37 protein-coding genes and 7 pseudogenes are annotated in these 45,055 nt (G+C 45.6%); 12 read left to right on the forward strand and 32 right to left on the reverse strand.

Translation table 11 applies throughout. The annotated features are described in order from the left end of the window. Positions 1-318: 318 nt before the first annotated feature. Both cas2 and cas1 (G475_RS25625) read right to left on the reverse strand, forming a co-directional pair. Positions 319-607 (reverse strand): annotated as a pseudogene (gene cas2, locus G475_RS25620) (CRISPR-associated endonuclease Cas2). An 8-nt stretch (positions 608-615) separates the two neighbouring features. Continuing rightward, positions 616-1,188, reverse strand: a pseudogene (gene cas1, locus G475_RS25625) (CRISPR-associated endonuclease Cas1); the annotation flags it as partial. Between the two features lie 69 nt (positions 1,189-1,257). Here cas1 (G475_RS25625) and cas1 (G475_RS25630) point away from each other — a divergent pair. Further along, positions 1,258-1,713: pseudogene (cas1, locus tag G475_RS25630) on the forward strand (CRISPR-associated endonuclease Cas1); the annotation flags it as partial. Positions 1,714-1,967: 254 nt separating this feature from the next. Beyond that, a pseudogene (locus G475_RS27810) lies at positions 1,968-2,279 on the forward strand (type I CRISPR-associated protein Cas7); the annotation flags it as partial. A gap of 29 nt (positions 2,280-2,308) precedes the next feature. Here the strand turns inward: G475_RS27810 and cas3 are convergent. The 7 genes and pseudogenes from cas3 to G475_RS0118600 form a co-directional block, all read right to left on the reverse strand. Next, positions 2,309-4,108: pseudogene (gene cas3 / locus G475_RS25635) on the reverse strand (CRISPR-associated helicase Cas3'); the annotation flags it as partial. Between the two features lie 228 nt (positions 4,109-4,336). Further along, positions 4,337-4,831, reverse strand: coding sequence for a LysM peptidoglycan-binding domain-containing protein (locus tag G475_RS25640; RefSeq protein ID WP_035711922.1), 495 nt, complete (start codon positions 4,829-4,831; stop codon positions 4,337-4,339). Positions 4,832-5,040: 209 nt separating this feature from the next. After that, positions 5,041-5,790, reverse strand: coding sequence for an SIMPL domain-containing protein (locus G475_RS0118575; RefSeq protein ID WP_026702558.1), 750 nt, complete (start codon positions 5,788-5,790; stop codon positions 5,041-5,043). Between the two features lie 195 nt (positions 5,791-5,985). Then, positions 5,986-6,189, reverse strand: coding sequence for a hypothetical protein (locus tag G475_RS0118580; RefSeq protein ID WP_026702559.1), 204 nt, complete (start codon positions 6,187-6,189; stop codon positions 5,986-5,988). A gap of 126 nt (positions 6,190-6,315) precedes the next feature. After that, on the reverse strand, positions 6,316-6,669 hold the full coding sequence (gene uraH, locus G475_RS0118585; RefSeq protein ID WP_026702560.1) for a hydroxyisourate hydrolase: 354 nt from the start codon (positions 6,667-6,669) through the stop codon (positions 6,316-6,318). 15 nt (positions 6,670-6,684) lie between these two features. Next, a pseudogene (gene pucL, locus G475_RS26485) lies at positions 6,685-8,109 on the reverse strand (factor-independent urate hydroxylase). A 139-nt stretch (positions 8,110-8,248) separates the two neighbouring features. Continuing rightward, positions 8,249-9,871, reverse strand: coding sequence for a PucR family transcriptional regulator (locus G475_RS0118600; protein WP_026702562.1), 1,623 nt, complete (start codon positions 9,869-9,871; stop codon positions 8,249-8,251). 151 nt (positions 9,872-10,022) lie between these two features. Between G475_RS0118600 and G475_RS0118605 the strand changes: the two genes are divergently transcribed. The 6 genes from G475_RS0118605 to G475_RS0118630 all read left to right on the forward strand — a co-directional run bounded on the left by G475_RS0118605 (position 10,023) and on the right by G475_RS0118630 (position 16,676). Next, positions 10,023-11,270, forward strand: a complete 1,248-nt coding sequence (locus G475_RS0118605) for a M20 family metallo-hydrolase (protein ID WP_026702563.1) — start codon at positions 10,023-10,025, stop codon at positions 11,268-11,270. Between the two features lie 14 nt (positions 11,271-11,284). Then, positions 11,285-12,535 carry a pyridoxal-phosphate-dependent aminotransferase family protein gene (locus tag G475_RS0118610; RefSeq protein WP_026702564.1) on the forward strand — a complete coding sequence of 417 codons (1,251 nt, stop codon included), beginning with the start codon at positions 11,285-11,287 and terminating at the stop codon, positions 12,533-12,535. A gap of 2 nt (positions 12,536-12,537) precedes the next feature. Then, positions 12,538-14,148: a gamma-glutamyltransferase family protein gene (locus tag G475_RS0118615; protein WP_026702565.1), complete on the forward strand. Its 1,611-nt coding sequence runs from the start codon at positions 12,538-12,540 to the stop codon at positions 14,146-14,148. Between the two features lie 67 nt (positions 14,149-14,215). Then, positions 14,216-15,541, forward strand: a complete 1,326-nt coding sequence (gene allB / locus G475_RS25650; protein ID WP_035711896.1) for an allantoinase AllB — start codon at positions 14,216-14,218, stop codon at positions 15,539-15,541. A 22-nt stretch (positions 15,542-15,563) separates the two neighbouring features. Next, a complete protein-coding gene (locus G475_RS25655) occupies positions 15,564-16,121 on the forward strand; it encodes a chromate transporter (protein WP_035711900.1) in 558 nt (185 codons plus the stop codon). A gap of 24 nt (positions 16,122-16,145) precedes the next feature. Then, positions 16,146-16,676 carry a chromate transporter gene (locus tag G475_RS0118630; RefSeq protein ID WP_026702566.1) on the forward strand — a complete coding sequence of 177 codons (531 nt, stop codon included), beginning with the start codon at positions 16,146-16,148 and terminating at the stop codon, positions 16,674-16,676. A gap of 241 nt (positions 16,677-16,917) precedes the next feature. On the opposite strand, the gene G475_RS25660 is transcribed toward G475_RS0118630, so the two are convergent. The 9 genes from G475_RS25660 to G475_RS25665 form a co-directional block, all read right to left on the reverse strand. Then, entirely contained in the window at positions 16,918-17,346 is a 429-nt protein-coding gene (locus tag G475_RS25660) for a gamma-glutamylcyclotransferase family protein (RefSeq protein ID WP_051302699.1), read from the reverse strand. A gap of 115 nt (positions 17,347-17,461) precedes the next feature. Then, complete coding sequence (locus tag G475_RS0118640) at positions 17,462-18,931, reverse strand: catalase (protein WP_026702567.1); 1,470 nt, start codon at positions 18,929-18,931, stop codon at positions 17,462-17,464. A gap of 575 nt (positions 18,932-19,506) precedes the next feature. Beyond that, complete coding sequence (locus G475_RS0118645; RefSeq protein WP_026702568.1) at positions 19,507-19,782, reverse strand: HU family DNA-binding protein; 276 nt, start codon at positions 19,780-19,782, stop codon at positions 19,507-19,509. Between the two features lie 78 nt (positions 19,783-19,860). Continuing rightward, complete coding sequence (locus tag G475_RS0118650; protein WP_026702569.1) at positions 19,861-20,685, reverse strand: aldo/keto reductase; 825 nt, start codon at positions 20,683-20,685, stop codon at positions 19,861-19,863. Positions 20,686-20,779: 94 nt separating this feature from the next. Next, positions 20,780-21,514 (reverse strand): FAD-dependent oxidoreductase, encoded by a 735-nt coding sequence (locus tag G475_RS0118655; protein WP_026702570.1) that lies wholly within the window; start codon positions 21,512-21,514, stop codon positions 20,780-20,782. Between the two features lie 76 nt (positions 21,515-21,590). Then, entirely contained in the window at positions 21,591-22,235 is a 645-nt protein-coding gene (locus G475_RS0118660) for a YesL family protein (RefSeq protein ID WP_211233937.1), read from the reverse strand. Positions 22,236-22,358: 123 nt separating this feature from the next. Further along, entirely contained in the window at positions 22,359-23,360 is a 1,002-nt protein-coding gene (locus G475_RS0118670; protein ID WP_026702572.1) for an alpha/beta hydrolase, read from the reverse strand. Beyond that, entirely contained in the window at positions 23,350-24,123 is a 774-nt protein-coding gene (locus G475_RS0118675; RefSeq protein WP_026702573.1) for a sugar phosphate isomerase/epimerase family protein, read from the reverse strand. Before G475_RS0118675 ends, G475_RS0118670 begins: the two co-directional genes overlap by 11 nt. A gap of 190 nt (positions 24,124-24,313) precedes the next feature. Then, a complete protein-coding gene (locus tag G475_RS25665) occupies positions 24,314-25,465 on the reverse strand; it encodes an MFS transporter (protein WP_051302701.1) in 1,152 nt (383 codons plus the stop codon). A 168-nt stretch (positions 25,466-25,633) separates the two neighbouring features. Here G475_RS25665 and G475_RS26925 point away from each other — a divergent pair, with 168 nt between their 5' ends. Further along, entirely contained in the window at positions 25,634-25,750 is a 117-nt protein-coding gene (locus G475_RS26925) for a YjcZ family sporulation protein (protein WP_084414200.1), read from the forward strand. A 56-nt stretch (positions 25,751-25,806) separates the two neighbouring features. Here G475_RS26925 and G475_RS0118695 read toward each other — a convergent pair whose 3' ends face one another. From G475_RS0118695 to G475_RS0118750, 11 genes are all read right to left on the reverse strand, one after another. Beyond that, entirely contained in the window at positions 25,807-26,787 is a 981-nt protein-coding gene (locus tag G475_RS0118695; RefSeq protein WP_026702574.1) for an aldo/keto reductase, read from the reverse strand. 64 nt (positions 26,788-26,851) lie between these two features. Continuing rightward, a complete protein-coding gene (locus G475_RS0118700; RefSeq protein ID WP_026702575.1) occupies positions 26,852-27,382 on the reverse strand; it encodes a M15 family metallopeptidase in 531 nt (176 codons plus the stop codon). A 434-nt stretch (positions 27,383-27,816) separates the two neighbouring features. Beyond that, positions 27,817-28,494, reverse strand: coding sequence for a TetR/AcrR family transcriptional regulator (locus G475_RS0118705; RefSeq protein ID WP_026702576.1), 678 nt, complete (start codon positions 28,492-28,494; stop codon positions 27,817-27,819). 51 nt (positions 28,495-28,545) lie between these two features. Then, a complete protein-coding gene (locus G475_RS0118710; protein ID WP_026702577.1) occupies positions 28,546-30,057 on the reverse strand; it encodes a BCCT family transporter in 1,512 nt (503 codons plus the stop codon). A 9-nt stretch (positions 30,058-30,066) separates the two neighbouring features. After that, positions 30,067-31,224: a M24 family metallopeptidase gene (locus G475_RS0118715; protein WP_035711911.1), complete on the reverse strand. Its 1,158-nt coding sequence runs from the start codon at positions 31,222-31,224 to the stop codon at positions 30,067-30,069. A 214-nt stretch (positions 31,225-31,438) separates the two neighbouring features. Continuing rightward, a complete protein-coding gene (locus tag G475_RS0118720) occupies positions 31,439-31,987 on the reverse strand; it encodes a GbsR/MarR family transcriptional regulator (protein ID WP_035711914.1) in 549 nt (182 codons plus the stop codon). A 91-nt stretch (positions 31,988-32,078) separates the two neighbouring features. Next, entirely contained in the window at positions 32,079-34,136 is a 2,058-nt protein-coding gene (locus tag G475_RS0118725; RefSeq protein WP_026702580.1) for a sensor histidine kinase, read from the reverse strand. Positions 34,137-34,726: 590 nt separating this feature from the next. Next, positions 34,727-35,623, reverse strand: a complete 897-nt coding sequence (locus G475_RS0118735) for an ABC transporter substrate-binding protein (protein WP_026702581.1) — start codon at positions 35,621-35,623, stop codon at positions 34,727-34,729. A gap of 26 nt (positions 35,624-35,649) precedes the next feature. Next, the gene (locus G475_RS0118740) at positions 35,650-36,399 is read right to left on the reverse strand and encodes an ABC transporter permease (RefSeq protein WP_233275816.1); all 750 of its coding nucleotides are present in this window, start codon (positions 36,397-36,399) and stop codon (positions 35,650-35,652) included. 18 nt (positions 36,400-36,417) lie between these two features. Beyond that, positions 36,418-37,395 carry an ABC transporter ATP-binding protein gene (locus G475_RS0118745; protein ID WP_026702583.1) on the reverse strand — a complete coding sequence of 326 codons (978 nt, stop codon included), beginning with the start codon at positions 37,393-37,395 and terminating at the stop codon, positions 36,418-36,420. Between the two features lie 14 nt (positions 37,396-37,409). Next, complete coding sequence (locus tag G475_RS0118750; RefSeq protein WP_035711929.1) at positions 37,410-38,042, reverse strand: ABC transporter permease; 633 nt, start codon at positions 38,040-38,042, stop codon at positions 37,410-37,412. Between the two features lie 444 nt (positions 38,043-38,486). On the opposite strand from G475_RS0118750, the gene G475_RS0118755 reads away from it, so the two are divergent. After that, entirely contained in the window at positions 38,487-41,021 is a 2,535-nt protein-coding gene (locus G475_RS0118755) for a rhamnogalacturonan lyase (RefSeq protein ID WP_026702585.1), read from the forward strand. A 70-nt stretch (positions 41,022-41,091) separates the two neighbouring features. Here the strand turns inward: G475_RS0118755 and G475_RS0118760 are convergent, their stop codons facing one another. Both G475_RS0118760 and G475_RS0118765 read right to left on the reverse strand, forming a co-directional pair. Next, on the reverse strand, positions 41,092-42,582 hold the full coding sequence (locus G475_RS0118760; protein WP_035711916.1) for an MDR family MFS transporter: 1,491 nt from the start codon (positions 42,580-42,582) through the stop codon (positions 41,092-41,094). Further along, complete coding sequence (locus G475_RS0118765; protein ID WP_026702587.1) at positions 42,579-43,457, reverse strand: TetR/AcrR family transcriptional regulator; 879 nt, start codon at positions 43,455-43,457, stop codon at positions 42,579-42,581. Before G475_RS0118765 ends, G475_RS0118760 begins: the two co-directional genes overlap by 4 nt. Before the next feature lie 202 nt (positions 43,458-43,659). On the opposite strand from G475_RS0118765, the gene G475_RS26490 reads away from it, so the two are divergent. Together G475_RS26490 and G475_RS0118775 are read left to right on the forward strand one after the other, a co-directional pair. Further along, complete coding sequence (locus G475_RS26490) at positions 43,660-43,995, forward strand: ArsR/SmtB family transcription factor (RefSeq protein ID WP_051302705.1); 336 nt, start codon at positions 43,660-43,662, stop codon at positions 43,993-43,995. A 56-nt stretch (positions 43,996-44,051) separates the two neighbouring features. Further along, positions 44,052-44,678 carry a LysE family transporter gene (locus G475_RS0118775; protein ID WP_026702588.1) on the forward strand — a complete coding sequence of 209 codons (627 nt, stop codon included), beginning with the start codon at positions 44,052-44,054 and terminating at the stop codon, positions 44,676-44,678. Between the two features lie 186 nt (positions 44,679-44,864). On the opposite strand, the pseudogene G475_RS27585 reads toward G475_RS0118775, so the two are convergent. Beyond that, a pseudogene (locus tag G475_RS27585) lies at positions 44,865-45,055 on the reverse strand (IS256 family transposase); the annotation flags it as partial.

Genomic DNA, 45,055 nt, shown 5'->3' on the forward strand with positions numbered 1-45,055 from the left:
AAGGAAATGTAGAGGATATTCAAAAAAGAATTGAATTTGTATCCAACCTATATCGTTAAGTTTTAATTCATATTTCGACGAAAACGCGAAAGGAGTTATTTCAATCCACGCACTCTACAAGAGAGTGCGACTCTACAAGAGAGTGCGACGGCGATTTTTTACATAATTTAGGTATAAAAACCATATTTATGTAAAAATGCCATTCTGGACCATTTATATCTACCAATGATCCAAGCTTTTTAGTTAAAAGTTTCTTCAAAAGACAAATTTCACGGTGCGAAAACCCGGGCATTTTTCTGTTCACTTCCTATTCGCACCTTAAAATATCAACGTGTCTTCCAAATCAATTGCCTCTTTTACACCAACATGTTCAACTTTGTTTTTATGTTTTTCTCCTAACCTATAAAACCGAAGACTATCTTTATCTGGATCAATAATATCTGATAGTTCTGATTTGATGATGGTAAACTGTGTCTGATCAATGATACACTCAAACCGAATTCTGAACTCGCTGACCATATCTTTCACATGCTTTAGCAACTTTTCGAAGACGTTTCTGTCCACTCATAGTTGTTGTTTGAACATCACACGTTATCAATACTAGCACGAAGACACCTACTTCCAAAAGAATGGAGGATATTCATCTAAATCTCCTCTAAGATATCTGGCAAGTAATAAAGATTGTACATGTGGCACTAATCCCCATTCTGTTTTTTCATTTAAATAGGGGTGAGTGATTTTTTCCTGCTTTCAGTTCTGCCAGGCTTTTAGAAATTTCTTTCTACCTTCATCATGTAATATAATAGCTCCATTTTCCTTCTTGTAAAAATCATTATGATCGATTATTTTGCGATTAATAAGTGAAATGACAAAACGATCAGCATAGCAGCCACGTAACTCTTCCATCACGTCTAATGCTAAAGAAAACCTCCCCGGACGTTCCCGATGCAAGAAACCTACGTAGGCATCTAACCCTACACCTTCTAATGCAGCAGCTGTATCATTTGCGAGCAACGTATAAGCAAATGACATCAACGCATTAACATTATCCAGGGGAGGGCGTCGATTCCGCCCGTTAAAATAAAAGTGTTCTTTCTGCTGAAGTATTAATTGATTAAAAACCTTATTGTAATTCGTTGCTGCCTGGCCCTCCCATCCCCGTAATTCTTCAAGATCCTCGGTTTTTCTGGAGGTATGCCTCCCTAAATTAATGAATAAATCAACGGTTCGAAGTTACGTTGAAAGGAAAATTCATGAATGAAAAAGTTTTTAAATACACTATTTGTAACTCAGCCTGACGTTTATATGGGATTAGATGAAGAAAATGTTTCCTTACAAAAGGAAAAACAAAAACTTGCCAAAATGCCTCTTCATAATCTTGAGTCTATTGTGGCTTTTGGATATACCGGGGCAAGTCCAGCATTAATGGGGTATTGCGCTGATAAAAATATTTCTATCGTTTTCATGACAATGACAGGCAGATACCTTGCTAGAGTCGTAGGCGAGAGTAGAGGTAATGTTGTTCTTAGAAAAAAGCAATATCGCATTTCTGATTCAAATTTGGAATCTGCAATGGCAGCCAGAAATTTTCTAATTGGGAAAGTATATAATAATAAATGGGTTATTGAAAGAACAATCCGTGATCATCCAATGAGGATTAATGAAGAGGAATTGAAGGCTGTATCTGATAATCTTTCTAATATTATATTAGAATCATTTTCAAAATACCCGGCTAGGACATGGACTACGATTCAAGAAAGCATTCAGCCTCATCAAGTGAAGCTAGGTAAAAAAGTTAATGATCTAAATAGGTTAATTGAGTGTTGCTTCAAAGATCGATATTAATGATTTTAATAATCGCCCTTTATCAGGGAAATATCTTTTAGGTTTTTACAGCCAGCGTCATGAACTTTATCAGAAAAAGTCAGAAAGACAAGATAATAATTTAACAGAGGAGGCAACAACTCATGAATAATGTATTAGACCATAAAATTGATTTTGCTGTCGTTGTAACGGTACACAAGGCTAATCCAAACGGGGATCCACTTAATGGAAACAGACCACGTCAAAACTATGACGGTCTTGGCGAAATATCTGATGTTGCTATCAAACGAAAGATCCGCAATAGGTTAATGGATATGGGGGAATGTGTATTTGTACAATCAGATGACCGAAAACTGGATGAATATGAAAGTCTGAAATCAAGAGCAGAATCTAATGAAGAATTGAAGAAAATACTAAGTTCAAAAGAAAATAACGGAGATGATTTTGCAAGGATGTTTTCTTCTTTGTGATCAATCATGTGAACCTTTTTTTGATCTGACTTCCCATTTCTGTTACATCTTCCTGCCGCTTGCGCCATCGAATCTAAGCCTGCTAGAGATCGAATAACACTATCAAAATCTACATCAACACCCGCTTCAATCAACTGTGTACTCAAACAAACCACTTGTTCTTTATTACCAAGGTGCTCTCTTACTTGTGATAATATTTCATTCCGGTGGGCAGCACACATTGAGGTACTCAAATGATAAACAGGTATATCCAGTTGATCTTTCAGCAGTTGATATAGGTTGCGTACTACTGACTTGGTATTGAGTATAACCAGCAGACTTCTTTCATCTTCCATAATTCTTTCTGCTAATCCAGCCAATTCTTCATTTCCTATAGCATTATTTGTCGCTTCATCTACCATTTCTACTCTTTTAAACGCTCTTGTAACTTTATCAAGCCCCCTTACAATCTCTGAATCCTTCTCGATGTCTAATTGATTTTCAACATAATCAAGTGCCGGCTGAGTAGCAGTACAAAGCAGCATGCTGGAACGCCCATGATTTTTTAGAAAATTCAAGGAAAAATTAAATAACGAAACACAATGGGAGGGCACTTTTTGAACTTCATCAAATATAATGACGGAATTAGCTAAATTATGAAGCCTTCTGGCGTTTGATGATCCTTTTGCGTAAAAAGCATTTAAGTATTGAACCATTGTTGTAAAGACAATAGGAATATCCCAATTATCTTTAGCAAGCTTTAATTTTTGACGTGTGTTTATTTGTCCGTCTTCCGCTTCATCATCCTGCTCGTCATCTATTATGTTAGAATGATGCTCTAATACGTTAGCGTCATCCTTTAATATATTTCTTACTTCTTGGGCATTCTGCTCAATAATGGTAGTAAATGGAACAACATAGATAATCCGCTGCTTCCTGTGCACCATAGCATGTTTTAATGCATACCTTAGACCTGCGAGAGTTTTTCCTCCACCAGTGGGGATAGACAACGTGTAAATGCCTGATTCCTTTTCTGCAAATTGTTCACATTCCTCAGACATTTGTGCTCTTAAAATATTTATATTATTTCCAGCCTCGGGTTGTTGGCTAAACTCGTTAAGTTTCTCGTTCAACTTGGAGTAAAAGGAGCTCATTATCTCTCTATTATCTTTCAATGACTCGCCAATTAAATTCTCTTCAAATTCCCTGGTATTCGTTCTATCAGCATCTACCAGTGCACTAAAAACATACTTATTTAAAAAGGTTGCAATTTCACCTAAGTTCGTGATTTCAGTTTGACTTATGATATCTTTCACTTCATTGGCAGCATTCTTGATGTATTGTGAAAATTTTTCTTCATCCATCACATTCTCAAAAAATGCACTCTTACTATCCTCGAATTCATTAAGTTCTTTTTCTGATACTCTTCTTAAGAAAGGAGATTCCACTTCCGGAGTCAAATAATCGTGTAGAAAAGAATGATGTGAGATAACAGCATTACTAACTATTTCTGCCACTAATCCCTCATATTCATCATTAGGTCTACAATTATGTATTCTCTCAAATAACATCCTCCCGCCTGCCGATGAATGATCAACACTTCCCCGTTTTGGAGGATTCTCTGGGTGATTGATCGCTTCTCGTAAATAAATTTGAAATTCTTCAGTATATTTTCCAACATCGTGCAATAATCCCGCTAATCCACAAAGATGCTTTAACCCAACTTTTTCACCATAAACTTCTGCCAGTTTCTGAACTCCCAACAGATGTTCTTCAACTAACTGAAATTGTCCATCCGATTCTCGAACATGAGCTACATGATCTATTGATTTCATTATTAACTTCCCCTTATTTCATAACTAACTGTAAGTTAATATACAAGCTTGTCATAATTTATCAATTTATAGTATATATTCTATAAGATCATATTATTTCCCTTCTTTTTATAAAACTTTTTAACTAGTTCCATTTTTTAATATAATATTTATAGAACGAAAGAACCATTATAAAAAGTTAATTCTCTAAAAATAAAGAGTCCGATTTTTATCGGACTCTGTTAGATATTATGGAATAATCAACCCATACCCGGGATACAACACATCCGGGGAGAAGCTGCTTCGTCCCTGGTTCGCCTGGATGGTACGCTGAACCGGGGTCCCTGTCTGGCGGCTGATGCTGTTGAGAGAGTCTCTTGTATTGACAGCATAAATTCGGGACGGGATTTCAAGCAGTTCAAATTCCTCTATAGCATCGGGGTTATTCAACTGAGGATTGGCTTCGACCAGACGCTTCGTGGACACAGCGAAGCTTTGAGCGATCGATTGTATCGTGTCTCCCGGCTGTACCACATAATAGACGTGGGCACGCGGGCTGTATGGATACGGAATGATAAGCCGGTCCTTCGGGTATATCATACCAGGGTCGGTAAACGGCGGATAGACAGCGTTCATTACGGAAACCGCCGGGACGTTGCTGCCAAACCGGTTGGCAATGCTGTAGAGCGTATCCTCGGGCTGGACACTGTAGACAAAATATGTTCCCTGCTCCAGGATAGGCATGTCATTTCCTCCTTTGCTATAAATGCCTAGTTTCAGCATAGGCGGCAAAGGCTCGACCCGTGACAGAAAAAATAAAAAAACCTGCTGGAATTTCCTATCTTCCAGCAGGCTATTTCTCGAATTCAATTTTACCGGGCCTGGTCTACGTTATCCCGGCGATTGGGAGGAAAAACCTTTCCAGAACGGCTGAATCCACCGCTTCCAGCTCCTTAATTCAGCTGATAGACGACGTCGACTTCCTGTATCACTTCCACCTGGCCGGCTTCAATAGAAGTTCCGTCATTGCCTGCACTGTCAGCTGCTTCTTCCTGCGCATACTCCCGGGACGGAAGATCCATCTGAGTGCCGCTTTCTGCTATCTGAAGGACATCTCCGCTGGATTTACCGGCACTTTCCGCCATCGCTTCTGCCTTCGCTGCCGTGTTTTCGATTGCCTGCTGCAGCGCCTGTTGTTCTGCTTTAGACTCATCCTCTAACGTAAACCGGGTCTGCTGAATTTGATTGGCGCCGGCTGCTGCGGCATCGTCGAGGAGTTCTCCCACCTTTTCCATATCACTGTATTCCACAGAAAGAATATGCCGCGCCCGGAACTGCTCTTCTCCTTCCTGACTATGATCCGTATGAACCCCGAAACTGGCCGTTTCAATATTTTCATCTGGAATATCGTAAGCGCTTAATTGTTCACGGACAGCGTTCATCCGTTCACTGACTTGGTTCTGTGCCGCATCCGCGGAAGTATCCGTAGCCTCCACTCCCAGGCGGAGCTGCGCCAGGTCCGGTTCCACACTTACATTTCCTGTCCCTTTCACAACCAATGTTCCTTCCTGCATGGTCGACTGCGCCTCCGCAAAATCTGCTTCTTCGACAGAAGTCCCCCCCAACACGGCAGAATAAAGAAAGCCTCCTGCCACCAGGGCTGCAGTCACTCCCAACGCCTGATACAATCGTTTTTTCACCATGACATCATACCTCCTTTTTTATTAAAACCTGATGGTTCTTCCTGGTGTCTTCCTCTACCTTCTACCCTTAAAGTCGAGATGATTGCAATAATGTTACAAAAATATCTTAATTTTTCAAACATATTTAAAGACGCATCCTGAAAGAAGCGTCTTCTTGGGCTCATCCCCGAATGGCCTGGGCAAGGATAAGAAATATCAATTTCCAGAAAGAACCATAAATAGGCCGCCGATGATAAAAGTGAAAAAAACGACTTCTCCTGCATCTACCAGACCTTGAGGGACAGCCAGCATAAAATCAACCATTCCTGTGGGATCAGATTCGACTCTCAGGTAAGAATCTGGATCAATGGCTGTTCTACCATACGGACCAGACACTTTCTCAAACGTTCCAGCCGGCACGAAATACGTGGCAATAGCTGCTATCGCACTAAATATAAATAAAATGACATAAAGTATGAGAGATCTGGAACTTCTTTTGTCTATTATTTTCAGATGACAAGCAAATACCTTCCTTTTTTACGTATTCTAACTGCCTCTATATACTTGGTAGCCCCACGGAGAAATAAGAAGAGGAATATGGTAGTGTTCGTGCGGTTCGGCAATTCCAAAGCGGACGGCTACTTTTCCAAGAAAAGGTGGTTCCGTGGTGCCAGCCTCTTTTTCTCCAAAATACGTCCCGATGTGAAAGAGCAGCTCGTATTCTCCGGTCTCGATGTTGGCTGACGAAATAAGCGGTTCTGCCACACGGCCATTCTCATTTGTTCTGGTTTCTGTGATTTTTTCAAGCTGCCCGCTGTTCATCTGGAAAAGTTCAATACGCACCCCGGGAGCCGGACAGCCGTGCGTCAAATCTAATATATGGGTCGTTAGGCCACTCATCTTTATCGTGCCTCCTTACAAATCATCCCGTGTGACGGACAAACGTTGAAAGCCAAAGGGAAGACGCGGTTCCGTATATACTTTTCCTTCCCTTCCTTTAATTTCTTCCACGACGGTATCCCAGGTGCGGTTCTGGGATTCAAACGTTACTTCTGTGAGCTGGGGGAAACGTTCGAGCACACGCCGTCCAATGCTGTAGATAAGACTCTGAATTGAGGGGGAAGCCACTTCCTCAAAGACGGTACTCGCAATATCACGGACCTGTTCCGCCGCCACATATCGGGAGGGATTTTCTCCAAACGCATCTTCCAGGTTTTCATACTTCCAGCCCATATTTAAATATACAAACAAAGGGCGGTTGCTGTCTTCGGGAAGCGTTGTGTATTCATCACGGATGAAGCCGACAAACGAGTTATTCTTCACTTTAACAAGTTGAACATCCCGGGCTTCACTGTACTGCCGGGAGATAGTAAGGCCCTCTTTCTCCCTTATCATTTCAATAAAGGCACAGGTTCGTTCATTTCTCGACCGGTTAAACACCAGCTCACTTGGATTTCCCCCGGACACTGCCGCGTCAAATGGCAGTTCTTCGGCTGTCATCTGGATCCATTCAATATGCGGGTAGTGCTCCAAAAAAGCCTTCGACACGTATTGAATGAAACCTTCTGCCGTTTTACCGGAAAATAACCCTAGATGCCGCTGAATAAAATTCTTCATGGAATCGGTCGCCACCACCGCACTGTTATCTCCTTCCGTAAACGAAGGGAGGAAAGCCTCCCCGCCAAGCTCGACAGTGACGTGCAGTCCGAATACCGTATTATCTTTTCCTGCAAAGGTCGATTCCGGAATCTGCATCACCCCGGTCAGTGGTTCCATAAAGGTCCGGTAGGCAAAAACATTTCCTTTCCCATAAGACATCGTTCTACTCATACTATCCGCTCCTTATTGGGTGATCGTATCTTCCAGCCGGAATTGGGCAATCTGATAGATTTCGTTCATGGCGGTCTGAAATTCTTCGTCGCGTTCGTTGCCAAGCCTTACCTGCAGGGATTCATACACGGCACGTTTTGTTTTTCCTTTGACCGCCAGAATAAACGGGAATCCAAACTTCTGGACATACGCTTCATTCAGCCTGACAAACTGCTCAAATTCCTCGTCAGAAAGCTGGTTTAAACCGGCCCCTTTTTGTTCTTTCGTAGAAGTGAAACTCATTTTATCTTTGGCTCCCAATTGGGGATGCTGCCGGATCAGCTCAAGTTTAACCCCTGTCTCTGCTGTTTCCACGATGTCTACCATCGTCCGGTGCAAAGACGCTGTGGAATCAAAAGGGTGGTAGTCCCATGCATTTTCTGCAACCCACGGGGAATGTTCAAAAATACTTCCCAGCGTTTTGGTGAACGCTTCCTGGGTCATTTCATTTAATTCCTTTATCGTTACCATGTGCTGCCCCCTCTGCAGATCGTATGTTATTTTAGTTAACGTATAGCGTTACCTTAAGGAATATACTAGCGGGGATAAGAAAAACTTGTCATTATTTAATTTATCCAAAACAAGCCTCTTTTCTTGGTTATCATAACCATTATGATAGTTGAAAAGAGGACTGAATCCGCAGAGCCAGCCGCAGACGCAGCGTTGTATCCGGATCCTTCAAATTCTGGCCGAGCAGTTCTTCAATTTTTTCCAATCGATAAATGACCGTATTGCGGTGCACATACAGCCGTTTTGCTGTCTCGGAGATGTGACAGTGTGTTTCCAGGTAGATCGACAAAGTATGAAGCAGGCTCTGATCGCTGTAAGAAGCATCCGATAAAGCCTGCAGGGTATACGAGCAGAATTTTTGCAGATCGTCCGATGGTATAATACGAAAAAGCTCCGAAATATCTTTCGTCTGATAAGCCTGTATGAAAGACGTACTTCCTGATAAATAACCGGACTGCAGTGCATTCACTGCTTCCGTATAAGCTTCCTTCACTTCCAGAAACTGCCGGCTGATATTGCTGATGCCAAACGAGATCGTCCGCTGAAATTGATTCCACACGCTCGCCTGCATGTCTTCCAGCGCTTCTTCAATCCCATCATACATATCCCCGGACACATCCTCGATTTCGAGTAAAATAAAGCACATGTTTCCTTTAATGAAAAAATGGACCGGGAACGGAAAAACCTCCAGTTCTCCTTCCAAAAATTCATAGACACGGTCCGCTTCCATCTGATGCCGGGCAAAACTGAGGCTTACTTCCTCCTCATCCAATTTGCCGGCCGCCCCGATATATTTTTGATTTTTCTGCAGGTCAAATTCCTTCGCCCGGTTAATGACCTCTTCATTGGACGAAAAACTTCCCTCTACCACATTTATAAAAAAATCATTCCTGGCCCGGCGGGCGTATTGCTTCAGTGCATTTTCCTTCATTAATTCAAACGCAATCACATTGGCCGCCTGTTCCACTGTTAAAATCACACCGCTGTTCGATATCGGAACATCGCCGACAACCACAAGGGTTCCGCATGTCACCTGATGCGTATAAATAGGAAAGACGGTGACAACCTGCGGGTTTTCTTCTCGGGTCAGGGTAAAACAAGTATACGAAGTTTTTGGCAGAAACAGCTTATAACTGCTTTTATGCAGGACCTCCATATCCTTGAGGATGTCTATATTAGGATGCGAGGAACATATCAGATTCGAATGCTGATCAAGCAGCAGACATTGGTATTCCACCATGGAAGCCACACGCTGCAGCAGAGTTTTCAGCCCTTTTCCACTCATGATGTGATGCGTGAACATGCGGTGAGCTTCCAGTGCATTTTTCAGTTCATTTGTCCTCATGTTTAAAATCGAACGAAGAGTTTGATTGACAATAGTTCCGAGCCGGAGATCTGCCGGAAGTTCAATGAGGGGCAGAGACACTTTATCAGCGAGATCTATCGCTTCTTCAGGAATCCGGCTTAAAAAACGTTTTGTTTTGATTCCAAGGCCGGAACATCTCTGTTCCGCCATCCTTTCTATGACATTCAGAAGCAGAGACGTGTCATCCTTAAAATGATAAGCGGTTGTCACAAGCAATTCATCTTTCTTTAAAAAATCCACAATATCAGGGGCATCCATCATATTGATGTGCTGGACTTCCCGCTTTTTCCCATCCACTCCTGCAGCCAACACAGCATCCTCAAACACCTGCAATTGTAAAATATCCTCCAGGTTCAAGAGGATCCCTCCTTTTATTTAGTCAGAGTAAACAAAAACTATTAAAAAAAATGACATTTCTGCTAATGATTTAGTGTTATATTACCAGTAAAATCTAGAACACAAAGAGATATTGTGAAGAAAGTTTACATAAAACAGAAGGAGGACCCCCATGAGCACGGATTCAAGCTTATCTTTTTTACCAGACAATCAGGTGCTGCCCCTGATTGACTGGTTGTTCACCTTCGGCCGCACCAAAGAGAAGGGGACCACCCGCTTGCTGTACTCGGACAGCTGGCTCAAGGCGCAGCATGCGATATATGATAAATTGAAAAGCAGCGGTCTCTCTCCCTTCTTCGATGACGTTGGCAATTTGTATGGAAGAGTAGAAGGAACGGAAGCGGACGACGCGGCTATTGTTACAGGCTCCCATATTGATTCCGTCGTTAATGGAGGAAAATATGATGGAACCTATGGAATTACCGCAAGCCTGCTTGCCGTTCATCATCTTCTAAACGAGTACGGACCGCCTAAAAAGAGGATAGATGTGGTCTCTTTATGCGAAGAAGAAGGCAGCCGATTTCCCCTTACCTTTTGGGGGTCGGGCAATATCACCGGAAAATACACTGAAATAAACACAGATGAACTCCTGGATAAGGAAGGAATGTCTCTAACAGAGGCTATGCACCGGGCCGGCTTTGGAAAAGGGGTGTATCCTTCCCCGCAAAGAAACGATATCGAAAGTTTCATCGAGCTTCACATTGAACAGGGACATGTGCTGGAGAAAAGCGGAAGCTCTCTCGGTATTGTGGAAAGTATTGTCGGACAGAGAAGGTACAATATTTACGTCAACGGAGAAAGCAATCATGCCGGGACCACGCCGATGAGTTTCCGCAGGGATGCCATGCATACGGCGTCAGGACTGATACAATGGCTGACCGCAAAAGCCAGAGAGATAGACCCCCACCTGGTTGCTACCGTTGGAAAAATAGAAGCAAGGCCAAACACCCCAAATGTTATTGCGGGAGAAGTCATGTTTTCCCTTGATATCCGTCATCACCGGACGGAAGTGCTTGATGCATATTGTTCGCACATGTTTGAACATTTTCACGAAATCTCAGTTCGTACAGGGGTCTCTATTTCACCTTCGCAGTGGACAGATGCGGCCCCTGTTAATATGGATCCTTATATCACAAAAACAGCCTTCGACCTCAGCAGACATCATCATCTGCCGGCCCAATACATGATCAGCGGCGCCGGCCATGATGCCCAAATGTTCGGAACATATTGCGCTGCCTCTTTAATTTTTGTTCCCAGTCACAACGGCGTCAGTCATGCCCCGCAAGAATACACCGACAAGAAGGATCTTGAAAACGGGATACACATGTTAACTGAATTACTTTATAAACTGGCCTACTAGAAGGAGGAAACAGAATGAATGCTGATCCGCCGCTTTTGGCGAAACGAACAATTATGACACCAGGTCCGGCCGAAGCAGATCCGCGGGTGCTGCGGGCCATAAGCGCCCCTATCCTCGGCCAGTTTGATCCTTCTTTTACAGCTATGATGAATGACGTCATGGCCTCCCTCCGCAAAATATTCCGAACTGCTAACCACTGGGCTTTTCCGATTGACGGCACCTCCCGCTCTGGCCTCGAAGCCGTGTTATGCAGCCTGACTCAACCAGGGGATAAAGTATTCCTTCCGATTTTCGGCCGGTTCGGGCAGCTGTTCATGGAAATAGCGGAACGGTATGGGGCGGAAATTTTTACCCTGGAATGTGAATGGGGACATATTTTTGACCCACAGGATATCATCGAGGAAATGAAGAAAATCCGGCCGAAAATTGTGGCTGTCGTACACGGGGAAACGTCCACAGGCTGTATACAGCCCTTAAAGGATATTGGAAAGGCCTGCCGGGAAATGGACAGTTTATTTGTTGTAGACGCGGTGGCTACTATTGCCGGTACGGAAGTAAATGTGGATGACTGGTACATCGATGCTGCCATTGGAGGAACCCAAAAATGCCTTTCCGTTCCTTCAGGGATGGCACCTATTACCTATAATGAAAGAGTAGAAAAAGTGGTGATGGCACGAAAAAAGGTAGAACGGGGCATCGCGACCGCTGATGATCAGAAGACGGAAGGAAACCAGCCTCCGATCATAAGCAACTACTTCGATTTAAGCCAGCTTCAGGACTACTGGAGCCCGCGCCGCCTAAACCATCACACCGAGGCGACTTCCATGCTTTATGCGCTTCATGAAGGATTAAAGGTGGTACTTGAAGAAGGATTAGAAGAAAGGTATTCCCGTCACCGCTTCCATGAACAGGCCCTCCTCACCGGTTTGAAGGCAATGGGACTTTCTTTATATGTCGAGCATGAAGCAAAGCTGCCGATGGTAACCTGTGTAAAAATCCCAGAGCACGTGGACGGAGAAGCCGTGCGCCGCCTGATGCTGCAACAGTTCGGCGTTGAGATCGCAAGCTCCTTCGGCCCGCTGCAGGGAAAAATCTGGCGTATTGGCACGATGGGCTACAGCTGCCGTAGAGAGAATGTCTTGTTCGTCCTGGCTGCCCTTGAAGCCAGTCTCTCTTATTACGGTGCAGCTATTTCATCTGGAAAAGCGGTACAGACAGCTCTGCAATTTTACCAGAAGGAAGAGATGAGGAAAGAAGGGGTTTAGTCATGAAAGATCAATTGGAAACGTATCCTTATGCTTCAAAGCGAACGGCGCCTGCCGGTATGAAAGGCATGGTTACCACCTCTCAGCCACTCGCCTCTCAGGCCGGTCTCGATATGTTAAAAAAAGGAGGCAATGCGATCGATGCCGCCATCGCAACAGCAGCCTGTCTGACTGTGGTAGAGCCCTGCTCGAATGGAATCGGCGGGGATGCCTTCGCACTTGTATGGACAAAGCATTCTTTGTACGGTTTGAACGCCAGCGGCCCGGCGCCGAACAGCCTCTCAGCGGAAGAAGTAAAAAAGCAGGGGCACAAGAAAATGCCGGAACGCGGATTTCTGCCTGTGACCATCCCCGGCGCCCCAAGTGCATGGGTTTCGCTGTCCGAACGTTTTGGGCGTCTCCCTTTTCATGAACTGCTGGAACCGGCCATATCCTATGCCAGAGAAGGATTTCCACTTTCCCCGGTTACAGCCAGGAACTGGCGGAGAGCCATCCAGCATCTTCAATCCACCCTTTCCGGGGTAGAATACGAGTTTCTATTTGAAACGTTTGCGCCCAATGGCACCATTCCTGCTGCCGGAGAAATGTGGAAATCCGAAGCTTTTGCCGACACGTTGGAACAGATCGCCTCCTCTAAAGGAGAAGCTTTTTACCAAGGAACGCTTGCGGAACAGATTGATGCTTTTTCACGAAAATACGGAGGCTTCCTCCGAAAAGAAGACCTCGCCCGTTATACGCCGGAGTGGGTGACCCCTGTATCTGTTCCTTATAAAGGATATGACATTTGGGAAATCCCGCCCAACGGCCAGGGGATGGTTGCCTTGATGGCTCTTAATCTATTAAAAACAACCACATTCTTCGAAAAAGAACAAACAGAGACCTATCACCAGCAGATTGAAGCAATGAAACTCGCCTTTGCGGACGGAGAGAAATATATCACGGATCCAAGGGACATGATCGTTAAAACAGAGGAATTACTGTCGGAGACCTATGCGGCAAACCGCCGGGAGCACATCGGCCCGGAAGCCATGGTGCCGGAAGCCGGGGAACCGCAGCACAGCGGCACCGTCTACCTCGCCGCCGCTGATGGCGAAGGCAATATGGTCTCCTTTATTCAAAGCAATTTCTACAATTTTGGCTCCGGCCTGCTTGTTCCGGAGACCGGGATCCTGCTCCAAAACCGCGGTAATAGTTTTTCTTTGGATACACAGCATACTAACTTCCTGCAGCCGAACAAAAAAACGTATCACACCATCATTCCAGGATTTATTACAAAAGAAGACCAGCCAATTGGACCCCTTGGGGTGATGGGATTCTATATGCAGCCGCAGGGCCATGTGCAAGTGGGGATGAATATGATCGACTTCCATCTTAACCCCCAGTCTGCCCTTGATGCACCGCGCTGGCAGTGGATGGGCGGAAAAACGGTACGCCTGGAGCGCTCTGTGCCTTCCCATATTGTAGAAGGGCTGACACGAAAAGGACATGATATTGAAATCTCGGCTGATTCCAATGAAATGGGCAGAGGCCAGGTGATTTGGAGAGATCCAGACTCCCATGTGCTTTATGGTGGAACCGAACCACGTACCGACGGTTCTACAGCTGTCTGGTAACAATGCTCCGTCGTCTTTGATGGAATCTATAAGACTTTCGATTTATTGCAGAAAGCATGGTGAAACAATGAAGGAATATGATACTCTCATTAAAAACGGATACGTCGTACTGCCGGACCGTGTACAGAAATTAGATATCGGGATCCGGGATGGTTGTATTGCAGCGATCGGGGAAGGGCTGCATGGCCCAGCCTCCTTAGAATATAATGCAGAAAACCGTTATATTTTTCCAGGAGGCATTGATGTGCATGTTCACTTTAATGAACCAGGGCGGGAAGACTGGGAAGGATTCTCCACCGGCTCTGCCATGATGGCAGCCGGCGGAATGACCACATATTTTGACATGCCGCTGAACGGCATTCCCTCCACCGTCTCGCTTTCGGCACTTCACGAAAAAACACAAATTGCAGGACAGAAATCCATCGTTGATTTTGGTTTATGGGGAGGGCTGGTACCGGGTAATGAAGAAGAGCTGGCCGGGTTTGCAGACGGAGTTATAGGCTTTAAAGCCTTTATGTCACCTTCCGGGAACCCCCAATTTGAACGGGCGGATGATCAAACACTGCTGCAGGGGATGAAGCAGATTGCAAAGCTCGGCAGCCTCCTCGCCCTCCATGCAGAAAGCGCCCCCATGATAAAACATATGCAGGCAGAACAGACAGGGACAGACGCTGACGCCTACGCCGGTTCGAGGCCGATAGAGGCAGAGACCGAAGCCGTGCAGCGGGCGATTAATTTTGCCAAACTCACCGGGTGCCCGCTTCATTTTGTCCATATCAGCAACGCGGAAACCATTGATACGATTGAAGAGGCAAAACAGGACGGAATGGATATTACAGTTGAGACATGTGCCCATTACCTGCTTTTCAACCACAGCTCGCTGCAGACCCAAGGCGCGGCAGCCAAATGTGCCCCGCCTCTCCGTCCAGAAAAAGAAAGGCAGCAGCTGGTGCAGTACTTATTGGACGGAAAGATCGATATAGTGTCTTCTGATCATTCTCCCTGTCCGCCGGAGCTGAAAGACACAACAAATATGTTTACGGCATGGGGCGGTATCAACGGAGGACAGTTTACTCTGATGGCTTTAATTGAAACAGCACTCCGCTATCAGATACCGCTTTCCAGGGTGGCAGCCTGGGTTTCCTCCAATCCGGCCGCACGTTTTCAGCTGGACAAAACAAAAGGGGAGGCCGCTGTCGGAAAAGCAGCTGACCTGGTCGTCGTAGATCTTGAGACGTCCCACACTATTACGGCTCAGGATCTTTATACGAAACATCAGCAGAGCTTATATATAGATCATACGTTCCCCTGTCGTATTATTCAAACATTTTATCAGGGAGAGGTAGTTTATCATCATCAAACCGGTGTAACAAACCACCCGTCAAGCATCTGAATGAATGAGAAGAGGTGACACCATGGATTGGACACTGCAGAAAAACTTATTTCTTGGTTTTTTCCGGGCTGGGATTTTCGGTTACGGCGGAGGCCCGGCTTCGATTCCACTGGTTCATAAAGAGGTCGTCGAAGGAAACGACTGGATGACTGATGAAGAATTTTATGACATTCTCGCGATTGGCAATACGCTGCCCGGTCCTATCATGACAAAAATGGCCGGCTATATCGGGTACCGCGTCGGCGGGACTACCGGGCTGTTCAGTGCCTTGACCGCCTCTGTTCTTCCCACGGTCATTCTTATGATTCTCCTTATTGGGTTTCTATTAACATTTCGTTCCTCCCCTATTGTAGAAGGGATGACTAATGCAATTGCTCCGGTGGTCGGCGTTATGATGCTGACCCTCACATATAACACGTTAAAAAGTACAAAAACACGCTCCACCTGGCCTTTTGTCATTATACTTACGCTTGTCAGCATTGTGGTGCTGGAACTATTGAACATTCATCCTGCATTTCTTATAGCCAGTCTGCTTATTATTGGATGTATGTATTGGAAAAAGCCGGCCGGTGCCTCATAGATTTCCATTATTGGAGGGTTCAGCATGATATACTGGGAGATTTTTATGGCATTTTTCATACCGGGAATTGTCGGATACGGCGGAGGCCCGGCTTCGATTCCATTAATCGAGCATGAAGTGGTGGATCGGTACGGCATGGTGACCACAGAACAGTTCGGAGAGATTCTTGCGCTTGGCAACACCCTTCCCGGCCCGATTGCCACAAAAATGGCCGGCTATATCGGCTATGAAGCGGCCGGGATCCCCGGAGCCGGGATCGCCCTTTTTGCGACGGTTGCCCCGTCCCTTTTGGCGATGGTTTTTCTTTTAGGGCTTTTATACAAATTCAAAGATTCTCCACGTGTCAAAAAAATGACGTTGTACATCCGCCCCGCCGTAGCAGTGCTTCTCGGCGCTCTGGCCTATCAGTTCTTCCAGAGCGGCGCCGCTAATGCAGGAGCTCTGCATACGGTAATTTTAGGCGTCGGCAGCTTTTTTCTATTTGAACGAAGCAGGATCCACCCGGCTTTTGTCATTCTCCTCGCACTGCTGTACGGTATTATTTTTTTATCTTAACTCTTTGTAAACTTGTGCTTGTACAAAAACGGGAACAGGGAGGATTTCGTTTTTTCTTCTTGTATTCTTCAAAAGCATATGGTGAACAGTGCTTCTCCTTTTCCTTTTGCTAATGGAAGCTAACACCGATTTGGAGGACAGAAATAGCTTACATTTGGTGGGTAATGTCCTCCCACGGCTCCCCGTTCCAGAATCATTCATGAAGAGCGACCCCTTTCTGCGGCTGAAACTTTCGCGGGAATCAGGGGCCGGCTGTTTTTCTTTTCTGCTGCAGCCAGGTCAGCCAGTCCCCGCTCGTTATATGCTCCCCGAGTCCGATCGGTTGATTCCAGAAGTACGTGTAGGCCTCCACTTCGCTGCCGGTTTCGTCTATGACTGTCACTGTCTCTCTAATATAGTCACTGTCGGCTGGATTTCCTTCCTCGTAGCCCTCCAGCCTATCCAATGCTCGCAGCACTTTCTCATACCTGTCCTCTTTTATGTACATCACCTCGCCCTGAATCACGGTATTTCCTTCCTTCACAAGACATGGAAACCGCTCATGATCTGCGGCATAAAGCCGTCCTGTCATCGTACCGCTTCTTTCCTGTTTGGTGAGCCCCTCCAGTACGCGCTTATAGTTATGGAGTCCATTCCGTAGGGTTCCGTATACGAATACTGGCCGTTTCAAGACACCCGCCTCCTTTTTCTTTAGTTTGATGAAACAAATCGAGCACCCGTCTGCGGACGGATGCCCGATTTTTTAATAGGAGAATAAATCGAGAATTTTTTTGTTTCTTCTTTTCTTAGACTTCCTGTTCTTCCGGCACCTGCAGCCCCAGGCCTTCCGCAACACGGCGGCCGTAATCCGGATCTGCTTTATAGAAATGCTTGATCTGGCGGAGTTTGATCTCATCCTTCTTCACGGCTTTCAAATCACCGACAATGGCTTCAATCAAGCGGTCTTTCTCATCATCCGCCATTAAACGGTAGAGGTCGCCGGCCTGCGTATAATGATCTTCACTGTCGTAATTCACGCTGTCTGCCTGGCCTTCGACTTCGAACGGATCAATTCTGCCGCGGTCGGTTTCGGACGGGCCGTCAAAGCTGTTAGGCTCGTAGTTCACCGATCCGCCGCCATTGCCGTCCGTTCTCATAAAGCCGTCCCGCTGATAGTTGTTCGCACCACTTACCGGGCGGTTGACCGGAATCTGCTCGTGGTTGGCTCCAACGCGGTAACGATGGGCATCAGAATAAGCGAACAGACGGCCCTGCAGCATTTTGTCCGGGGAAGCTTCAATGCCCGGCACAAAGTGTCCCGGAGAAAACGCAGCCTGCTCTACTTCTGCGAAATAATTTTCCGGGTTCTTGTTCAATACCATCCGTCCTACTTCAATACGTGGATACTCGTCTTTCGGCACGGTCTTGGTTACGTCAAAGATATCCCACTTATGGTGCTTGTAGTCTTCATACGGAATGATCTGGACATAAAGCTTCCAAGACGGGAAGTCGCCGTCTTCAATCGCATTGAAGAGATCTTCTGTATGGTAGTCCGGATTTTCCCCGGCAATCTTGTCAAATGTCGCCTGATCCAAAGATTTTACACCCTGTTCACTGATAAAGTGATATTTCACCCAGAACGCTTCCCCGTCTTCATTCACCCATTTAAAGGTGTGACTGCCGTAGCCGTTCATATGGCGGTAGGTTGCCGGAAGACCACGATCCCCATGCAGATAAGTAACCTGATGCAGAGATTCTGGAGAAAGAGACCAGAAGTCCCACACCATGTTTGGATCTTTCAGGTGTGTTCTCGGATCACGCTTCTGCGTATGAATAAAGTCCGGGAATTTAATAGCATCGCGGATAAAAAAGATCGGTGTATTGTTTCCTACCAGGTCATAGTTTCCTTCTTCTGTGTAGAATTTCACTGCGAAACCACGGGGGTCACGCACCGTGTCCGCTGAACCTGCTTCCCCAGCAACAGTAGAGAAACGGATAAACATCGGCGTTGTTTTGCCGGCTTCGCTGAGGAAATCAGCTTTTGTGTATTTGGAAATTTCATCGTTGGTTACTTCAAAATAGCCGTGTGCCCCGGCACCTTTGGCATGAACCACCCGTTCCGGAATACGTTCACGGTTAAAGTGGGCAAGTTTTTCCAAGAGATGAACATCCTGAATAACTGTCGGTCCCCTTGATCCTGCTGTAATGGAATGCTGGTTGTCACCAACCGGTTGACCTGAGCCCGTGGTAAGATTTCTTCGGTTATCTTCGCTCATCCATGATCACCTCGTTAATATTTTCTACAAATCTATAATAACACTTATTAATGAAAAATCAATACTAAATTATAATAATTTTAATTAGTGTACTATTATTCATCACAAAGCCTCCGATGAGCTTTGTATAACCTACTTTACCAAATGAATAGGGCTATGGAAAACATTCTGCTTGTTTATCACCTACGTCGGAAAAGGAACAATAAGGCGGGAACGAGAGGGAAAAATAGAGAAGATTGTCATCAATTACGAGATAGAATTGATAATAACTATACTATAAGGCGAAGTTGAAGACACGAAGAGTACCTTACGGACATCTGTTCCGTTAAATGGCCAAATCAGGGGGCTGCGACAGCTTTTTCGGACATCTGTTCCGCTATTCGGGCCGTGGCCTGCTTTTTTTACACGGAAAAGGGGGAATAAAGGAATAAATGTCCGAACCTCTTTCCAAAATGCGATAAATGGAAGAAATAACGGAATAAATGTCCTCCCGCTCCAATAAAAAAGGGGGCTGTCTTTTGAGACAACCCCGAGCGCCTGACCTATACAGGCTGTAAAAACTTTGGATCTCTTTTTTACTTGTTTACGGCTTCTTTCAACCCTTTTCCGGGCTTAAACGCAGGAACTTTGCTTGCTGGGATTTTCATGGTTTCCCCTGTTTGCGGATTGCGTCCTTCACGTTCTGCCCGTTCCCGGATTTCGAAGTTGCCAAAACCGATCAATTGGACTTTGTCTCCGGACTTCAAAGAATTTTCGATAGCCTCCAGGGTGGCGTTCACCGCTGCTTCTGTGTCCTTCTTGCTTAATTCTGCTTTTTCTGATACCTGGTTAATGAGATCTGTTTTGTTCATAAAAACCCTCCTAAATTCTTTCTATCTACTATTCTTTCAACACTAGACAGAATTATACCTGTCTTTTGCTGAAATTTTTTATCTTTTATTCATTTCGCTTGGGACAGGACCCTGCCGATCCCCGCAATCCAGCTTATCTATCTGCTTGATATCTTCCTCTTCTAGTTCAAAATCAAACACGTTAAAGTTTTCTTCAATGCGGGACGGTGTCACCGACTTAGGGATCACAATAGATTGATTCTGAAGATGCCAGCGGAGCACCACCTGGGCAGGAGTTTTGCCGTGTTTTTCGGCAAGATTCCTTACTGCTTCATCTTCGAGGACTGTTTTTCCCTGCATCAGCGGACTCCATGCTTCCACGTAAATGTTGTGATCGCGGCAGAATTTTTTCATTTTGGTCTGGGCAAAGTATGGATGGCATTCGACCTGGTTGACCGCCGGCTTCACGTCACACTCGTCCATCAGACGCTGAAGGTGTTCTTCCTCAAAATTGCAGACCCCGATCGCTTTTATTTTGCCGTCGTTATATAATTTCTCCATCGCTTTATAAGTATCGACATAGTCATCAAATTCTGGTGTCGGCCAGTGAATAAGATATAAGTCTAGATAGTCAAGCCCGAGTTTCTCCATACTCGTTTCAAAAGCCCGCAGGGTGTTGTCATAGCCTTGATCTCCATTCCACACTTTCGTGGTAATAAAAAGTTCTTCGCGGGGAATGCCGCTTTCCGTAATAGCCTGCCCCACCCCTTCTTCGTTCTTATAGGCGGCAGCTGTGTCGATCGATCGATAACCGGTCTCCAGCGCTTTTTTTACAGCTGGAACGACTTCATCTTCGCCTACCTGCCATACTCCAAAACCAAGCTGCGGCATCGTTAGTCCATTATTTAATGTAACATATTCCATTTTCCTTCCACCCTTTCCGGTATTTGACTTGCCTCACAAAGTATAGCACAGAGAATGATGAGATGCTTTGAGTTTGCTCAGACGTTCCTTTTTCTCATTGTTCTCCCTGAATTAATTGAAGCTTCCATTTCTCTATATAGTTTGTCAGGATCTCGGGATGTTCCGCCTTCGCCGTACATGCAATATGACCGTCCGGACGAATAAGGTATAATACATTTTCTTTTAACCCCTTTTTATACGCTGCTCTGCTCCAGGTAAATTCATGAACTGGGAACGGGAGAAATTTTATGACAGCCGGCGCCGCCTTTCCATATACATGAACCTGCCAATCCATGGAAGCCAATGGAGCGTGGTTATCTTCCGTTTCCCCGGCCACCCATGGGAGACGCTGACCGCTTCGTACTTTGCCGGCCTTTCCTTCACTCATTCTGCTGCTTTCATAACTCACTTTCACCTGAGAAATGGTGTTAAATATGGTCTGCCGTCTGCCGTGCTGCTGAAGGAATAATGGCAGAACCGACGGAACCGTTTTACGAAGAAGAGTACCAATCCCTTCTCCCAAATCGCCCAACGGAAACACAGCATTCCTTCGGTTGTGCTGCCGAATATGACCAGTATTCACTTTCATCCCGTTTTTTATTACGTCCTCCGCTATTCCAAGCTGCCGGCAGTACTCTAACGATCTAGCCTGAACAGCAATAGCTCGTGAGGAAGAACCTGGCCCTGATTCTTTATCAATGATACGGAATGGAATGTTATATTGGGCCAGACACAATGCAAGCACTAATCCTGTCGGTCCTGCTCCTACAAAAAGAATCCGGGGCCTCATAGTTCTTTCTCTACACCCTTTTCCTTTTGTCTCTTTTAAAAAACATAGAACCATGTAGAAATGGCGGACGGCCCTATCATTCTTCCACCCTATCCATGTTCAGATTCTTTTTTTCTTCCATCATTCGTATCGTTCTCATGGCAAACCCCATCGTTATGTACGCTAAACTGCTGCCCGAAAAAAACAAAAGCAGCGCCGGAAACTGGATGGTCAGAAAATAAATGATGACAGCGGCTGCGATAATAGAGATAACTCCTACAGGAGAAGAGATTCCAATTAAAAAGGCCTGTTTGAAATATTGGAGAAGCCGTAATTTATAATGAGCAAGAACCGGAAATACAAATAATGACGTTATCAGGTAAACGAGAAAGAGGCTGCCGGACGCAGACAGGAGCAGCATCGATACCACTCCATCCAGGCTGGAGAAAAATTGAAAATCAACATAAAAAACATAAGCCATCGCTGCTAAGATCAGACCCATCCCGTTAGACTTTAAAAATTCGGCCCGAAATTCCCGCCAGAATGTTTGAAAAACAGGGATATCCAGTTCTTTCATTGTCCACTTCCGTACGACAGCAAACATGGCAGCAGTGGCCGGAAAAAGCCCAAATACTACCAGCCCGGCTATGGTTAACAACACCCACAATAGGTTGACGTAGGCGAGACGGGTGATCCATTCCATTAAGGTATTTAACCCACCCATGATTCCTCCTCTATTCACACTTCCATCCCCCTTTTCCACACAATTTCATGAACCCTTGTCTCCTCTTCCTTCCAAGACCGGCTTCGACACTCTGTCCTGCCGCTCTTTTTTCCATTTTTTCGTATAGATGGCTCCATTCTTTTATTCTCCGGCCGCCTGAAGTTTTTTCCTCAACCATTTGTACGCCTCCTTCCCATTCACTTCATGCTCTCCTTCGAATAAATCCCAGACGATTTCACTCTCCGCATGGAACTGCCTGTAGATACCGCGGAGATACTCTACCGCTTCCGCGGCCCCTTTCATGGGAAATATCGGATCATGGCGTCCTGATTCGATGAACAAAGGGCGCGGCGCGATAAGACCTATATATTCCGGAAGTTCAGCCGCAGCCGGCATGCCGGGCACAACATTGTCCAGGCAATGCTCCTCCGCTAAAATACTGGCTTGATATGTGTTGGTAAAACCTGATAAGACAACGGCTTTTATTCGTTCATCCAAGGCCGCAGTGTAAGCCGCGGTCATTCCGCCTCCGGAAAATCCCATGATGCCCATACGACGGTTTTCCACATCTGAGAAGGAAGCCATTTTGTCGAGCCATTGTCTGGCTTCAAAAACACGTAGACCGGCTAGTGTTTTACCTGCTGCAAGCAGACAAACGGCCATCCTATAACAGGAATGGGGGCGGTTAAATTTTTTGTCTTCATCCAATCTTCTGTCCCCAATACCGATCATCTCCGGTGCAAATACTTTGAATCCTTGTTCTACCAGCCGTTTTGCAAATTGTTGATGAATGCCGTCATTTCCGGTGTCTTCCTGACCGTCCTCCGTTAATCCCACAATTTCCCTGCTTCCATACCCATGTCCGTGAAGGGCAAGAACAACAGCGTGTTTTTTTCTCCCATTTTTAGGAGTAAGAACATACACCGGTGCTGATAATCCCTGTGTCGTATGGAAAACATATCGTTCCCGCCGGTAACCTGAAACGTCTTCCGACTCTATAACATAGGGCGGGGAGACGTCTTCCTTGTTCTGAAAATCTCCAAGCAGTTCCAATAATGTGGTTTTGTCCATTTTCTTTCCTGGACAATAGGAAAGCGTTTTCTTATGAAGTGTTTGAAAATACTCTTCTGTTTTATAATTCATGATACTTCATTTCCTCCAGCCATGTACGCAGGGCTGCCGCATCTTCTAAAAATTGATTTTTATCATCATTTTGGACAAATTCAAGCATGAAGTACCGCTTCTCCTCTGTGTCTGAAAGGAGAGATAAGTAATGCTTCCAGTCCTTTTCCCCAGCAAGGAGGGGCCAGCGCTCTGTCACTATCCAAAAGAATACATGGACATGCTTAAGCCATGGCTTGATTTCTTTTATATCAGCCAGTCTGTTTTCAAGGTCCTGTCCTACCGCCGGCTGCCAGTATAGTTTTAGATTGGGATGGCTCGTTTCTTCCATTAATTTTCTCGCGCTTTCTCTTGTGTCCGTGAGAGTACCGCCGTGGTATTCAAAATGTACCTCTACTCCCTTTTCCTGTGCCAGGGAAGCGATCCGAACTGCATCATCAACGACCCGTTGCCGGTAGGAAGCATCCGCGTGGCGGGATTCTTTTTCCCCCGCCCATACACGAATGGAAGGAGCGTTTAAAGCCAGTGCTGTTTCCAGAATAGTTTCAAAGGAGTAATCGTGGCTGGCTGCTCCTGTCCGGTAATAAGACCCATAAGACGACACCTCCAATCCGGACGCTTCTGTTTTTTTAGCAGTGGCCGCCGCTTGGGCAGGATTGCCCGGCGGAACATGAACATCCCCGGCCCATTCAATACCGTCCAGTTCTGCCTGAACTGCCAGGTTAATAATAGTCGCTATAGACTCCTGTCGAAATGTGACCGAACAAACTCCTGTTTTCAACATGCAGCCTCACCTCTTTTTGCCTGAAATGAAAGAATCTTTCGCCTCTACTTCTTATTTTAACGGTTTCTTCCTGATTTTTCTTACTATTTTAAGAACTAATCTTACAAAAACCTCAAAAATGTATTAAAAATGGTCCCCTTTATAGGAACCATTGTAAGACATTTCTTCCTGCATGAACCCGCAGGGTCGGTCAACCCCCCGCGAATCGATAGGCCCTTGCTGTTTTCACCGCCAGCAGAATAATACCGGTACCTAAGGTAATAACAGCAGACATGCTGTAAATAAATCGATTCGTCGGATGGCCAACCAACGTGCTCACTGTATCCATCACAAGCGGGGACATGAACTGGCCGAGATACATGAAGCTTTGAACGACAGCCATGGCTGTCATCACCTGGAGTCCAGAAGATACTGCCGCTACTCCGTTATAGATGGAGGGAATCAGCGTACCAGCTCCCAGTCCCATGATAAAAACGCCGACAGCAATGGGAATAGCGTGGCTGGTAAAACCAATTAACGAAAAACCCGCTCCCATCAACGTAACCTGAACTGGCACCGTGAATGACTGCAAAAGATGCTTGACTTTTGCTAATAACAGCCCTCCGGCCAAACCGCCCAGCGTCATAACAGCAATAATGAGGCCGGAAAGGGAAGCACCGGCGATGTCATTTTCCTGTAAATAAATGGCCATATTGGTCGGAATTGAATAGAAAAGCACAAACACAGAAAACATAGCGGCAGCCAGCCCGATAATACGTTTATCCAGCCCCCCGGTTGTTCCTGATTGCTCCGCCCCGGCGGGAGTGCGGCGGGGCAGAAATAATACTACCAAAACGAAAACAAGCACAGCTAACGCGTAAACGAAAAAAGTAAAACGCCAGCTTAATGCGGCCAATGCCCCCGCCAGGACCATCGAAATCATCCCGCCGAGTTGATTGGAAGCACTCACTTTCCCCATCATAGAGGTCCGCTCCCGGCCTTCGTAAAAATCAGAAACCAAGCTGGTGGAAATAGGCATAATAAGTCCCACAGAAATGCCTAAAACAGCTCTCGTACACAGAAGCATCCATATATTAGAAGCCAGTCCGCCTCCTATACCGCCAATCATATATAGTATCAGACCCGGAATCAGGATGGCCTTTTTCGAAAATCTCCTGGTCAGCCAGCTGGATATGAAAGTAAACGGAATAATAAAAATGGCATGCAGGGTATTTACCAGTTTTACAAGCGTCTGTCCGGCGTCTGGAAACGCACCTGTAATCTCTCCAAGGGCCGGGGAGATCGCGGCACCTGCCATGACTGTAATTAAAGAGATAGATAGAATAGCCAGTTTTTGTGCCATGAACATCCTTCTTTCCAACTTTCGTTGTAACATGATAAGGATAAAGGAAAAGCAGGGACATATACAAATTATCTGCTTTTTACGCAACAGATGCCCTTCCTTTTTTAACAGTACTGCATATAGATGTATAGTCAGCATAGGCTGAACTTCACGAAAGGAGCGATATATATGGGATATGGAGGCGGCAGTTTTGCGTTAATTGTCGTATTGTTTATTTTGATTGTTATCGTCGGAGCATCCTGGGGTTACGGCGGCGATGACAAAGGAGGATTTGGTTTCTTTTAAGAGAAACGTGAAAAAAAGCCTCTTCCAGGGAAATCCTGTGGAAGAGGCTTTTTTTATTATATATTTAATTTAGACATTTGATTTTCCGGATAGCGGGAGCCGGCTGCCACGCCGTGCGGTGCAATGTCTTCTATCGCCTTCAGATCTGTATCTGTCAATGAAACCTCCAGAGCGCCGGCATTTTCTTCTAAATAGCGGCGTCGTTTTGTGCCTGGGATGGGGATAACACCCTGCTCGAGCAGCCAGGCCAGAGCCAGCTGAGAAGGTTTGCAGCCTTTTTCCTCTGCCAGGTTTTCTATATGGCGGACCAAATCGAGATTTTTTTGAAAGTTTTCCCCCTGAAAGCGGGGAGAGAACCGGCGGTAATCATCCTCAGCCAAATCGCTGAACCGCTTAATCTGCCCTGTCAAAAATCCACGTCCCAGGGGACTGTAGGCCACAAATTCTATGCCCAGCTCCCGGCAGACAGGGAGAATTTCATCCTCAACATCTCTGCTCCAAAGGGAATATTCCGTCTGCAGTGCCGTGATGGGATGCGTATGATTGGCTTTGCGGATCGTTTCCACTCCTGCTTCGGATAAGCCTAAGTATCGAACCTTTCCTTCTTGGACCAGGTCAGACATTGCTCCTACCGTTTCCTCAATCGGAACATCCGGATCAACCCGGTGCTGATAATATAAGTCGATATGGTCTACGCCGAGTCGTTTCAGACTGGCTTCACACGCCTCTTTCACATACTCCGGACGGCCGTTGATCCCGACAAACGAGCCGCTTTCATCAAACTGATTACCAAACTTGGTAGCAAGGACCACCTCATGGCGCCGCTCTTTTATTGCTTCTCCCACCAGTTTTTCATTTGTTCTCGGCCCGTACATGTCAGCGGTATCCAGAAAATTAATACCTAAATCCAGCGCATGATGAATGGTTTTTCTGGATTCTTCGTCATCCTGACCGCTGTAAAAAGCAGACATTCCCATACAGCCTAATCCCAGCAAGGAAACTTCCAGTTCATTTTGACCAAGTCTGCGTGTTTTCAAAAGGCGCCCTCCTTTGTAAAATAATACCTGTTCCTTTTCCCGTTATGGAGAGAACGTAAACCAGTTACGGAGAAGTGTTCCGTTGAAGTTCTGCGATGGGGACTCCCGGATCCCACTGCAAATGAGAATAATCCTGGAACCTTTCCCAGTCACCTCCCCATTCAAATCCAATCGCTTTGGCAATATCTGCTGCTTCCTGCCAGTCCGGGGTTCCATTGTCGTTGCCGTCATACTCAGTATTCCACGTTATTTCGCCATTGTCTTTTTTTATGGCAAAATCAACCGCCAGTCCGTAATTATGATAGGATTCGCCGCCTTTGACATGGGTTACGATGTTCCCGGCTTCGCTTCGTCCCTGGGCATAAAGATCATTCTGGCGTTCCACGGAACGATAGCCTGCCGTAATGACAACATGAATCCCCTGTTCTTTCGTCTGCTCTATAAATTCTTGTTTCATTTCCTCTACCTCGGGGTGCAGGCTTGTCCTTTCCGCCATTTTTTCTATTTGCTCTTCCTGTTCTTTCTGCCAAAATAGAAATAGAATAATAGAAAACGCAGCTAATAAGGTGGCATCCCAACCTGTATGAAGTTTCATGGTTATAGATTCCCTTCTCCTGATGTTACCGGCAAAGGTATAGGATTCAGGCGGGGATGTCAATGGAAAAGCCTGAACGCTGCCCGCGGACATTCCAAAAAGTCAGCTTGCCAGCTGCACTGCAGGCAGAAATCATCTCGCTATGATAAAACCGGATTTTATAGGAGGAGCAGCCTGCGGACATCTGTTCCGCTAAATGCGAAAATCAGAGGCCCCCGGCCGTTTTTTCGGACATTTGTTCCGCTAATCGGGGGCTGAACGGCTTTTTTTACACGGAAATGGAGAAATAACGTACCAAATGTCCGTTTGCCCCTTCCAAATGGGCAAAATCGACAAAATAACGGAATAAAAGTCCGCTTCTGGCACACGGCATTTTGAATCCAGCTTCTCACGACTCCCCCGCTGTGCCTTAGCTCCGCGGTCGTGTGCCCCCATTATTGCTGCATTTTTCCCGCTTCCATGGCCTGGGTCGTTACATGAACGACATAAGACATCGTTCGTTCTTCTGCCTCTTCTGGTGTCACATGCCTGCGGTTGTTTAATAAGGTGGTCATCATCCCCCGCCAGATCATTAGTGTCACATCGGCGATCATGTTTACATTTTCGGAGGACAGCAGCCCTTCTTCGACCGCTCCCTGCAAATAGAGATTGCTTCTTTTTTCCAGGTTATGCTCCATAATAAACGGTACAATTTCTTCAGGAACTCCGACCAATTCACTGCTGAACTGCTCGTAATACTCCTGCAGCAGTTCACTCGGTACCGCTCCCAGGTTATTAATAAACACAGCGGCGAAGGTATGAGGATTTTGAAAGGAGTGTTTCGCAAAACAGCGCCAGGCGTGAAGCCACGTTTCCACGGTATTGTTCCCCTTTTTCATATAGGAAGGAAGTTCCTGAACATATCCCTGTGTAAATCTTATTGAAGCAAAAAATATCAAATGGGATAGTTCCCCAAAGTAATTGTAGGCGGTGGAACTGGTAAAACCTGCCCGTTCTGCTACTTTGCGTATCGTTACCTGTTCCATGCCTTCTTCTTCTATTAATGCAGCGGTTGCGTCAATAAAATAGTGCCACATGCGGCTGCGTTGAATTTCTTTTCTTGTATTGGACATCGGCTTCCCTACTTTCTGTCCTCCCTGTTCCTTCCATTATATCGAAAAGAATTACTCTTTTACAGGCTCCTCCCTTTCCCTCAGCCATTTAATTAAAGAAACAGCTAGAAGAATGTACATGATTAATACAGGGACAGACACGAGGACAGAAGAAGTCTGTACTACGTTGAGACCTCCTACTATAGTAAGAGAAATAGCGAGAGCTGAGAGTACAACTCCCCACAATAGACGTTGCCAGCGTGCTGGTTCTTCCCCTTTTTGCAGGTCCGTCGTGGCAATCCCTGCAATAATATAGGTAGCAGAGTCAAGAGAAGTCGCCAAAAAGACAAAGCCCAGCACCGTGAAAAAGATCATCACAACCGTTGACAGCGGAAGAGACTTTAACACTTCGACAATGACCTGTGGTTCACTTTCTGCGAGCACCGAAGTCAGAGCACCACTATTGGAGAGCTCAAAATCAATCGCATACCCGCCGAAGACGGCAAAATATAAAAAGCTTCCCAGGGACCCCCACAGCAGTATATTCGTCACCATTTCACGGATGGTCCGGCCTTTTGATATCCGGGCGACAAACAGGCCTATAAATGGAGCCGTTGCCGCAAACCAGGCCCAGTAAAATACAGTCCACGCCTGCGGAAAGCCGCCTTCATTAATAGGATCTGTATATAAGCTCATCCGCATGAAATTATTTAGCATTAAACCAAGACTGTCTGTAAAATAAGTTAAAATAAATAACGTCGGCCCCGTGATCAGCACAAATACTGCAAGAACAAGGGCGATATAAATATTCCAATCACTGAGTTTACGGATCCCTTTATACAACCCTAAATAGGCACTGGAGCTGAAAATTATGGTCCAAATAACAATAATGACAATACTAAGCGGAAGCGTAGGTTCGATTCCGAGCAGTTCTGCACTGACATTGGCCACCATCGGAACGCCCAGACCAAGAGAAGTAGACAATCCCCCTATCATGCTCCAGATGACAAGGATATCAATCACTTTCCCGTGCCAGCCGTCCGCATATTTCCCAAGAATTCCCCGGCATGCTGCGCTGATTTTTAACGAGGGATCCTTTCTCACGAAAAATGAATAAGCAATCACTACAGCAGGCAGGGCATATAACGCCCACGCTGATATGCCCCAGTGGAACAACCCATAGGCCACTGCCCATTCGGCTGCTTCTGCGCTTTCTCCCTCGATGCCAAAGGGAGGTCCGGTATAGTAATAGAGCGGTTCTACGATTGACCAGAACATAATACTGGTCCCCATGCTGGCACAAAAGAGCATGCCTCCCCAGCTGAACCTTGAAAATTCCGGTTTATCCTCTGGATCACCCATCTTCACCCTGGCAAACCTGCCGAAGACGAGCCATAACAAAAGGATAAACAATCCCATCGTTAAAAACTCAAAAGCCCAGTCCAGACGAAATGTTAAATCTGTTAAGATTCCAGTCAGCACCGGTTCTGCGCTGCTTTGAAAAATAACTAACGTTATAGTTATCGCTATCGTAAGTATCATAGCCGGCCAAAAAATAGAATGATCCATTTTACTATGTTTCATAATACCTCCTTATTCTTCTATCAGCATGTCTTCATACGAACGTGGATAGTGGGTAATACTTCTGGAACCATCGGCTGTAACAATAACTGTATCGGAATGGCGGAAGCCTCCGACACCCGGCACATAAATTCCGGGTTCTATCGTATATACCATCCCTTCTTCGAGTACCAGTTCATTATCAAACCGCAGATACGGTTCTTCATGTTCTGACAGCCCCAGGCCGTGGCCGATCCGATGGTCGATATATTCTTCGTAACCTGCTTCCTTGATTACCTGATATGCGGCGAGGTCCACGTCACATGCCCTTACCCCGGGTTTGACAGCCTCCATTCCCGCCTTTTGGGCGTCAATCGCAAGTTTTAACAATGTCTTCTGTTCTTCGGTTGCTTTCCCTTTAAATAAAAACGTTCGTTCATTTTCTGCACGGTACCCGTTAATCCAGACCTGGCGGCTGTGTACCACCGGATCTCCGCTCTCAAAAGTGCGGGTGCTGGAATAAAGATGCGGCATGGCGCTGCGCCTCACCCCGGAGCATGTCCAATTCTCGTACCCCACGACTACTTCCGGATATGCTTCGGAGGCAGCCTTCAGTAAAGCCTGATCCCCGTATGAATCAAATTCCAGCTCGCTCATTCCAAGGCTCAAATGCTGAAAGGACGCTTCAAGAGCAACATCAGATAACCGTCCTGCTTCCTCCAGCCACTTTATCTCTTCTTCCTCTTTTATGCTGCGGAGTTCTATCAGATCTCTGCCGATATCGACCGCTTCGTACCCTTGTTTACGTATATTTTGATAGACATAGGCCGGCAGGATCTCACATTCCACCCCTACTTTTGTGCCAGCCGGCAGTTCCCGGAGCAGACGCATAAATGGCGTTAAGAAAGAAGTATCATTCGTGCCCCTGTTGTATCTTTCATGGTATACATGAAAATGCGTAGTATGGGCGTTTTCCTCTGCGTGCAGATCTTCAAGCTCCGGGATGATATAGGCGGTGGTTTCTGGATAAATCCAGTAAACAATCGGCCGGGAATACGATATCGCCTTAAATCCGCTCAAATAGTATTGATTATCCGGATCCCACAGTACCACAGCCTCTATTTGTTTTTCTTCCATCCGTTTTCGAAAGGCCTTCAGACGCGTGTTGATATTCTCTGTTGGAATACTCATACTTTCCCTCCATTAACTTGATAATTTTATGAACACGTTCATATAAAAATCATGATAACAGTAATCAGGCAGAAAATACAACTATTTTTCAGAAAATTTAGCGTATTTAAGAGATAAACTGGGATAAGAGGTGTTATTTTCTGCACGATGCACTCAACACCGTTTCATCACCATAAAAGAAGCGTGAGTCCTAATAAAAAGACTCACGCTTCTTTTATTTTTTGTTTGGATGTTTTGGAACATGCTCAAAAATTTCGCCGCTTTCAAAAAACTCAATTAAACGTTGAATCCAGTCATAATAATCGATCCATTCATAAATCTCTTCAAGCAGGGCATTTAATTCTACTTCCGTTTGTTCATCTACTTCTTCATTGACCCGGAGCTTTTCCAATCTGGATTTCAGTGTCTGCTCAAAGTGGCGGCTTTTGTGAATCGCCTTTCTCCAGTTAGAGGTGAAAAGCGAAATAAAGGTCTGATAGTAGTCCTGTTCCACCTGGTACAAGTCTTTCCGTACGCCGGCCTGGAAAACCCGCTCCGCTATATTTAGATCCATCATATCCCGGACCACCTGGCTCATCCGGGTTTTGCTCATGCCGGTATGTTCTGAAAGTTGATCAAGTGTCATTGGCTCTCCATTCATATATATAATGCCAAGCACTCTTCCTACCGTTGTGGAAACCCCAAAAGAATGCATATTATCTGCAATTTTTTCGATAAATTGACGCCGTACTTGTTCCATTTCTTCTGATCGCTTGTCCGCCATTGGCAATCCTCCCGTTCGAACTCTCTTTCAAAACTTTACCATAGGACAGCCGCAAAACCAAATGCATGCAGAACAGGATCATATTTGTTTATTAAGGCAGGGAATCGGTCCTGGGAAGGAGGAAATAAAAGGTACTGCCTTCGCCTTCTGTACTATTCACTCTCATCTTTCCCTCGTGGGCACGGACTATTTCAGTGGATATGGCCAGTCCGAGTCCCACTCCTTCCTCTGCCTTTTCCTTTACTGCATTCCCTTTAAAAAAACGTTCAAACACATTGGGAAGTTCTTCTTCCTTAATACCTGCTCCATCGTCTTGCACAGCAATGGAAATCCAGGACTTGCCGCTGTCGTCCTTTTCTTCCACGACCAGCGTAATGTTTCCTCCTGCTTCTGTAAATTTTTTTGCATTAAACAAGAGGTTGGATACCACCTGTTCGATACGAATGGGATCAATAGAAACGGCATATCCAGCATCAGAAACCGGAAGACGATCCTCAAATCTAAATGTAATATGCTTCCGTTCTATTTCCTCTTTATACACCAAATATAATTCATGGGTGAATTCACGTATATCTTTTTCCGTAAAATGATATTGTATTCCGTCCGATTCTAATTTCGCCAACTCTCTCAGATCGTCGATAATCTGCTTTAAAAAAAGTGTTTTGTCATAGACAAGCTGAAAATACTTAGGCTGATTCCGATCAACGACTCCATCCAGCATCCCCTTCATATATCCTTGAATAGAAGTCAACGGGGTGTTCAGTTCATGGGAAATGTTGGACATTAGCTCCCGTCTGGCTTTATACGATTGTTCCAGGTCTTTATTCGCCTCGGATAATTTCTTCGTTCGTTTTTTTACTTTTTCCTCTAATGTCTGGTTCACCTTTTCAAGCCGTTCAGACAATTGCTCGGAATCATTCAGAGCTTTGGTAAATACATTAGATAAAATAAACGATTGGGCGAATAAATAAAAAAACATGCCTATCGAGACCGTTTCGCCTGTATTTACCACATGATTATAATGAAGCACATCATTAACCACAAAAGCGAGCAGAATTGTCATTGCGGCTACATGAGCGCGGGCGCCTCTTCGCTGGTTCCGCATGGCAGTAATAAGCACATAAATAAGATAGCTGATGGCCAATACAGAACTGCCCTGCAGTACAAGCATCCCTTCGGTGTAAACTCTGGCCGGTGTTACCAAAATAAAGAGAAAAATCATGGCAAATAGAAATAAAAACCCATTTCTGATCCGTCTGTCCGAATCCTCTTTATATTGGGCGTGGATGAATAAAAGAAAAAAAGTAATCGCTGCGCAGGCGCTCCAGTATTCTATTTTCAGCCCCAGTTCCCAAGGGACAGCCGGGAAGAAACGCTGAATCAATACTTCTCCCAAAAACAGGGTACGCATAGCCACCGCAAGACAAATTCCGCTGAAATAAAGCGGGGAGCGCTCTTTTGGACGAAGCAGAAATATCCCGATGTGATAGAGTGCCATCACGAGCAGGCTGACAACAAGAAATACCTCGGCGGCTACATTTTTATCTCTCATCTTCTGAATTCCGTCGGCACTTCCTATATAAAAGGAGTCCCACCAACCTGATTTCCTTTGGTAATATTCCGATACATGAAGGACAAGATCAACGGCCTCCTCTTCCGGTTCAAAATAGACCATCCGGGGATGATGATCGGGTTCCATTACTTCCCTGGCGGTTCCCGGGCTGCCATTTTCGGCTATGATTTTTTCATCTGCCCATAACGTATAAGCCGTTGCCACCTCTGGAATGTACAATCCCGCTACGCTTTCTTTTATTGTTTCGGGAAGGAGCAGCTGCAGATGGTACGTTGCGTAGCCCTCATTGGGCAGAGGTTTCCCGACGGCTATTTTTTCATCCCAGCTTCCCGGCGTGTTCACATAAACAGAGGAAGACGACGCTGCTGGAAAGGAAGACGGCTCTATAAACTGCTTCCAGTAAAATTCCCATTCTCCGTCGAGCGTATATACCTGCTCCTCTTCAAAATCATGATTATGCAGCTGAAGCACGCCCTCCGCAGCTTTCCCCTGCTCTGCAGCAGTCCCGCCGCCGCAGCCAGACAGTCCCCCCAAACAAAAAAAGATGAGGAAAAACAAATAGATGATTTTTTTCATCCGATATCCGCCCCATTAAAAAATAAAAATGTTACGTCTATGTATCATGGCGTGGACCTTCGTTCTTATATAGGAGCAGTATATCATACAAACGACCTATACTGGTCTGTTTTTTTAGTATCGGTCCAGCACCTTTTATGGACTACTAATAAAAATGAGGGGGAGGAGACCCGTTCCGGAGAAGCTGACTGCTTTGCAGCACATACGCTGCAGACAGATCCGCTGGTTCCGTTTAATAAACAGTCCGTACAGAATAGCCACCCGGTGTACCGAGTTGGCGGGAGACATGCGGGGAAAGTGGAGGACAGCAGCGCAGAATTATCTTGTTCTAGTGGCCGCCATTGTGGGAGGGAGGACACTACGCTTTCCTTTTTTGCTTTGGGTGACCGCCAAAAGCATTTGGAAGCCGGTACTACTTCTTCCTTCTTTCCTATTGGGGGCAAAACTAAGGTTGAGAGGACTAAATCCTTCAAACCGTTGCTTCGTGTCCTCCACCAATGCCGCCGGCCCGGGGGCCTTTGGTTATCCAGGGGTAGGAAAATCTAAAATGAAAGAAAGGCTGCCTTTTTAAGGACAGCCCTTCTTTCGTTTTATTCAATAAATCCATTTTCCTGTAAAAAGTCTTGAGCGACATCTGCTACATTCTCTTCTTCAATGTCCACCCGATAGTTTAATTCACGCATCGTTTCGTCGTCCAGCTCCTCAGCCAACGGCTGCAGAATTTCTTCAATTTCCGGGTATTCATCATATGTTTCCTGCGTCATGGAGACTGCCGCATTGTAAGACGGGAAGAATTGCTGATCGTCTTCCAGACTGATTAAATCATATTCATCAATTTGCGGATCCGTGGCAAACCCTACAGAAGCCTGCACTTCATCATTATTTAAGGCTTCGTACGTAAGCCCGATGGTCATCTCTTCTTTATTCTCGGAACCAAATTCAAATCCGTAGGTTTCTTCGACTCCGGGAAGTCCATCAGGACGATTGCCAAATTCAGCATCTGTAGCAATCGTGATCTCTCCCGGATTCTCATTCACATAGTCCGCTAAATCACTAAGTGAAGCTATTCCCAGTTCCTGTGCCTGCTCTTCTCTCATGACCACGGTATACGTATTGTTGATGTCCGAAAGATTCGACCAGACGAGATCATTTTCTTCTGCGTCAATTTCTTGCACCTTTTCGTATGCTTCTTCAGGGCTTGCCGCGGGTTCTTCCTCCATGTAGGTAATTAACGCTGTTCCTGTGTAGTCCCAGGACAAATCTACCTGTCGATTCACGAGGGCCTCTCTTAACGCGGTACTGCCCATGTTATTATTTTCTTCTACTTCAAAGTCATTGGCCTCGAGCATCTGGACGGTCATTTGGGAAAGAAGAAACTGTTCCGTGAAATTTTTCGCTCCAACGGTTACCGATTTTCCTCCCCCTCCGCAGGCCGCCATAGCTGCTGATAAAACAATGGTTAATAAGAGCAGAGTCACTTTTTTCATTTTTATAAATTCCCCCTATTTTCTATTTAATTTTGTCTGCTTGCCTCCTGGGCCAGCTGAAGTCCTTTTGGTACAAGTATTCTTTGCAGGGCACGGAATAGAAAATCCACAAGGACGGCCAGCAATGTAACTGGAATAGCACCGGAAAGCAGATACGTATTATCAAACAGCTGTATCCCGGTGAAAATCCATACACCAAATCCGCCGCCCCCGATTAAATACGCCAATGCCGCGGTGCCTATGTTAATAATAATCGCTGTCCGAATTCCGGCAAGTATAGATGCCGCAGCGTTCGGAAGCTCTATTTTGAATAAAATTTGAGCTGGAGTGAATCCCATCCCCCTCGCAGAATCTATAACCCCCCGATTCACCGAATCAATACCGGCAATTGTATTCTGCAGGATAGGAAGCAGCGAGTAGATATAAAGGGCGACGATGGCAGCCTGAAGTCCAATTCCAAGGAACCCCATCGCGATGGCCAGCACCGCGATGCTAGGAATCGTCTGGCCCAGATTTGCAACATTGACCGCCAGCCACTCGGACTTCCGCAGGCTTTTGCGGGTTACAATAATACCAAGCGGGACCGACGTAAGGATGGCAAGTCCTGCCGATACACCGACAAGTGTTAAATGCTGGGATAACAAATCAAAAAATTGATCGGGCTGTTCTGTTATGCGGTAGAACATATTATTGGCAAACGCCCAAATAAAAAATACCAGAACAGCAAGATAGCTGATAACCTTCACGGTGAGAGCAATGGCTTTGTTTATCCCCAAAGCAGGCACCTCCTTTCGTCAGCTGGATTTTTGACGGAGCTCAAGCTGTAGAAATTTTTCAATTAATTCAAGGGTGACGCTCCCTTTTTCTTTTCCGCTGTCATCCGTTATTACAATATTGTCTGCCTCTTGATTCAGAAGCATGGAAATGGCATTCCGAAGAGAGGTGTTTTCCTCAATCGTCTTGGTTTCTTTTCCATTCCTCTTAACTGGAGCTAAGTCAACTTCCTTTTCAAGATCTTTAATATCATACAGGCTCATGCTTTTCAGAACACGATCCTGCCCCACGAACTCCGAAACAAAGTCGTTTTTTGGTTTATTCAGCAAGATAGCCGGTTTATCATACTGCATGACCCGTCCTTCTCGTAATAATGCTATCTTATCGCCCATCTTCACGGCTTCATCGATATCATGACTGACAAACAATATCGTCTTCTTTAACTCTTTTTGAATTTGGAGAAACTCTTCCTGCAGCTTATTTCGAATAATCGGATCCAGTGCTCCAAACGGCTCGTCCATTAACATCAGCGGAGGATCAGCCGCGAGCGCCCGGGCCACACCAATACGCTGCTGCTGTCCGCCGGACAATTCGTGAGGATATCTTTTTTTAAATTCATCCGGATTCAATCCAATTAAATCCATCAAGTAGTTATAACGATCGGTTTTTCTTTTTCTATCCCATCCTAATAAATTAGGTACCACTACGACATTATCTTCAATGGTCATATTGGGGAACAACCCATTACTTTGGATGACATAACCAATATTTCGGCGCATCTCTATTGTTTTCATATCCCCTACATTTTTACCGTCTATCAAAATGCTTCCTCCGGTTATTGTTTCCAGCTGATTCACCATGCGGAGAAGTGTCGTCTTTCCGCAGCCGGAAGGACCGATGAGGATCACTATATTTCCATCCTCCACTTCCAGGGACACGTCATCGATGGCTTTCACACCCTGTTCGTATTCCTTTGTCACGTCCTCAAACGTTATCATCTTTCTTTTTCACCTCAATTTCGGATACCTTTAGGAGTGATTTTGTTTTGTATCGCCCTTAAAATAAAGTCTGCTATGATAGCAAGAATGGATACAGAAACGGCTCCCGCCAAAACTAAATTATTATTGTTCCTGCTGATTCCCTGGTCTATTAAAACACCAAGGCCGCCGGAACCAATAAAAGCTGCGATTGCTCCGATGCCTATATTTAATACGGTGGCTGTACGAACTCCGGCCATTATCAATGGAAGGCCATTTGGAATTTCCACCCGGAGAAGCCGCTGATATGTCGTCATTCCAATGCCTTTTGCAGCATCTCTGATATTAGGATCAATATTCTTAATGGCTACATACGTATTTCGAACGATTGGAAGCTGCGAATAAAGAATTAACGCTATCACCGCGGGCAAAAAACCGATCCCCTGATTAATGATAGAAAGCACGGGGATCATAATACCAAATAACGCAATACTTGGAATTGTCATAATAATGGAGGTTATCTGCAGAACCGTATCAGCCAGTGCTTCATTTGTCGTTAAGTAAATTCCAAGCGGAACACCGATTAAAACCGCTATTATAATCGCAGTTCCAACAAGCTGGATATGTTCAAACGTTAGGGATAACACTTCATCATAATTCCGGAACATATAATTCACAAACCCGCTAACAATCATGCCTACCCCTCTTTCCACTTCATATATCAAGCAAAAAACCTGTTTTGGCAAGGGTTCGCCATTGTAATACTGGTATTTATATTAGCAAACCCTTCCCTAATATTCAAATTTCGACAATGTTCTTTTAGTAAAATTAGCAATATTTATTACAAATGAAAGCGCTTCAATATGCTGATATCTCGTCTAAGCCCTTTTTCTCATACAATTTATGCTGAATCGACGACAAAACCATACTTTCGATACGGTAGGAAGTTTCCAATAATACGCAATCATTGATTTTCAAAAGATTTTTAACATTTATGCCCTTATCTATTGACTGCTGCTGTATTAATCTATAAGCGCGTACAACTTGTAAGCGCTTAAAAGGAGGTGCCGCGCGTTTACAGTAAGCCAGAGAATAATAGAAAGGGTGGAACGATGTCAAAAAAAGGTCGTGTGCTGTTCTCTTTTGTGTTGATTTTGTCTGTGATTGTTCCGGTTTCTGAAGGGAACGCGGAAGAACGGAAGCAGGAACCAACGCAGCCCGTTCAGCTTGAAAACCTGGACCGCGGCTTAATTGCTGCTTCAACGCCGGAAGGAAATTTCCTAAGCTGGAGATTATTGGCCGATGAAGTAACGGGACATACCGATAAGGGGTTAACCGGAACCACCTTCCACGTTTACCGGAATCATAACAAAATTGCAGAAGTAGAAGAAAGTACAAATTACCTGGATGAAAACGGAGGAGAAGAGTCCAACTATTATGTCAGAGCTGTTGAAGATGGGAAGGAAGGCGAAGCCAGTGATAAAGTCTCGCCATGGGAAGAAAATTACTATGATTTACCATTGCAAAAGCCAGAAGATGGGGTAACGCCAGCGGGAGAATCGTATACGTACCATGCCAATGATATGAGTGTAGGGGATGTTACCGGAGATGGGCAGTATGAATTCGTGGTTAAATGGGACCCCGATAACTCTAAAGATGTGTCCCAGAACGGGTATACCGGTAACACCTATTTGGACACGTATACGTATGAGGGGGAACTACTCTATCGAATAGACCTTGGTGTAAATATCCGCTCCGGTGCCCATTACACCCAATTTCTTGTCAGGGATTTCGACCACAGCGGCAAAGCCGAACTTATGTTCAAGACGGCCCCCGGCACAAAAGTTATAACGTACGATGAGAATGGGGAAGTTACTTCGGAGGAATACATTACAATGCCTGAAGAGGATAAAGAAGCCGGCTACAGCCACTCCGATGATTATCGAATGAGCAGTGACGACTACTACAATCACATCGTAGAGATGTTTATGGACTGGCATGAGCATGAAGAAGTAGTGAATGGCAGCTGGCCGGAAACCCTGGAAGAAAGTTTCGGCCTCGAGCCGCGTTACGATTATCCGCTCTCTAGAGAAGATGCAGAGAGCCTCGCAGATTACTTTATGGATGAATACGCTCCGGAACGCAGTGAGCGCAATACCCTCCGGGAGCTGGAAGGTTTTATTCTAAATGGTCCCGAATATCTCACAGTATTCAACGGGGAAACCGGCGAAGAGCTGGAGACCATTGATTATAAACCGGGACGGCATGATGACGGTTTAATGTGGGGGGATTACGCGATGAGCCGGATCGAACCCGGCAACCGGGTCGACCGTTTCCTGGCCGGCACCGCTTACCTTGATGGACAAAAGCCATATGCTGTTTTTGCCCGCGGCTATTACACAAGGTCCACCCTTGTTTCCTACAGCTGGGATGGGAATCATTTGGAGGAGCATTGGTATGTGGACAGCGGGTGGACCCCGATGGACAATCCATTTAACGACAGTCCGCACGGTACACCGGGAACCAACGAGGAATTCAGCTCTATCACAACGCAGGGGAATCATTCGTTCAGCACCGCGGATGTCGATGGGGACGGGGCTCATGAAATTATTTACGGGTCCGCAACCATTGATGATGACGGCTCGCTTCTTTACGGTTCCTTTGACACTCTTCCGGAAGAAAGCGCGGACCCCGGGGCAGAAGCACGGCTTGGCCACGGGGATGCCATGCACGTCACTGATATCGATCCGGACCGGGAGGGACAGGAAATTTTCACCGTCCATGAAGGCGGTACTTATGCTCCCTATGGATATTCCCTCCGAGATGCGGAAACCGGAGAAATCCTTTATGGAGAATATACCGGAGAAGACACAGGCCGCGGCATGATAGGAGATGTAGTTCCTGAACAGGAGGGTATGGAAACGTGGGCGGAAGGCTTATGGACCGCAGATGGAGAAAAAATCAGCGATGACATGCCCGGCACCAACATGAACATTAAATGGTCGGCTGACTTGACCACCCAGATTATTGATGGGGCGGTAGATGAAACTCCTGTCATTACCGATTGGAAGGAAGGCACTCTGCTCACAGCAGAAGGGACAAGAACCAATAATCATACAAAAGGCAATCCCGGATTGGTCGCTGATGTATTCGGAGACTGGCGCGAAGAGATGCTGGTCCGGACTGAAGACAGTTCTGCCATCCGCATGTATATGAATACGGAAGTGACAGATCACAAGCTCTACACACTCATGCACGATCCACAGTACAGATCCGGAATTTCCTGGCAGAACTCCGGGTATAACCAGCCTTCTTATCCAAGCTTCTATTTCGCTTCGGACATGGACTGGGAAGACGTTCCTGTTCCTGACATGAAACGTTCACCTTCCCTGGACCGCCTTCACGATACTCTCGAAGCATATATAGAAAACGGGGAGGTCACCGGGCCATTATCACACCAGCTTACCCATTCCCTCCGACAGGCGGCTCACCATCATGACAAAGATGCGATGAAACAAGCCCGTCACTTTATGGAGAAATTTTTAATGCATCTAGAACGGACCCATCAAGAGCGTCACCTATCCGAAGAAGCTGAAAAAGACTTAGAAAGACAGGGCGAACAAATTTTAGAAACATGGAAGAATTAAAAAAACCGGGGCTGTGCAGGCAGCCCCGGTTTTTTATGTTTAATATGGTGTGACTCGGTACTTGGGATAATCAGCTTGAAGCTGCCTGTTCTTCTTCCTGATAATTCGCCGCTTTTTCTTCTTTTCTCGGGCGGAGTAAGAAGGATAATAACAGGGCAACCAACGCTAGAATAGTGCTTCCCATAAAGGCCCATTGATATCCATTTAATTGGGCAAGAAGCATCGTTTCTGTTTCTGCTCCTCCCTCCGGCAAACCGTTGAGGGAGGCATCAGCACTGTACCGGGCCGCCCCGATACCTACAAACGTAACGAGCATGGCAGTACCAAGGGAAGCAGAAATCTGCTGCATCGTATTCATCATGGCCGAGCCGTGGGAATACCACTTGGCCGGCAGTTGATTTAAGGCTGATGTCACGACCGGCATCATCGCAAAGGACAGGCCGAACATACGAATCGCGTAAATCGTAGTCAGATAAAGAAACGATGTTTCCAGCGTAATGTTCGTAAATAAAAACGTCGTTACCGTAACAATTGAGAGACCGGAGATGGCCAGCCACTTTGCCCCGAATTTATCGAATAAGTGACCTGTAATCGGGGACATGATCCCAATCACAATCGCCCCGGGGAGAAGCATTAATCCAGACTCAAGCGGGGAGAATCCTATAACGTTCTGCATATATAATGGGAGCAGTGTCTCTGCCCCGATCATGGAAACAAGAACTGCCATCGTAATTAAAATGGAAATCGTAAATATTGGAAACTGAAAAATCCGGAATTCAAGCATCGGCACCCGTAGTTTTAACTGTCGACGTATGAAAAAGAACAGAATGATGATACCGCCGATAATGCTTATTAATACCGGACCGCTCCATCCTCCTTCCGCTACGGTACTAAATCCATACAATATCCCTCCAAAACCAAAGGACGATAGAATAATAGAGGGTATATCTATTTTAGGTTTTGTCAGCTTGGTTACATTCCGAATGCATAGAAATGCCAGGGTAATCGTGACTGCAACAATAGGAAGCACCGTGTAAAAGAGGGCTCTCCATTCAAAGTGTTCCAGCAGCCATCCCGACAGGGTGGGACCGATAGCCGGGGCAAAGGATATAACCACCCCTGCCAGCCCCATCGCAAGGCCCCGCCGTTCTACTGGTACGATGGCAAGCAGAACTGTCATCAAAAGCGGCAGCATGATCCCAGAACCTGCCGCCTGCACGATACGTGCTAATACAAGAACCGAAAAAGTCGGTGCCAGGGAGGCAATCAGGGTCCCTGTACCAAATAAACCAATGGCACTTAAAAATAACCCTCGTGTCGTGAACCTTTCAATTAAAAACGCCGAGATGGGAATCATAATACCGTTTGTTAACAGAAAGACAGTCGTTAACCATTGAACGGTACTCTCATCCAGCGCAAACACATCCATTATCGTAGGCAGTGCTGTGGCCAACAGGGTTTCGTTGATAATACCCATGAATGCCCCCGCCATCAACGCCGCAATCATAAGCCCCTTCTGCAATGGCGGAAGCTGCCATGAATCATTTGTTAAGGTGTTCATAGATGAGACGTCTCTCCTTTCCATTCCTTCCATATCTCTTTCACATTTTCTATTTTCTCTGATAAATAAGGGCTTCTTTGCAAATAACCGAGCAGCGCCTCCATTAAAAATTCACGAGGGAAGTCCTGCTGCAGCTCTTCCAACGCCATTTCAATGGTTTGTTTGTCCTTTTGTCTATTCGTATCAGAAGATTGGCTGTTCACCTCCGGCAGCAGCAGCTGGAGCTGTACCTTCATCCCTTCCCTGCCGGTAAAAGCGGATACCGAAGCATCTTTATCCGTTTGAAGAATCGGCTGAATCTGCCCGCTCCGCTGTACTAAAGCATGAAGCGTTTCAAATATAAAGCGTGCCAATTTTTCCAGGGGGAGCGGTTCATTCCTGCCCATCATCAGCATCAGGTATTCCTTCAGCACCCCTTCCAATACCGCAGTTAAATCTTGAATGATTGGATCAGCCGCTGGCCCGAAAGCTTCTTCTAACGATCGTTTATGCCAGCTTCTCAAAACTTCCTGAAATTCTTTAATTTTCTTATTCACTTCACTGTCTTCCGTCGACATAAACTCTGTGAACAAAATTTTAAAAAAGGACCGGTACTCCACTGATTTTTCCAGTTCCAGCCGTATTTTTGATATCAATTGTTCGTACGGGGACCTGTCTTTTCCGGTGTTATATAATTCCGCTTCTCCCAGGAGAGTGTTTTGATGCTTTTCCAGTAAAGCAAGCATCATACTTTCCTTGGAAGCGAAATGCTTATAAAAGGCGCCTTTTGAAATACCACACGCCTCCGTTATTTGTTGTATAGACGTAAAATGATAGCCTTTTTCAGAAAACAAATCAATAGCTATATCCATCATTTCCGCTTTCTTGTCCGTCACCAATTCACCCCGCTTTGACCAATCAGTCACAAAAAGTAATTAATGAGTCACAACGTATATCATAGACCTTCCCTTTTTCATCGTCAACCTATCTGCTTAACCTTTATAATTCCTTCATAAAAATTAAAAATCCAGCCTTTCAAATGCTCTACTTTTTTATCGAGCCTTGCATTTGAACAGTCGATGATGTAAAATTCGACATATGTCGAATTATAAAATTGAAATAAACGATATTGTGCCGTTCAGTGACATGTTTAAGGCTTTATCCAACCCTCATCGGCTTCAGATTTTTCTATATCTGGCTAACCATTGCTTTCCCGGAGAATTAAGTACAGAGGAGGAAATGCGTACAAGTGTCGGCGAACTGGGAGAGGGGCTTGGTATTGCGCCTTCTACGGTCTCCCATCATCTGAAAGAACTGCGTCAGGCCGGACTGATCCGGATGGAACGCAGCGGGAAAAATATTGAATGCTGGGTGGAGCCTGAAACGTTGGATCACCTTGTTCATTTTTTTCAACATGCGAAAGGGCAGAAATAAATTTTTTACCTTTCATTTCGAATATTTTCGAATAGTAGAATTGAGGAGGAGTATCTATGTGGAGTACTGTGATGAACGGAATCGTTCTTGGATTTGTGGCTTCTCCAACCTGTCCCAGTAATGGGGAAGAAATAAAACAAGGGACCCGCTGGGGCTTTTTATTTGCCCTTGCTGTCGGCTTGGGAGCTGTGGTTGGGGATGCCATTATTCTTATAGCAGTTCTGCTTGGCTTCATGCCATTGATTGAAGCTTATCCCGTGCTGCATTCTATCTTATGGCTGATGGGCGGACTTGTCCTCTTATATGTAAGCTGGGGGATTTTTACTGAAATCCGCCATGTCGAAGGGGTATCAGCGATGGCCAGTACTACGGAAACGGAGAAATCGTATTTTTGGAAGGCATTTGGAATTGGCACCGCCATTACCACCTTTAATCCGTTTACCATTGTATGGTGGATCGGCTTATTGTCTCCCATGCTGGCTGGTTCCAACAATATTTCTTTATTTTCTGCCGCTGTCCTGGCCGGCTCCCTGGCGTGGTTTGTCCTTTTGGCTCTGCTTCTGCATGCCGGAAGATCCTTTCTAAATAAAAAAATGCGGCAGCTGATCATAGGGACAAGCGGCTGCGTCGTATTCGGCTACAGTCTCTATTTTCTCTGGCAGTTTATTGTAAATTTGATTTAAAAGGATAGCGCTAGGTTCCAGGCGGAGACAGGCACGCCCCTTGCGGACATATATTCCGTTAATTGACAAAATTTGGGTCACGTCAATAATTTTGTGTAAGATGGCAGGGACCCTTTATGAACACTAGAATTATTTCTTTTATTCCTCCCACCTTCCCCTAGGGGAAGGTGGGAGGAATTTTTCATTTTAGCTCGTGGTTCCATATTTTTCCCAAAACTTTTGTTGAAGCTCTGCCTTCTTCTTCGCAAAGCCGTGAGCCGTTTGTTGTTTGTTCTCATTAAACCGAATGCATTGGAGATAAATCATTTTCTCCACCGCCCGTTCGGTAGGGAAGGTGACACTCTTTTTGCTTCGGCGTTTGATTTCCGACATGAAGC

The sequence above is a fragment of the Salibacterium aidingense DSM 18341 genome (assembly GCF_000429685.1).
In the GTDB taxonomy this organism is placed as follows: Bacteria; Bacillota; Bacilli; order Bacillales; family Marinococcaceae; genus Salibacterium; species Salibacterium aidingense.

Coding starts and splice junctions, on each gene's coding strand:
- G475_RS25640 (WP_035711922.1), bottom strand. CDS start 4,831: ATGCCTATCCTGGAGCAGGGAACATATTTTGTCTACAGTGTCCAGCCC.
- G475_RS0118575 (WP_026702558.1), bottom strand. CDS start 5,790: ATGGTGAAAAAACGATTGTATCAGGCGTTGGGAGTGACTGCAGCCCTG.
- uraH (WP_026702560.1), bottom strand. CDS start 6,669: ATGAGTGGCCTAACGACCCATATATTAGATTTGACGCACGGCTGTCCG.
- G475_RS0118605 (WP_026702563.1), top strand. CDS start 10,023: ATGAGCACGGATTCAAGCTTATCTTTTTTACCAGACAATCAGGTGCTG.
- G475_RS0118610 (WP_026702564.1), top strand. CDS start 11,285: ATGAATGCTGATCCGCCGCTTTTGGCGAAACGAACAATTATGACACCA.
- G475_RS0118615 (WP_026702565.1), top strand. CDS start 12,538: ATGAAAGATCAATTGGAAACGTATCCTTATGCTTCAAAGCGAACGGCG.
- allB (WP_035711896.1), top strand. CDS start 14,216: ATGAAGGAATATGATACTCTCATTAAAAACGGATACGTCGTACTGCCG.
- G475_RS25655 (WP_035711900.1), top strand. CDS start 15,564: ATGGATTGGACACTGCAGAAAAACTTATTTCTTGGTTTTTTCCGGGCT.
- G475_RS0118630 (WP_026702566.1), top strand. CDS start 16,146: ATGATATACTGGGAGATTTTTATGGCATTTTTCATACCGGGAATTGTC.
- G475_RS0118640 (WP_026702567.1), bottom strand. CDS start 18,931: ATGAGCGAAGATAACCGAAGAAATCTTACCACGGGCTCAGGTCAACCG.
- G475_RS0118645 (WP_026702568.1), bottom strand. CDS start 19,782: ATGAACAAAACAGATCTCATTAACCAGGTATCAGAAAAAGCAGAATTA.
- G475_RS0118650 (WP_026702569.1), bottom strand. CDS start 20,685: ATGGAATATGTTACATTAAATAATGGACTAACGATGCCGCAGCTTGGT.
- G475_RS0118655 (WP_026702570.1), bottom strand. CDS start 21,514: ATGAGGCCCCGGATTCTTTTTGTAGGAGCAGGACCGACAGGATTAGTG.
- G475_RS0118670 (WP_026702572.1), bottom strand. CDS start 23,360: ATGAATTATAAAACAGAAGAGTATTTTCAAACACTTCATAAGAAAACG.
- G475_RS0118675 (WP_026702573.1), bottom strand. CDS start 24,123: ATGTTGAAAACAGGAGTTTGTTCGGTCACATTTCGACAGGAGTCTATA.
- G475_RS25665 (WP_051302701.1), bottom strand. CDS start 25,465: ATGGCACAAAAACTGGCTATTCTATCTATCTCTTTAATTACAGTCATG.
- G475_RS26925 (WP_084414200.1), top strand. CDS start 25,634: ATGGGATATGGAGGCGGCAGTTTTGCGTTAATTGTCGTATTGTTTATT.
- G475_RS0118700 (WP_026702575.1), bottom strand. CDS start 27,382: ATGAAACTTCATACAGGTTGGGATGCCACCTTATTAGCTGCGTTTTCT.
- G475_RS0118705 (WP_026702576.1), bottom strand. CDS start 28,494: ATGTCCAATACAAGAAAAGAAATTCAACGCAGCCGCATGTGGCACTAT.
- G475_RS0118710 (WP_026702577.1), bottom strand. CDS start 30,057: ATGAAACATAGTAAAATGGATCATTCTATTTTTTGGCCGGCTATGATA.
- G475_RS0118715 (WP_035711911.1), bottom strand. CDS start 31,224: ATGAGTATTCCAACAGAGAATATCAACACGCGTCTGAAGGCCTTTCGA.
- G475_RS0118720 (WP_035711914.1), bottom strand. CDS start 31,987: ATGGCGGACAAGCGATCAGAAGAAATGGAACAAGTACGGCGTCAATTT.
- G475_RS0118725 (WP_026702580.1), bottom strand. CDS start 34,136: ATGAAAAAAATCATCTATTTGTTTTTCCTCATCTTTTTTTGTTTGGGG.
- G475_RS0118735 (WP_026702581.1), bottom strand. CDS start 35,623: ATGAAAAAAGTGACTCTGCTCTTATTAACCATTGTTTTATCAGCAGCT.
- G475_RS0118745 (WP_026702583.1), bottom strand. CDS start 37,395: ATGATAACGTTTGAGGACGTGACAAAGGAATACGAACAGGGTGTGAAA.
- G475_RS0118750 (WP_035711929.1), bottom strand. CDS start 38,042: ATGTTCCGGAATTATGATGAAGTGTTATCCCTAACGTTTGAACATATC.
- G475_RS0118755 (WP_026702585.1), top strand. CDS start 38,487: ATGTCAAAAAAAGGTCGTGTGCTGTTCTCTTTTGTGTTGATTTTGTCT.
- G475_RS0118760 (WP_035711916.1), bottom strand. CDS start 42,582: ATGAACACCTTAACAAATGATTCATGGCAGCTTCCGCCATTGCAGAAG.
- G475_RS26490 (WP_051302705.1), top strand. CDS start 43,660: ATGTCGAATTATAAAATTGAAATAAACGATATTGTGCCGTTCAGTGAC.
- G475_RS0118775 (WP_026702588.1), top strand. CDS start 44,052: ATGTGGAGTACTGTGATGAACGGAATCGTTCTTGGATTTGTGGCTTCT.